Consider the following 41,211-nt stretch of genomic DNA (forward strand, 5'->3'; position numbering starts at 1 on the left):
ATCTCGCGGCGGCCGCGCGGCTCCCGCCTGCCCGGGCCGCGGCGGCCCCCGGCCGGCGCCCCCCCCGCCGGTATGTCGGCGAGGGCGGGGGAGTCGGCGAGCAGGAGAAGCGCGGCCGCCGTCGCGACGACGGCCTGGACGACGCTGCGCAGGGCTCTGCGGGTGGGTTCGGCAGCGCGCTGGTCTGGTCCGACGGCCAGGAGATGGAACTGTCCGAAGGAGGCATCGTCTTCCTGCCGAAGAACGTCCCGCACGGCTACCGGATCACCTCCGACACCGCCGATCTGCTGATGATCTGCACCCCCGCCGGCATCGAGGGCATGTTCCGGCACGCGGGACGCGACCTGGCGACACCCCGGCCCGACGGTTTCCGGATCTCCCCCGACCTCCTGGCGGAAGCGGCCGACGCGTACGGCCAGGTCATCGTGGGCCCACCGCGCTGACCACTGGACGCTCGCTGAAAGGGAACAGGGCGCGGCACTCCCCTCACAGCGCCGCGCCCCGTCCCCCGTCCCCCCGCTCTCTCCAGGCAGTGGCCTACTCGACGGCCACCCCCGGCAGCACTCCCGTCCGCGCCGCCTCCCCGTACCACCGGGCACTCGACTTCGGCGTGCGCGCCAGCGTCGCGTAGTCCACGTACACCGCCCCGAAGCGCTTCCCGTAGCCGTACGCCCACTCGAAGTTGTCCATCAGGGACCAGAGGTAGTAGCCGCGGACGTCGGCGCCGTCGGTGACGGCGCGGCGTACGGCCGACAGGTGGCCGTGCAGGTAGGCGATCCGCTCGGGGTCGTGGACGCGGCCGTCGGGGTCCGGCTTGTCGTCGTAGGCGGCGCCGTTCTCGGTGATGTAGAGCGGCAGGCCGGGGGCCTCGCGGGCGTACCGCATGATCAGGTCGTACAGGCCCGTCGGGTCGATCGTCCAGCCCATCCCCGTACGCTCGCCCGGGGTCTGGTGGAAGGCGACGTCGTCCGCGCCCGGCCAGGGGGAGTGCGAACTCGCGCCATGGCCGTCCGCTCGCGGCCCGTCCGGCACGGTCGGTGCGGCCGAAACCAGCGTCGGGGTGTAGTAGTTGAGGCCGAGCGCGTCCAACGGCTGTTTGATCAGGGCGAGATCGCCGTCCAGGACGTACGACCAGTCCGTGACGGACGCCGTCGACGCGAGCAGACCCTGCGGATACGCGCCGTGCAGGATCGGCCCGTGGAAGACCCCGTTGGCGAGGTCGTCGATGCGGCGTGCCGCCGACCGGTCCGCCGGGGCCTGTGAAACCGGCCTGACGACCGAGGAGTTGAGGCTCACCGCGATCGTGTTGCGGTGGGGCATCACGGCGCGCAGGGCCGAAGTTCCCAAACCGTGCGCGAGGTTCAGATGGTGCGCGGCTTTCAGGGCCGCCGCCGGGTCGGTGCGGCCGGGCGCGTGTACCCCGGAGCCGTACCCCAGAAAGGCGCTGCACCAGGGCTCGTTGAGGGTGGTCCACTGCTCCACGCGGTCACCCAGGGCGTCGCCCACGATCTGCGCGTACTCGGCGAATCGCAGCGCCGTGTCGCGCGCGGGCCAGCCGCCCGCGTCCTCCAGCTCCTGCGGGAGGTCCCAGTGGTAGAGGGTGACGGCCGGCTTGATGCCGTGCGCGAGCAGCTCGTCCACCAGGCGGCGGTAGAAGTCCAGGCCGCGCTGGACCGCGGGGCCGCGGCCCGTCGGCTGCACCCGGGGCCAGGAGACCGAGAAGCGGTACGCGGTCAGGCCCAGGTCCGCCATCAGGGCCACGTCGTCGCGGTAGCGGTGGTAGTGGTCGACGGCCACGTCACCGGTGTCGCCGCCCGCTGTCCTGCCCGGCGTATGGCTGAAGGTGTCCCAGATCGAGGGCGTGCGGCCGTCCTCCCGTACCGCCCCCTCGATCTGGTACGCGGAGGTCGCCGCGCCCCAGAGGAAGGCGGGAGGAAAGGTCACGGGCGTCACAGGCTCAGGCATGGAAGCGCTCCCATAGGAGGTCGTGGAGACCGACGGTAAGAGGGGGAGAGGGAGTTGGGTGGGAAAGGGGCCGAGACGGCGGTGGCTCGGCCCCACAAGGGTGTCATCCCTTGACGGCGCCCTGCATGATGCCGCCCACGATCTGCTTGCCGAAGAGCGCGAAGACCAGCAGCAGCGGCAGTGTGCCGAGCAGCGCGCCCGCCATGATCAGGGACTGGTCGGGGGTGAAGCCGCGGCCGAGGCCGGCGACCGCGACCTGCACGGTCGGGTTGCCCATCTGGGTCAGCACCAGGAACGGCCACAGGAAGTCGTTCCACGTCTGGACGAAGATGAGCATGCCGAGGACGGCCATCGCGGGGCGCGCGGCCGGGAACACCACGTGCCAGATCACCCGCCAGCTGCTCGCGCCGTCCACCCGGGCCGCCTCGATCAGCTCGTTCGGCAGCGCCTGGATCAGATACTGCCGCATGAAGAAGACGCCGAAGGCGCTCACCAGGGACGGAAAGATCACCGCCTGGAGCTGGTCGGTCCAGTCGAGCTTGGCGACCATCATGTACAGCGGGATCACGCTGAGTTGAGGCGGGATCATCATGGTGCCGATGATGATCAGCATCATGGCGTTACGGCCCCTGAAGCGCAGCTTGGCGAAGGCGAACCCGGCGATCGTGGACAGCACGACGACGGTGACCGCCGAAATCCCGGCCACGATCGTGGTGTTGAGCATCGCCTCGCCCAGATTGGCGTCCTTCCAGGCGAGTTCGAGTTTGTCGAACAGGCCCGAGCCGAACCAGAACGGCGGCGGTGTCTGCGCCAGCCGGTTGTTGTCGCGCGAGGCGGCGATCGCCGTCCACACCAGTGGGAAGAGCGAGCCGAGGGTGAACAGCACGAGTACGGCGTATGCGATCGGGCCGCCGTGCAACTGGCCGCCCGCGCGCGCGGACTTGGGGCGCCGGACGCGCTTGGGCGGTTCCGTTGCGGGGTCGGACGGAGGCGTCAGGGTCGTCGTCACGGCCGGTTCTCCTTAACCGTCATGGTCACGCCGGTTCTCCTGTCTGCTGGCTTACCTGCCGGCTCAGCTACTGGCGCGCAGCCGGCGCGAGATGACGTAGTTGACGATCCCGATCACGATGAGGATCAAGAACATGGTCCAGGCGATAGCGGAGGCCCGGCCCAGGTGCTGGTTCACCCAGCCCTGCTCGTACAGATAGAGGCCGAGCGTCTGGAACTGGTGCTGGGCGCCGCCCGAGGCGCCCTTGTTGGCGTCGAAGAGGAGCGGCTCGCCGAAGACCTGGCTGGCACCGATCGTCGAGACGACGACGGTGAACAGGATCGTCGGACGCAGCGACGGCAGGGTGACGTGCAGGAACTGCTTCCAGCGCGAGGCGCCGTCCAGGGCCGCCGACTCGTACAGGTCCTGCGGGATGGCCTGCATCGCCGCCAGATAGATCAGCGCGTTGTAGCCGGTCCAGCGCCAGATGATGATCGACGAAACGGCTATCTGCGAGGGCCACTTGTCGTTCTGCCAGTCGACGTGGTCGAACCCGGCGGCGTTCAGCGCCCAGTTGATCATCCCGTAGTCGCGGCCGAAGAGCAGCACGAAGACGAGAGAGGCCGCGGCGATCGAGGTGGCGTACGGCGCGAGCATCGCGACCCGGTAGAAAGTCGAGCCGCGCAGCTTGTAGTTGAGGATGTGGGCGAGACCCATCGCCATCATCAGCTGCGGGACGGTGGAGATGATCCCGATGGTCAGGGTGTTCTTCGCCGCGTTCCAGAAGAAGTCGTCGTCGAAGATCCGCGTGTAGTTGCGCAGACCCACCCAGTCCATGTCGGTGGGTGCCGTCAGCTCCACCGTGTGCAGCGAGGCCCAGCCGGTGTAGATCAGCGGGAAGAGGCCGAAGGCGAGGAAGAGCAGGAAGAACGGGGAGACGAAGGCGTACGGACTCCAGCGCATGTCCCGCTGCCAACGGCGGGAGAGCCGGGCCCGGCGCCGAACGTCCGCCTCCGCGGGCGTGGTTGACGGGGTCCGGTCGGCCGGGGCCGCGCCCCCCTCCTGCTCGGGGGGCGCGGCGATGTCGTGCCGGGCGGCCATACCGGTCACTTCTCCAGGTTGTTGTCGATGGTCTTCACGGCGTTGTTCCAGGCCTCTTCGGGAGACTTGCCCTGGGTCACCAGGACCACGCCGTTGTCGGTCAGCCCCTGCTGGATGATCTGGTCCTTCGGGCCGATCGTCTGGACCGGGATGTTCTTGGCGGCCTCGGCGAAGATCGTGCCGATCGGCGCCGTACCCGTCATGTCGTTCTTCGCGTCCTTCACCGCGGCCGAGTCGTACGCCGCCGGGGTGCTCGGGAAGCTGCCCTGCACGGCGAACAGCTTGGCCTGCTGCTCGGGCGCCGTCAGCCAGGCGGCCAGTTTCGCGGCCTCCTCGGTGTTCTTGCCGGCCTTGGGCACGGCGAGGAAGGAGCCGCCCCAGTTGCCGGCCTTGGGCGCCTGGGCGATCTCCCACTTGCCGGCCGCGTCGGGCTTCGACTTGCCCTTGATGTAGCCGAGCATCCACGGCGGGCAGGACATCGCGGCGAACTTGCTGTTGGCGATCGTCGTGTCCCAGGCGGGCTGGAACTGCGTCTGGTTGCCGATCAGTCCGTCCTCGGCGGCCTGCGCGGTGAGGTCGAACGCCGACTTCACAGCCGGGTTCGTCTTGTAGATGACCTCGCCGGCGGAGTCGTAGAACCGCTCGGTCTCACCGCTGAGGATCGCCTGGAGCAGACCGCCGGGGGAGTCCAGGAAGGTGGTGCCCTTGGGTGCCTTCGCCTGGTACTGCTTGCCGACGTCCACGAACTTGTCCCAGCTGCCCGTCCACAGCTTGGCGACTTCCTCGGGGTCGGTGGGCAGGCCGGCCGTCCCGAACAGGTCCTTGCGGTAGCAGATGGCCATAGGACCGATGTCGGTGCCGACCCCGATCGTCTGCCCGTCCTTGGTGGTGGCCTGCTTCCACTTCCAGTCGAGGTAGTCGCTCTCCTTGCCGTACTTCGACAGGTCGAGCAGCTTGGAAGCCTGGGTCTCGACGATCTCGGCGATGTTGCCGACTTCGACCATCTGGATGTCCTGGAGGCCGCTGCCGGTGGTGAGGTGGTTGACGAGCGCCGGGTAGTAGTTCTCGTTGCGCTCCACCACGGTCTGCTGGATGTCGATGTCCGGGTGGAGCTTCTCGTACTCCTTGTACAGGCCGGATTCCTCGAAGCCCGCGGTGCCGAAGAGGCCGAGCGTGATCTTGGTCTTGCCGCCGCCACCGCCTGCCGACGAGTTGGAGCCCTCGTCCGTGCCGTCGTCGGCACATCCGGCCAGCAGCCCGGTGCCGAGCGACGCTATCGTCGCGAGGACCACCACCCTGCGGGCGGCTCCTGTACGTGCTCGCATTGCGTCCTCCTGTTGCCCTGACGTGCCGACCCCCCGGCCAACTGCATTGTTGGGCCCGTTTTTTGCACGCTGCGGCTCGGGCGGGGAACGTGCGGGATGTGTATGTGTCAGGTACCGTGGGAGCGCTCCCACAAGTGATGTGTTGAAGAGTCGTCGGTTCGCGCAGGGGTGTCAAGGGAGCGGACGCGGAGAACCGCCTTCAGTTATCGGGCTGTTAGCCAACTGCGGGAGACGGTACGAAATCGGCTGAGGCCGGGGGTTTTTCAGTCCGTCACCGGGGGCCTCCGGTACAGGCGACACCTGTGCCGGGCCCGGGTTCATGAACAGGGCTGTTAGATTCCAGGCCAGTCGCGGAGTGATCCGCGGTGTGACGGGAGGCGACGACGATGGCAGGCCACCGAGCGCGGGGCCGGAGCGGTGGGCGGCCGACCCTTGAGGAGGTCGCCGTGCGGGCCGGAGTGGGCCGCGGGACGGTGTCCCGGGTGATCAACGGCTCCCCACGGGTCAGCGACGCGACCCGCGCGGCCGTCGAGGCAGCGGTCGCGGAGCTCGGCTATGTCCCCAACACGGCGGCCCGTGCCCTCGCGGCCAACCGCACCGACGCGATCGCCCTCGTCGTCCCCGAGCCCGAGACCCGCTTCTTCGCGGAGCCGTACTTCTCGGACATGCTGCGGGGGGTCGGAGCGGCGCTGTCCGACACCGAGATGCAGCTCCTGCTGATCTTCGCGGGCAGTGACCGCGAGCGCCAACGCCTGGCCCATTACCTGGCCGCACACCGGGTGGACGGCGTCCTTCTGGTCTCGGTGCACGCGGACGACCCGCTGCCCGATCTCCTCTCCCAGCTGGGGATCCCGGCGGTGATCAGCGGCCGCCGCTCGGCGGAGGAGATCCTGCCGTCCGTCGACTCGGACAACTACGGCGGGAGCCGCGCGGCCGTCGAACACCTGATCGCCCAGGGCCGCAGCACGATAGTCCACCTCGCCGGCCGGCTGGACGTCTACGGCGCCCAGCGCCGCGTCGACGGCTACCGCGAGGGCCTGCGCGAGGCCGGCCGGGAGCCCGACGACCGGTTGATCGTCCCTGGCGACTTCACCGAGGAGGGCGGCCGCCGGGCGATGACGGAACTGCTCTCCCGCTGCCCGTCCCTCGACGCGGTCTTCGCCGGCTCCGACGTCATGGCCGCCGGCGCCCGCCAGGTCCTGCGCGAGCAGGGCCGCCGTATACCGGATGACGTGGCCCTCGTCGGCTACGACGACTCCGCCATCGCCCGTCACATGGACCCCCCTCTCACCAGCGTGCGCCAGCCCATCGAACTGATGGGCCGCGCGATGATCGACCTCCTCCTCGACGAGATCGCGGACCGCCGCCCGCCGGTCTCCCGGGAACTGGAGAAACGACAGGTCGTCCTCCCCACGGAACTGGTGGTCCGGGCGTCTGGGTGACGCGGCCACTGGCCGGCCTCGGTACTGGTCGGCGTGGCCGTCGCCGAAGGGCAGCGGGGGCGCGGTCCGGTGAGGCAGTCTGACGCCATGGTTCTGCATCCCCTGCTCGGAGTCGACGAAGTGCCTGCCGTGGAGCCCTATCTGGGCCGGGTGGGAGAGGTGTTCAAGGCGTACCGCGAGCAGGACTCGGGGTGCGTGTCGTACGGGGTGCAACTGCTCGACGGCGCACGCTGGTTCGTGAAAGAGGCGATCACCGACGACGCGCGGCGGTCCCTGGAGCGCGGCTGGGCGTTCCACCGGACGGTGCGGCACCGGGCGATCGTGCCGCAGGTCCACCGGATCGCCGTACGGCAGAGCTGGGCGGTGGTCATGCCCTGGCGGGACGGCGAGGTGCTGTACCACCCCACTCTCGGCGGCCCGCAGGACCGTACGAACCCGGCCGGCCCGATGGCCCGCTTCCGTGCCCTGCCGACCGACCGCGTCCTCCGCGCCTTCGACCGGGTCCTCGACGCGCACCTCGCGGTCGAGTCCGCCGGCCAGATCGCGGTCGACTTCTACGACGGCGCGCTGCTCTACGACTTCGCGGGCGACGTGACCCACCTGGTCGACCTCGACGAGTACCGGCCGGGCCCCTTCGTGCTGGAGGAGGACCGACTGCCGGGCTCCCGGCGGTTCATGGCGCCCGAGGAGTTCGTACGCGGGGCCGTGATCGACACCCGTACGACCGTCTTCACCCTGGGCCGCGCCGCCCGGCTCCTCCTCGACGCCGGTGACGAGGAACGCGCCTGGCGAGGCACACCCCAGCAGCTGGCGGTCATCGAACTCGCCACCGAAGCCGACCCCGACGCCCGCTTCGAGGACGTCCGACGCTTCACCGACGCGTGGCGCGCCGCCAACACGCCCCAGGACGCGTGAGGTTACGGCCGCAGCGACAGCTCCCACCGGACCTCGCCGTCCTGGCAACGATCCGTCGGCGTCAGCCCTGCCGCGCCGGCGACGGCCGCGGAGGCCCGGTGACCGGGGTGGATGTGGGCGACGACCACGCGGATACGGGGCTGCCACCCGAGCCGGTCGACCAGCCCCCGCACCGCTTCGACGGCGAAGCCACGCCCCTGCCAGGGCGTCCCCAGCACCCAGGCGATCTCGGCGACGTCTCCCGTGACCGTCGCCTGGACCGTCCCCACCAGACATCCGTCCTCCCGGCGCCGGAGCACCCAGTTCCACCAGGTGACAGCGGGGTCCGGGGAGCCCGCGACGAGGCGTTCGTAGCGCGAGCGCAGCGCGTCGGGGGTGGCGGGTCTACCGCCGATGAAGGCGTGCAGCGCCGGATCGGCCAGGACCTGGGCCATCTCCTGGGCGTGCTCGACGCGTAGGGGGAGGGCGTCCAGGCGGGCGGTGTGGATGATCGGGGCGGAGGTGGGGGGCTCGGGCATGGGGGGTGTCCATGGCGAAGTCGGGGTGAACACCAACAAGGCCCGGCCTGTTTCCAGGTCGGGCCTTGATCATTCAGGGTGAGTGACGGGACTTGAACCCAATCCTTTGTGAAGGCTTGACCTGCGGTTATCCGCAAAAGCGGACATGTGGGTTGCAGTGGGCGTCCCGTCGATTGCGTTCGATGCCGTCTGTGTGGCCACGCGTGTGGCCGCGTCCACACGCTCATGGGGTGATCACTCTGTACATTCAACTCCTGTAGTACAGGCCACCGTTGGTCCGGTGACGGTACCTGTCCAGGTGTGGGGACGCGAAGAGGCCCCGACCGTCCCCAGACAGTCGAGGCCTCTCTCCTCACGGGTAGGGGGGAGCCATCTGGATCAGGTGGCCTCTACCTCGCGAGGGTCTCTGGGGGGAGTGGGTCACCAACCCTGCTCCTGCTTCCGCTTGAGGCGTTCCTCGCGGGAGAGGACGACCTTCAGCTTCTCGTCACTGGCGGCCGTCCAGGTGGCCGCCCACATGTAGACGGGGCCGATGACGTACGTCCCGCCCTGCATGTCGGTGACGATCCCCTCCCTGCCCGCGTCGTCGTCCCACACCTGATCGCCGATCCCCACGCGGGGCCTCTCCTCGGTCATTCGGCCGGCTCGCTCAGCAACTCGGCCCAGACCTGCTTGCCCCAGCGGTACATGTCCGTCCCCCAGCGCTCTGCCAGGGCATCGATCAGGAGGAGCCCCCGGCCGCTGGTGAGCAGGTCGTCACCGGGCTTGGTCATCTCCGGCATCACGCGGGCTTTGTCGGTCACGCCGATCCGTACGAAGCGCTCACTCGGTCTGGAGACGATGACTCGGATGCTCCGCGTGTTCGTGTGCTTGACCGCGTTGGCCACCAGCTCGGTGACCAGGAGGATCCCGGAGTCCGTCAGCTCGTCCAGATGCCAGGTGGCCAGCGCGATCCTGACGAGGTTGCGGGCTGCATCGGCGCTCTCCTCCAGGGCGGGGAGGGTCTCGGAGTATCCGGGGTGCCCCGTAGGGCGTACGACGCTGCTCACAGGCATCAGGACCTCGGTCGGTGTAGGTCGAGCTGGGCGTCACCTCCGCGCTGTCGCTGTTAGTGCTTGCGCGCCAACGCATGGCGATGCCTGTTGACCGTAGGGAGGCGCTAGTGAACGGCTCAACGAGCTTGCGCGGACTTGCACGGATTCACCCGAGCGCGTTGATGGCAGCGGTGATGAGGGACCTCGCGGGGGCGCCGTACACCGCGATTGCGGACAGTTCGGTGAAGGCCCGTGCGTACTCCTCGATCTCCCGTGGCTGCGTCACGGTCAGATGGGCCGACACAAGCTCCACATTCACCTGTGCTTCGTCGTACATGGTGAAGGACTCGACAGGCCACCCGACGCCGCGAGGCAGACCCAGCGGGATGATCCCCAGACTTACCGACGGCAGTGAGGCGACGGCGATCAGATGCCCCAGTTGTCCAGCCGTGGTCTCCGCGTCTCCGATGACCGTACGGAGTACCCACTCCTCGATCAGCATGGCGAAGCGGTGGTTGCCTGAATGAAGGATCCGCTGACGGTCCATCCGCACCGCCACGGCCTCGTCGATGTCGTCCGGCACGTCCCGGAGTTCGCTGACTGTGCTCAGCACCGCACGCGTGTAGGCGTCTGTCTGGAGCAGGCCGGGAATCACCCACGACTGGTACGTACGGAAGCGGCGCGTGCGATCGAACAGGGGACGCACCGACTCCTGTGCGCGTTTGAGCCCGGCTTGTTCCATGCGGCGCCATTCGACGTACTGCCCGTCGATGCCCCGCGCGGTGGCGATGAGGTCCGGCGCCTGATCGGCCGTCCCGCAGATCAGCGTCCACGCGCGGATGTCCGCGTCGGAGGGAGGCGTTCTGCCGTGCTCCAGGCGCGAGGTCTTCGACTCGTGCCAGCCGGCGCGCTTGGCCAGCTCTCTGCCGGTGAGACCCGAGTCCTTCCGGATCTCACGGAGACGCTGGCCAAGCGCACGACGTGCTTCCTGGATGCTGGAGGACGGGGACGCCACTGTTCTTGTGCTCGCCCTCAGGCGACCTTGTAATCGCCGTGGGCGACTGCGCGCGCCCACACAGCGGCGAACGCTTCTGCACACAGCTTCAAGGCCGCGCTGTCTGTACGTACTTCCTCGTCGTCGGGGGCCAGCTCTCCATCCCCGCCGAAGTGGTGGAAGACGGCAACTTCGTCGTCGAAGAGCCAGAAGTCGTTCCCCGGCAACGCCAGATCCGATGCCCTTCGCCGGGGCAGCCAGCGGACCTCCTCGCCCGCAGCGACGTTGGCACCGGTCAGGTGGTGCTCAAACCTGACGTAGTCGCTCACGGGCTCGGACACGATGCGTGCCCGGCGTACGAGTACGCCTCGCGAGGTGACGTCCGAGATCAGGGTCAGCCACGAACCGGCCACGCCCAAGCCGTCCCGGACTCCGGTCTGCCAGGCCACGAAGCGGGGATCGGATCGCATGTACCCGTCCCGCATCTCCAGGTGCACGGCGGTGCGGGTGCAGGCGCGGAGACGATCCTCAAGAGTCGGTGCCGGTGCCGCCACTGCCGTTGACCTCCGGGAAGAACTGCATCATGCGCTTCGGGAATTCGATCACGGTCTCATGCTCGGGGATGTCCATCTGTCCGAGGCGGTCGTCGTCCAACACCTTCCATCCCTGCAACAGGTAGTTGTCCGTCGCGTCGTCGTAATAGACGGTGGGGGACTTGCCCTCTGGGCTGTCCGGGTCCTTGCCCAGCTTGTGCAGCGTCATGATCCCCTCCACGGAGTTCGTGTACGAACTGTCTCTACGAGCTTGCTCCAAGTCACCCGTCCAGCACACTGCCTTGCACGAATTTGCACGGGATGAGGACCTCCGGTGAGCCCGGAGGCTGAACGCACGAAAGAGCCCCTGATCTCCACGAGGGAGATCAGGGGCTCAGTGACGGCCATACAGGTGTCCCGCCAGAGACACGAGAAGGTGCTCTGATACTACGCCTTCGGGACGTGAAGAGCGTCCCAACTCGCCTTGCCCGGGGGTCAGGTGGCCGCCGAGCCGGTGTACTTCAACTTCCGCTGCCACGCCTCGTACGAGGCGACGTCGCCGGAGCCGATGGTGTTCTTGTTCGCGCTGCTCTGGTACTTCCCGCAGCCCTCCGCCACGAGGCGGTCGTGCATGCGGCCCACGATCGGGCTCGTACGGCCGACGGAGAACCAGGAGGCCCCCGGGAAGGGCTCGTACGTCTTCGCCGGAGGAGTGGCCGGCTCGGTGCCCTTGGGCCGGGGAGCACCCTTCTTCACCCAGGCGTAGAGCGGACCGCCGGGGCACTCGGTGGCGTACCCGTCGCGGTGACCTTTGATCTCGTCCCCGGCTCCGTGCTGACGGAGCAGCTCGATGCCGTTCCGGATCGCTCCGAGCATGGCGTCCGTGGGCTCGGTCAGACCCTCGTCGCCCACCAGGCCCACGATGGCGTAGTGCGCGACGTTCAGCGGCTGGTTGCCGTCGGCCCCCGTGCGCTTGCCGATGCCCCGGCCCTCCAGGAGGTAACCGTGCGGGCAGGCGCCGTAGTTGTACGCGATGTCGGCGTAGTGCTCGGTCGGGTTGGCCAGGTGGCTCTTCCGGATCGCCTGCCACTCGACCAGGCACTTGGCGTGGTCCTTGAGCAGGGCGGCCGAGACGCCCGTCCCCTCGTAGTGGACCTTCACGCCCTTGGTGGAGGTCTGGGTCGGAGCGGCCGAAGCGGGCCATCCGAGCTGGGTTCTGGTGATGAGTTTCATGGGTGCCTCCAAGAGGGGCTGGCGGGCATGAAGAAGTACCTCCGGTGCCGTTACGCGTTACCCGGAGGGCGGTCGGAGAGGTGGGCTCAGGAGGCCGCGGTGGGCCTATGACTGGGGACGAGGCCATCCATGAAGCCCTCGTACGTCGCTCGGTTGTGGGCTTGGAGTTGTTCCCTCACCCGGCGGCTCTCGGTCAGTCGGGCCTGGGCCTCGTGCATCCGGGCCTGGGCCTGCTGGAGGGACTCCTCGGCGGCCCTCTTCGCGGTCTCCGCCTCGGGAGACGCCTGCGGCTGTCGGGTGAAGAGCCGCATCGCCAGGCGCTCCTGGGGAGTTCGGGCCGGTGCCCGAGGTCTTCGAGCAGGCGGATCAGCGTCTTCGCCTGCTCGGTGGCCACGTCCCCGCGCTCCTCGGCCTTCGCGAGCTGCTGCCGAGTGAGATCGTGGGCGTCGCGCTCCCTCTCGAACGCCAAGCGCCAACTGTCCCTGTCCGCCGTGAGGTTGGACATCACGTACTTCGGGACGATGTACCCGACCATCAGCATGACGACGACCACGCCGACGATGGCGTACTGAGCGAACTGGCCGATGAGCTTGCCGATGTCGGGGCCCGAGTCCTCGGCTGCGGTCACGGATCTGAGCAGCTCGGGGAGCAACAAGGGGACCTCCTCGCGGAGTTGGCGCAGGGAGGCCCGGCGCGGTACGGGGGCATGCGAAAGGCCCCGACCGGAGCCGGGGCCTTCGAGTTGTGGATCAGCCTGTCTGGGTTTTGATCATCTTGATGTTCTCCGGGGCGAGCGTGGGACCGTGCGAGACGGACATCGTGGCCACCATGGACGGGGCGCTGGCTTTTCGCAGGGCGGCCATCTCTTCCGGCCCGACGACCGCGAAGGTGCACATGGAGCAGGCGAAGCCGTCCGCGCTGTAGTGCGTGTTCGTGGCCGTCTGCTCAGTCGGCTCGAAGGTCAGGATGCCCCGACCACCACAGGCGGGGCAGTCGCCACCCGAGGTCTTGAAGATGGGAACGCCGCCCGCCCTGATCTCCACTGCCTCGATCCAGTCCGAGAGGGCGGGGTTCGGCGTCGCCATGGCCCGCTCCTTGGCCCCCGGCGGGAGGCCCTTGAATCGGTCCTCGAAGACGTGCCGGGCCTGCCTGATCCGAATCTCTACGAGCCGTTCGATCTCGGTTCGCTGCTCGTTGACCGCCATGTTGATGGCGCTCGTCCAGCGGTCCCAGAAGTCGTGCTCCGAGATGCCGAGGTGCTCCAAGATGGCCGAGACGGCCTTGGCGAGGGTCGGAATGTGCGTCTTCGCCTCATCGCCACCAGCGGTATGGACTGTGCCGTTGCGGAGTTCGATCAGCAACTTCAGGTCGCTGTCGACCTTGCCGACGCCGAAACTTTGCAGGCGAGCCAGGGCTTCTGAGGCACTGATCGTGTAGATCTTGACCTTGTCCGGCGAACCGATGTGCAGCTTGCCGCTCGCGACGTAGAGCGGGTTCATCTTCACCAGGGCCGCCTTGGCGAGGCGCTCGATCGCGACTCCGGCGTGGAGGGCGAACTCGTCGTACTCGCCGTGCGCATGATCGTCCATGGCCTTGGACGCGGCCCTCTTGGCGCCTTCGAAGAGGCTCTCGAATGAGAGCGATTCGTTCATAGATGGACGGTAACGGCCCCTGTACTACAGGGCGATGGGATTAAATTAAACGGACTGGCCCCGACTCGGGGGAGCCGGGGCTTTCGGGGTGTGGATCAGCGGGTGGCGAACAAGTACCCGCGATCATCACCATCTTGGAACGCGTACCACGAGGCTTCTTCTTCGTGGGTGAGGAGCCTCTCGCCGTTCTGGTCAACAAGCAGCACACGGCCATCAATGCTTGCTGACGCAAGTTCCTCTGGGGTCTTCAGGTCGAGTTCGCATACGCGACAGAAGAATCTCAGGGGAAGAGCCTCTCCGGGCCTCCCTCGTCTGATCATGACCGGAGGACCGGTAATCAGTCCTGCGAAGTTGTGGCAGGCGGGACACTCGCGCGGCAGAACCAGGCACCGGTGCTCGGGCCAAGCCGCAGCCGTACGCTGCGAGCGCGCTTCCACGAACGCCTCCAGGGCGGCCTGAGGAAGGCCCTTGGTGCGTTCCGCAAGTCGGTAGCGTGCCTGCTCCACGAGCCTGCCGAAGTGACGGGCGGCCTTCTCCACGGCTTCGCTCAACGTCAGTTCCACCAGGCGGTAGTGGGGCCCCCAGTACCGCTCTGCGCCGACGTTGTCCCAAGATTCCAGCAACGTCGTGGTGGTTTTGGCAAAGACGGTCAGGCCGTCAAACGAGCCGTCATGTGAGGCAAGCAGGTGGGCGACGCCGTTCCGTAGCTCGATCAGCTCGTCCAGGTCAGGGTCTTTAGCCTGCGGGAGGATGCCGAGCCGCTTGAGCCGGACGATGGCCTGTGCCGCTCCGATGGTCCGGATCTTCGTGGCCTCTTCCAGACCGGCGATTTGGAAGAGAGCGTCATCGTTCCCTCTCATCTCCATCAACAGGAAGGGACTCTTCCGTGCCAGTACTGCCTTGGCGAGTCGCTCAATGCTGACGCCCGCGTGCAAGAGGAAGACCTCCTCGTCGTCGTTCGCGTGAGCGTCCAACGCAGAGTGCGCAAACTTCCTCGCACCCGATATGAGACCCGAGAAGGTGCTACCGATGTCCATGAAGTGACGGTAGCGGCGCCTGTAGTACAGGTGCGACTGGATTCCGATTTAAAGGGGCACGATGGGCATGTTGAGTACCTCGGGATGCGCCAGATCCATCATGGACTCGTACGGGATCGCGGCGCGGAGTGGCCACTCAATGGTGTCGTGTGGTGGCCACACAGGGCGTAGGACGGAGGAGGCACTGAATGGGGCGAGTATGTGGCCCTCGGCTAGTTTCGGTGCGCGTAGGACCTGCACCACCATGCAACCGATCTTGAGCGTGCTGATCCACGCTATGTCGTCGGCCCCTGAGATGCCGTAGCCCTGACACAGGGTGTCCACGAGAGGGACCGAGTCGTCAGGTGGGTAGTTCATGAAGCCCATCCGTCCGAGCATCGAACTGGTGGGCTCACGGACGTCGTGGAACCTTGTGAGATCGCTGACCGGGATCACACGCACTGCTGCGGGATGCGTGTACTGGAGCATGAGCATGGTCTTCACGGACCAAGAGGCCAGCGCCCGTTGAGCTTCCGTATTGAGGGTGCACGCGTTCCCTCGGATGAGGTCGGGCAGGAATTGCCTGACGTTCTCTTCCAGTTGATTCATCCAGCCGCTGTTGCATTCCGAACAGACAATCTTGACCTGGGCGTCCAGCGGGGTGGAATCGTGCTGTCGGACAGTGCCGTTGCTCAGCCGGATGTACCGGTGACGCCGGACGGTCGGATCGAGTGCCACCTTGAGCCACCTAGGGAGCACGTGCTCCTTCGTCAGAGGAGTGCCCCCGCAGAAGACGCAGACCTTTGCCATGCCCAGACGATAGACGGCATCGGCTGTCGCGTGATTCAAATTTCCCACCCCAGGGGGTGAACCACGCCCAGGAACTCCCCGAGGTCGGGGGCTTGTTCAGCTCCCGGCCGGCTCAGCGGCCGGAGGCTCCGAGCAGCAGGGCACCTCCGGCGCCAACTCGCTCACGCGGGCTTGGAGCCCCGAAGGCGGCACGACAGAGGCTCCAGCGGCCACGGTGGCCCACGCGAGGGGGATCTCCCAGGTGCCGTTGAGGGTCTGCGTCAGGGTCGGGAAGCTGGTGCCGCCCGTCCTGTACTGCACGGTGGTCGCGTCCGCCGACGGGTCGCGGCGCAGGACGATCAGGTCGTTGCGGGCTGATCCGCCACCGGAGTTGGTGGGGACGCTGACGTTCAGGGCCGCGCTGTTTGCGTAGTACGTCCCCTGGATCCACGCCTCACCGGCCGCGACCGAGACGGTCGAGGCGTTCGAGGCGTTCGAGGCGGTGACCTTCAGGTCGGTGCCGGTCTCGCTGGTGGCGAAGATACCGTCCACCTGGGCCATTCGCAGGTAGCTGGACCACTGGTCCTCGGTGCTGATCGACGAGGAGCCGTGGCTGGGCCTGGGCCACCTGCTCGGCGGCCTGCCTCTGAGCGTCACCCACGCCCCGCTGAGCGTCTGCCAGTTGCCGCTGGGCCTGCTCGACCTGCCGGGTGCCGGAAGCGGCTCCAGAGGCCGCTTCAGGGAGTCGGTGGCGCCGTCCAGGATCTTCTTGAGCATCCCGGTCTTGGCGAGGTGGCGAGGAAGTCGTCCCGGACCTGGCACGAGACCTGCGGGATCACCGGCAGGTCGGCCATGACGGCCCGGTAAGCCGAGCGGTCGATGACGGGGCGGACGGTGACGTCCAGGGTCCCCTGGATCCTGCGCAGTTCGGAGTCCAGGCCAGCTCGCAGGGCCTGCCCGTAACGCCTGCCGATCTCGCGGCCCTTGGAGACGGCGGACGTCTCGGCAGCGTCCAGCGAGCGGCGGAGCGCGCTGTCGATCCCCGAGAAGTCGAGCGCCCCGGTGAGGGACTGGGACAGCGTCCGGCCCAGGCTTCGTCCCAGCCGCTCGACCGAGGGGGTCAGCGCCGAGTCCGCTCGGGAGGCGAAGTCCGAGACGTCGGGGACGATGGAGGCAACGACGGAACCGACGTTGGTGGGCATCGCGCCCCCTGTTCAGTTGTGTGTCACACGGCTTGCTTGGCCGCCTGCCGCTTCTGCTCGACGGCCTCGTGCCACCGGCGCTCGACTTCGGGGTCCAGAGCAGGGGGCTTCACCGAGGCCAGGAACTTGGCGGCCCGTCGTGCGCGGTCCTCTTCCTCGGCGATCTGCTCGGGGGTGCGCAGGTCGGGGAGAGGCCAGGGGAACGTCTTCGGGGCGTCACTCGACTTGACCCCGTTGACCAGGCACAAGGCCCGGATCTGCTCTTGCATCAGGGTGAGCGCGCTGGCCTGCATGTAGTGCAGCTCGGTCCAACGGCGCCCAGTGTGATCCCCGGTCATGGCTGAGTAGGTGATCGAGTCGGGCGGCAGGGCGCGGAAGAACTCCCACAGCTCCAGCCACGTCATCGAGCCGTTGCCGTACTCGTTGCGGTGGAACTCGTTCAGGGAGCGGCCCGGGAAGTACCGGGCGATGTCGGCCCGCAGCTCGGAGTGGTGCTCCTCGATCAGTTCGAGGAGCTGGTCGATTCCCCCGGCCCCACGCCCGCATCCTCGTTCAGGGCCTCCATGATGTCCTGGAAGTCCCCCAGGGTCAGGCCCAGCTCCATGAGCTTGTCCACCTGCTCCTGACTGGAGATCAGCGCGAGCACCTGAGTGGCGTCGGCGTTGTCCTTCAGGGCGCGGATCTTCTTGACGACCGTCATCGGCCACCAGGCGGAGAGCGGGAAGACGAACTTCTCGTCGTCCAGCTCGACTTCGATCTCCTTGGTGCCCTGGGCCCCCAGACGCTGGGCGCGGAGGGTCTCCAGGTGAAGGCGCTTGCGGTTCGGCTTGCTCATGGTCGTGCTCCAAGTTCTCGCGGATCTTCGCGGGTCACAGCACTGGCCGGAGAGCAGACCCGCGAAGGACTCTCCGGTCAGTGGTCAGGGGTGGGTCAGGACGGCAGGGGGACCTGACCGAACTGACGGCTGATCGGGCTGCCGCCGTTCGGCGCCGTCAGGGACGAGAAGGTCAGCTCGAACGCCTGGTTCGTGTCGGCCTTGTACGTGCGGTCGCCCTTCGTGGTGACCTCGGCACGGGCGACGATGATCCGGTTCGGCTTGTCGTCGTCGATGACGTCCATGCCGAGCGCGTAGTACAGCGGCTCGGGGGTCTGCGGCTCCTCGAACGCGAGGAACTGGGTGGAGCCGGAGCCCGAGGAGGTCATGTCGGCAAGGTCGATGCCGTAGTACAGCGCCAGCGTCCAGGCGTTGGTCTGCATGAAGGTGATCTTGAAGGTGGCGGCACGGTCGGTGACCTGGGTCCGCACAGCGCCGCTGTACCCCCATGCCTTGAGTTCCGTGCGGTTCTCGTTGAGGGACTCGGTGAGACCGTCCTCGGTCACATAACCGAGGTCGATCCACCCGACGCCCCACGAGGAGTACGGGTCGGTCGGTGCGGTGGTGCCGACGGGAGCCACGTAGAACGTGCCCTTGACGCCCATCTCCACCTGAGTGTCGTCAGCCATTGATCCTCCTGTTGGAGTTGACGCCTGGACGAAGACGGGCATGACGAACCCCTCCGAACGGCTGGAATGGAGCCTGGAGAGGCCCAGGCGGATCGCGGGTCAGGCAGGTCGAACGCGCAGCCCGGCCGTGTAGCCGATGCGCGTGACGTTGGAGTTGGGCTCCTCGGGCCGGACGGCCGGCCCGGTCTCCTCCCAGGCGAGCAGCACGTAGCCGCCGTTCCGGGAGGTGCCCTGCATCTGCTCGACGGCGGCCCTGACTCGGGCCACGGCGTCGGTCGCCTCCACACGGGAGGGCGCGTACACGTCGAGCGAGATGCGCGCGTCGTCGTGCAGTCGGCGGCCTTCGAGGGTTCCGGTGACGCGTACGCCACCGATCCGGGAGACCTGGACGAAGGGGAGCGAGGCCGTGAAGGCGTCGCCCACGGGCCGCACCGTGGCGGCCTCGTACGTCAGGACGTCCAGGATCTGGTTGATGACCATCTCCTCGACGTCCGGGAAGACCAGGGCGGTCAGGGGAGTGGTCACCGTGGCCTCCTACTCGGCCGGAGTCTCCGGGGCCTCGTCCGTCTCGTACACGGCCCCCAGGAGGAGCGCGTCGAGCTTCGTGGACGCTTTGCTGAGCAGCCGGGCCGCGTTGTCGGGGACGGGCTCGGCGACCTCGGGGAGACGACCGAACCGGAGTACCGGCTCAGCGCCCTCCAGGTGACCGACACCAGCCCTCACGAGGTCCTTGACGGCCTCGTCCGGCACGTCCACGACGTCACCGGGCTGGTGGCCCTGATAGGCGAAGGCGAGCTTGAGCGTGGCCATGATCAGCCCCTTGCTGCATCGAGTGCGTTGGCGATGGTGTGGTGGGCGGGATGGCCTGCATCTCGCGTGCCGAGTTCGATCACCGCCGCGTAATCGACGTCCGAGACGATCAGGACCTCGCCGTCGGGGCCGTCCTCGGCATGGATGGAGTCGCGGTAACGGCCCGTCTTCACAGGCGCGTTGCCCTGTGCGACGTTCACCACCCGAGCGGCCCGCTCATGCAGGTCGGTCTGGACGAAGTCCTCGTGGACCAGTGAGGCGATGGCAGCGTGGTCGGGCTGGAAGGCGCCCATCAGCCGGTCATCTGCTTGAGCACGACCCGCTTGTACGCGAGGACGGCCAACGGCCCGTGTCCGGACTGGACTTCGGGCTTGCCGTCGACCTCGTACGTGACGCCGTCGACCTCGGCCCGGTCGTACTCCGTGACGGCCGCCGAGGGGGGCAAAAAGCACGTGAGGTACGTGATGACCTGATCGTTCTGCTGGACCGTCTCCGAGGAACTGAGCGGCTCCGTAAGGCCGTTGTACGCGGTCCTGGTGGCAGTGGACCAGTCGACGATCCGGTTGTTCTGCCGGTCCCTCGTGGCCTCTGGCTTGGTCAGCACGGTGATCGTGTGCGTGGGGAGGAGCAGCACGGCTCACCCCCAGGTGTACGGGTACACCGGCCAGAGGCCCTCGACCTGGAGCAGTTCGAGCATGTCCGGGGAGACCCGGGGAGTGCCGCTGCCGACGACCGAGATGGCCCGGACGATCTGCTGGTTGCCCAGAGACATCTGGGAGACGTTGGCCATGGCCCCCGTCTCGTCCCCGAGAGCGGCGATGTACTGGGCCTGGATGCAGACGGCCTCCCGGAAGATCTCAACGAGATCGGGATCCGTGGGGAGGCCGTTCTCGTCCGTCTCGTACACGGCGCCGATCAGGACGCTGTCGAGCCGCTTGGACGCCCGGTTCAGGAGCCGGGCCGCGTTGTCGGGGACAGGGTCCGGATCGAGGTAGTCCGTGAACTCCTCGACGGTGGCATAGGCCATGACGCCTCCTGTCAGAGAGTCAGGCAGGCGACCGTCACCGTGGTCACGGAGCTGAGGTCGACGAACACGGTGTCGGTGCCGTCGAGCTGCTCGTAGTTGTCGCTGAACGGCCCGAAGAACTTGTCCGCCCCCGCGCCCACCGTGGCGGTGGGGTTGGTGACGGCCTGGCCCTCGATCGTCTTGGCGATCTTCAGCGTGACGGTGATCGAGGCGCCCGAACCGTTCTTGACGTGGAGCACCTGCTTGCCGCTGGAACGGAGCGAGACGCCCGCCGCATCGGGGGTGACGTACGTCGGTGCCAGACCCAGCGTGGCGAACTTCTGGGCGGTGAGCGTAGTCCTGGCCATCAGGCGATCTCCTCGGTGCTGTCAGCGCCGTGGTAGCGCTCGATGAGGGCCTCCCTGTTGGCCGACTCGGCGGCTTCCAGGGTCTCGCCCTGATGGACGGCCCAGGCCACCCAATCGGCCTTCGAGGACGCCTTGTTGGGCTTCTTCGGAGGCTCCTGGGGGCTGGCCGGCTCAGCGGCCTCGGGCTCGGTGTCGTCGATGCGGTGCCAGCCGCCAACGCCCTGCTCGACCAGTGTTTCCAGGCGCTTCTCCTCGGGGCCGCCCGGTTCGGGCTGGACCCGCTCGGCCACGTGAGAGCCTGCTCCGCGCTGGTAGATCGCCATGGTCAGATCACCAGACCCGTCATGACAGCGTGGGCGCGCTCCAGGCCGTACTTGAGGCCGATCTCGCCGTAGAGCTGACGCTCGTCGGAGGCGCCGGTCTTGGCGAGCGGCTCGTCGAAGAACACGCCCTTGCCGGGGATGTTCAGGAAGACCGGCGTCAACTGTTCCAGCGACAGGGCCGCGATGGTGTCCTGCGGCATGTGCCGGTCCATCATCACGTTGAGGGTGCCGAAGTCCGTCACGACGGTGGTGACGTTCACGCCGCCGACGTTGCGGCTGGTCTCCTGGTACTGGCCGTACTGCGAGGCCAGCGCCTTGGTAATCGCGCGCTTCTGGATGCTGCCGCACAGCAGGGTGCCGGTGAACTGCTCGCTGATGCCGCCGTTGTCGTAGGCGAGCTGGAGCAGGTCGTTGACGTGATCGCCGGACAGGGTCGTCGCCCACGGCTTGGTGAAGGCGATGCCGGTCGCGGTGCCCAGGGTGAGGGCGGTGCCACCGTTGGTGGTGGCCACCTTGAAGGTGTTCGCGTCGATCGCGTCGACGTAGTACACGCGGCCCGCGACGATGCTCGTCGCAGCACCGACTGCCGTGAACACGATCTTGTTGCCGTCGACCAGGCCGTGACCGGTCGAGGTGATGGTGTCCGTCGCCGAGGTCGCTCCGGTCACCGAAGTGCCCTTCGCGATCCGGTTCGTGGTGATCGCCTGGAGCAGGCCACGGGTCTGCCGCGCGGTCGCGTTGGAGGGCGGGTTGACGTACGTCCCGTTGATGAACGAGAAGTTCACGTCGAGCGCGATCGACTTAAGGGCCTGAGTGGTCTGCCAGTCCAGCTCGTTGGTGACCGCGTTGGATCCGTTCACGCCGTTGAAGGGCGCGGCCTGAGGCGTCGCCATCTGCCCGACGGCGGCCTGCTTGGTGTACGAGACGCTGACCTTCTCCTGATGGATCTGGCACACGTTCCGCACGTTCCCGCGCGCCCGCTCCTCGGCGGTCGGCGCGGTCGCGCCCTCCACCTTGGTGCGCTGCGCCGGGTCGCGCAGGTCGTACGTGGACCACTCGAACTCGGTCGACGTGGTCTGGCCACCGCCGGTGAGGCCGCCGATGGCAGACAGCAGCGGGGTGTCGTCGGGCGTGATCGCGAAGAGTTCGCCCGCGTAGTTGGGCAGGTTGAAGGTAGTGCCCAGTCCGGTGATGCCGGCCATGGTGCCTCCTTAGATCATGTGGTCTGTGCGGACTTGAGCCGCTTGAGTCGGACGACTTCGGCGAAGTTCCGGGCCTTGGTGGCGTCCTCGATCTGCTTGTCGAGAGAGGCCGCCTGATCGCCGGAGCCGCCTCCGCCGCCCATGTCCCCGCCGGAGCGCCCAGCGCCCTTCGGGGCGAGCTTGGAGAGCTTCTTCACGGCGGCCGTGATGGCGTCGGTGTCGACCTTGCCGTCCTTGTCGACGAACCGTGCGGTGTCGATCAGTTCGGCTGCCTCGCCCAGGTCGACGCCAGCGCGCGTTGCGGCGGCCTCGAAGCGTGCGGAGGCGAGTTCCTTGCTGTGCTCGATGGCGGCGGCCGTGCGGCCCCGCTGCTCGGCTTCGGAGACGGCCTTCTCCTGCTCGCTCATCTGGGAGGCCTTGAGACGGGCGAGTTCGTCGGCGGCGTCGCTGTTGTCCTTGGCGCGCTTCTCCCACTTGCGGGACTCGCTCTTCCAGTCGGGCTCGGTGCCCGATCCGGTACCGCCCTGACCTTCAGCGCCGTTCTGCTGACCGGAGTTGCCTCCAGACGCACCACCGTCACCGGTGCCGCCCTGACCGCCCTCACCGGCGTTGTTCTCGCCGGATCCGGAGCCGCCTTCGCCCTCGCCACTGCCACCGGCGATGGCGTAGATCGGCGAGCCGTCGCGGCGCCTATCGAGGACCGTTCCCGCTGCATGGGTCGCGAGCGGGTGCTTGAAAGGGACCTGCATGTTGATCTCCCGTGCGGGATTGTCCGGCCGTTGCCGTGCGGCGGATGCCGGAAGGTAGTTATGGCCCGATTGGCGGGCGATGTGCGAAGCACAGGCATAAGGTCGATTCATGACTGATGAAATCGACGCGAAGGAACTGTTGGAACGCATTCGCCGCGCTCGCGACTGGGCCACTCAGGAGGCCGAGTACGCGATGAACTACAAGAGCACGGGCGATGACTCCAACCTGAATGAGCTCGCTGCCAGCATCCGGGGCTCTGCACTTCGAGCTGTTCAGGAAACCCTTGACAAGATCCTGGAGCCCGAGCAGACGGCTGACGATGTCTAGCGTGCGGCGCCGGTCTGCTCGCGCAGGTTTCCGGCATGCGGTGCGCCCTCTTCGGACGCGGTGAGGGCCGGATCGGGAGTGGCGCCGCGACTGGTCTCCTTGAGGATCGCGTCGACCTCCTGACGCACCCGGATGTCGTCCCACTCGGGGTTCAGCATCCGTACGAGCGTCTCCCGGGAAGTCGCCTCTGCCCTGTTCAGGAGTTCAGCAGTGGTCGCCAGTTCTGTCGGGCTCTCGCTGATGCCGTCCTGGAGGTCCACTTGGGGCTGCTCCAGGTCCAGGCCGGAGACGCGGAACCTGAACCCGGCCAGTACAGCCAGATATGCACCGCTGATGTCCGCGATGCCCGGGATCCAGTACAAGCCCTTCCGGCCTGCGGTGCCCAGGGAACGCCGGTTGCGGGCCTTCACCTCGGTCGCGGTGACAGGTTGCCCGTCTGATTCGCCGAATGAGCCTGCGGAGTAGCCGGCCTGTCGTACGGCCTGCTCGATCAGGGCCTGACAGGTGTCGTGGTGCTCGGCGACACGGATCTCGAACTGGACGACCTCGAACGGGGTGGGATCGCCTGCCCGCTGAAGCATGTTCAACCCGGTGTAGATGCGGCGTTCCTCGTTCCCGGCAGCGCCCTGACCGGGGCCGAAGGACTCCAGAAGCGACTGGGGCACGACGATCCGGCCCTTGCCGTTCTGGACGTCACGCATCCACGAGCTGTACGTCTCGTCGAGGGCGTCCATGAGGCCCTCGATGCCCTGGAAGTCGGACTGTCCCCAGTAGGCGGCCGTAGGGATGTGCCTCCAGGCGCGCGCGGGACGCACGTTGGGCACGTACGCGGCGGTGAGGTGGTCGGGGGCGCCCGTGTCGAGGCCGCCCTCGGCGTCGACCTCAGCGGCGAGCGGGGCCGTCTCGGGGTGGTCTGCGAGCGGCCGTACGGCGCCCAGGCTCGTCGCGGAGCCCTCATAGAGGCCGTGGTAGATGCGACCCTTCTCGTGGCGCTCCAGGTGTCGGAACACCCGGTTGTCGCTGCGGCCTTCGGTCTCCAGCACGGTCCAGAAGGTGACGGCGACGAGGCGGCCGTAGCGGAACTCGGGGACTGCGCGATCGGCCGCAACGGTGTCGATCCAGGGGTGGTCGGACACGCCGTCGTCCCAGACGACCCGCAGATACGCGCCACCGAGCGCAGCACAGATCTCCCCGGCCTCCAGGAGCGTGGCCTGAAGGCCGTCCTCCATGAGGTCGTCAAGGGCCTTCTGGGTGGCCTCACTTGCGTCGTCAGCGGCGAGGAGCTTGGGGGGCTCGGCGAAGAGCAGCTCCGAGGACGTCCGAGCGATGTCCCCAGCAAGGGGCACGTGGAGCTTGTCGCGCTTCTCCCCTTCGGGGGTGGGGTTGCCCCAGAACCAGCGGGCGACTTTCCCGACGACCCCGCCACGGTACTGAGACGGACGGTCGACGGCCTCGCGGTATCCGCGTCCGGCGTAGCGGGCTTCGAGGCGGTCCGGGTCGCTGGAATACCAGGCGTCCCAGTCGGCCAGCGCCGTCTGGACGTACGGGTCGACGGGCGGCCAGGCGATGTCGTTCAGCGGTAGTGGCATCAGGCCACCTCCTTGATCTGGGAACGCCACAAGGACTCGGTGGTCTGAAGCGCGTACCGCAGGGCATCCACGCCGTGGTCGTTGAGTTTGAGGGGCTTGTCCTCGCCCAGGAGGGCGGCCTTGGGGTCCCAGACGTAGCCCTCGATCTCCTTGATCAGCTCGGTGCACGAGCGGTGGATCAGGAGCCGCCCAGTGGCCACCAGAGAGCTGACCGTGCGGATGCCGTCGAGGACGCTGTTGTCGGCCGAGTACGGCGTGAGCCGGTCACGGTGGAGCTGTTGTATGAAGCTCGCGGCGCTCGGGTCCACCACCACGTAATCGGGGTGCACCCCGGTCGTCGCCGCTCCGGGAGGACGCAGGGTGGAGAGCCACCCTCGTATCTGCTCGGAGTACTCCGCGTCCGTGAGCTGGTGCATTGAGGCCCGGCCGTCGTACCGCCACTCGCTCGTGACGTACAGCCGGCCGTCTGTCCCCAGGCCCACGAGGATCGCGTGCAGAGGGTTCGCCGTGCCGTAGTCGACACCCAGGATCCACCCCGCGATCGTCGGGACGATGTCCACGACGTGCCGGGAGTCGTCGAACATGCTGTAGACCGCGCCCTCGGCCACGCACCACTCGCCGAGGATGAAGCGCTTGTAGAACAGCCCGGAGTACATCTGCTTGGTGCGCTCGATGTACTCGGCGCCCAGGTGGATGTTGTCGTCCAGAGCGAACGAGAAGACCTTCATCGATGCCCGGCGGACCGTGTTGTCGATGAACTCGGCCTTCAGCCAGTGAGCCGGACTGTCGGGGTTGGTCGACGCGTAGATCCTCGCTCCAGGGGCGCGCATGCGCGTCAGGAGCATGTCCCAGAACGGCTCCAGGAGAAGAGTGGCCTCGTCCACATACGCCCCGGCGCACGTCATGCCCCGGATCTTGTTCTCGGACTTGACGTCGTTCGCGCCGATCACGTGGACGAGGCGTCCGAAGATCCGGCACGTCGGGGCGCCAGGCGTGTAGTCGATCTGGGCGGCCAACTCCCCGAAGATCTCCGGGTTCATCATCGGCTGGAGGACGTTGCGGTATACGGCGTCCCGGGTCTTGCCGATCATCACCAGCTCGCCCGCCGTGGACGCCCGGGGGACGAACATCAACCAGGCCAACGCAGAGGCGATGGTCTTCCCGGAGGAGACCGCGCCCTCCCAGAGGTTGATCCAGCGGTTGGCTGCCGCGATGCTCCGGATCTGCTTCGGGCTGAAGTGCTCCAGGAGGAACCGGGTGCTACGAGCCGTACTCGTCGGCATCGTCGCCCCCAAGTTCCCGGGCAGCAGCCGCCATGGCGTCACTGAGACTCTGGAGGAGGCCCGCGGCCTGTTCCCGTCCGGCGTCTCCGCCGTCGTCCTTGGCCTTCTGGTCGAACCGGGCCAGGGCCGAAGTCGCGGCGGTCGTGAGGTCCTTGGTCTCCTTGGCCGGAGGCTGGGCCATCAACTCGTGGACGGGCACGCCGAGGTGGTCGAAGGCCGTCATGACGTACTCGCTCCGGGTCCGTTCGATCGCCCGCTCGGCGAGGTCGAGAAGCTGTCCCTGGATCCGCTGACGGCGATCTTTCAGGTCGAGCTGACGGGCCTCCGTCGCGACCCTGACGGCCTCGCGGTCGAAGGACAGTCCGAGGCGTTGAGCGTGGTTCGTGATGGTCCCGACGGACCACTCCATCTGACGGGCGATCTCGTTGCGGCTGACGCCGTCAGCGTGGAGCTGACGGAGCGTCTCCTCGTCTTCTGCGGAGAAGGTGCGGGCCACGGCCGGCTCACCCCCTCACGTGCGTGCTGTGACTGGTGACCGGTCAGGCTCTGACGGGTCAAGGCGGCCTTGTGGGAAACAGGGGTAATTCGGCTGAGACTCTGACACCGTGGTGCGATGGGCTTTGGACTGGGCGGCGAAGCCGCAGCAGTGTTGGTCGGCGCGATTGCGTCGATGCTGTCGGCGTTCTTCTCGCGCTGGCGTGAGCGAGGACTGAAGGACGAAACGCAGGAAGAGGCGGAACGTCTAGAGTCGGCGATTTTCGATCGTCTGTCTGATGATCAACCTGTCGCCGAGGGGACGGCTCCTCAGGATCCTTCTCAGCAGAGATTCGCCAAGCTGTTGGTGCAGTACTACGCACATGGCCTTGTGCAGGCACGCCGCAGTTTTAGTGTGAGCCTGACGTACTCGGCCCTGGGCGGCCTCGTGTTGCTCACGGGCGTCGGCCTTGCGATCTTCAGAGCGGAGACCACTGGGGACCTGTACGCCTCAGTCACCGCGAGTGTGGCTGGTCTGCTGACAAGCTGCATCAGCATCCTTTTCCACCGCCGTGCCGACGCGGCGCTCAAGCATCTAGAGAAGCAAGGGGAGAAACTCCAGCAAGATATGAAGTCCGAGCGCGACGCGGGTCAAGCTGTCCGGTTGCTTGGCGAAGTCGACGACCCTGCCCTCAAGGCCCATCTCCAGGCGGCGTTGATCCTCAAGTTCTCCGCCGCGAAGCTCCCCGAGCTGAACGGCGTCCTGAAGTCGACCGAGGCCCTTCCGGAGCCCAGCGTCAATGGAGCGGTTCCGCATCAGCAGCCAGAGACGCAGGCGCTCTGACGGCCGTCAAGAGGCGTTGCTCCAAGGATTGTCGATATTGGCCTTCGGGTATGGCCTCGGCGTAGGGCTTTCAGGAGGGGATGACGGAAGCCCAGTTCACTGCCCAGAGGAGCGACGGAGGCAAGTACTCGCCGGGCGTGACCAAGAAGTCCAGGCATGTGCAGACGTGCCGGGATCTTGGCACGCTCTGTTGCCCGAGGTCCCGGAGAAGGGATCTTCAGCAGTGGACACACTCAACGCGGCCCTGAGTGCCGCCGCAGCCCTTTTCGTCCTTGGGGGCGAGGCATTCCGTTTCCTCCGCGAGCATCGCAATCAGCGGAAGCCCGAGCAGGTCGAGGACGAGAACTGACTGAGCCGGCCGTCTGGCGCTCCAGGGAGGGGCGTCAGACGGTTACGAGTCGGTCGTATGCGTGGGACGAGACGTGAGCTGACGGTCTTCAGGAACCGTTGCCCGTATGGCGGCGTCGCTGATTCCACAGTCGGCTTAGGTGCGGGGGTAGTCGTGATAACCGTGGTGACGTTGGTGACCGCCATCGGCGGGTTAGTTGGGTTGATCGTCTCGTTGCTGTACTTGGCCAAACAGACCAAAGCCGCCGTTGACCAGGTGCACACCAGCAACACGATGGCGGGCAACAACGCGCTGGAAGTGGCGATGTCCAACCTTCGAGACATCTACTTCAAGATGCTGGAGTACCCCGGCATGCGTGCTTACTTCTATGAGGCCAAGCCGACGCCCGACCATGATCCGGAGCGCGAGCGCGTCTTGATTCTCGCTGAACTCCTCGCGGATGCGCTGGAGTGCGGCCTTATGTCCACTCGCCGCATTCCGGAGTCGGAGTCCTATGAGGACTGGCGAGACTTCTGTCAGTTCATGCTGGCCCACAGTCCCTCGATGCGCCTGATCACGTCGGAGCACCCGATGTGGTGGCCAGGGCTTGTCGCTCTCTGACGCGCTTGGGATCACGCAGCGACTGTCAGCACGCGTCCGGCCTTGGCCCGGGTGGCCAACTCGGCCTGGGCGACGTCCAGATGACGGAAGAGCTTCCGGCCCCGGTGGTCGAGCCCGGTGACCTTCAGGTGGCCCCTGCGGATCCAGGAGTAGACGGTCTGGATGTCCACGCCCACGAAGAGCGCGGCCTCCTTGACCGTCAGCCAGGTCTCTTCCTCCATGACGGCCTCCCTGAAACACGAAAAGGCCCCGTCCTCCTGGGGAGTCGGGGCCTGCACGCGGAGGCAACGGTCCTGCTGATCGCGATTATGCGGTCTAGTGTTTCAAAACACAAGCACCTTGCTGACGGGTGTCATGACGGGGGCCAGGCGCCAGGGAACTGGGTCCATACGCCGTCCGGGAAACGCTGCCTGCGGATCACCGTCCCCAACCGTCCGGAAGTGAAAGCAGATGTCCCGGTACCGCGCCGTGGGCCAGTTCGCATCCTCCTGAGCCACACCCTCGGGGTCCCGGAGGATCTCGGCGTGGCCCCACTGCACCAGCCGCCGTACCCGCTCATCGGGGAACCTCAGGGCCTCGGAGTCCAGGTCCCGGAGCAGCATCTTGAGATCGCTGTGCCACTGACGGTCCTCTGGACTCTCTCTGTGCGGCACGCCACCGGCGAAGTGGTCCTCGATCCTGTACGCGATCTGGATGACTCCGTTGGCCGCCGCCTCGGAGAGTCCCAACAGGTGTGTGCGCTCCACCTCGCGGGCGGTCTTCCTCTGCTGCCAGATCACGGCCGCCGTGGAGACTCCCGCACCTACAACGGCACCGGCGAGGCCCATGAGGCCCGCCAACGTCTCCGCCTGCATTTCATCGCCTCGCCAAGGTCTTGCTCGTACATTGGCTGACGGGCGTCATGATGCGACTTCAGGTTCGTCGGGCGAGGGCTGCACAGGATGAGGGATGCCGAGGTACTCCCGAATCTTCCGGGCTTCCCCCTTATCTACTTCGTCTAGTTCGCCGCGCTCTGCTTCGGCGTTGAGCGAGTCCAGCTCCTTTTGTGCTCGCTCGCGGTTGTAGTCGTCGATGGCCGCCGTGAGCACCGCGTCCATGTCGCGCGTCTCCGGAGCCTCTGACCCCCGGACGAACAGCCCCAGGTGCTTGATGGCCTCGGTCAGCAGGAGCCTGGTAGCAACCTTGTATTCAGCCCAACCGAACAGGCCGTTGAAGTTCGTGATCATGTCGAGTGCCGCCCGAGCTGACTTTCGCGTCTCCTCATACTCGTCCGGCAGCAGCATGATCGCGCCCTTTGCCGTGACGAACTGCGTCCGGAGTTCCAGATTCCACGCTGCTCGGGTCTCCGCCGTGCCCCTTCCCTGGAAAGTCTGGGCCTCCAGGTGCGTCCTGAGCAGGGTGATCGTGTCAAACGCGCGTAGCGCATACCCCTGGGCTTGAACCCGAGCTGCGGCTTTGTTGCTGCTCCGCGACTGCCACCAGGCGCCGAGGATGCTGAAGGCTCCACCGGCTACGGCTCCGAGCAATGCGGAACCGAACTCCATCGACCAGAGCTTGTCCAAGAAATCATGCATGGCGGTCATCATGCCGACGGGACCAACCCTGTGGGGGATGATCCCGTCAAGTCCTCGGCGGCCGGCTCGCTCCGGTGCGGGCAGTCCTTCATCTGGTAAGGCTTCGGGAGGCAGCCACATTGCTGACGGCCGTCATGGCTGGGGTGTGCGATTCCGGAGATGAACCTCCACCATCTCCTGTTGATCAAGGAAGAAACGGAACGGACTCGGGAGCGGGTCCTCGCGCAGGAAGGCGGAGAGCACCTCAATGGCCTCCTTGCACAGGGCGTCAATCCAGAGGTTGGACTCCTGGTGCGTCTGGCCGAGTTGCTCGTAGTACGCGATGAGCCTCACGATCTCGAAGACCTGATCTCGCATCTCGTCGCCGTCGGGCACGACGTACAGGGCGGCGTCGATGGTCACGGTCAAGTCGATGAACACGTCAGTCCAGGCATCTTCGCTCTCTCTGTCCTCCGTCCGGGACGCAGCGGACTGACGGAAGCGTATGAGAATCTCAAGCGCTGCCTGGCCTGTCGTGTACCGGCGCTCGTCACGGCGCTCGGCCCTTGCCGTCTTGGCCTGGTGCCGCTGCTGGAGCCATCCGCCCAGTAGGGCGCCACCGGCACCGATCACGGCACCGCCTAGACCACTGATCAGCCCCACCAACGTCTCCGTCTGCACGGCGATCATCCTGCCGGGCAGCGGGCGTTGACGGGGCTGATCCCGTCAAGTCCTTGGCGGCCGGCTCACTCCTGACCGTTGAAGTCCTCCACGAAGTCGTCCGAGTACTTCAGGAGGTGGCGGTACGCCGTCTCGGGGTCGTCGTACATCCGGGACAGCTCATGGAGCCGGGCGCCGTAGTGGGCCATGAAGCCCACGTACGAGTTGAAGTCCAGGAGTTGGGCCTCCGTCAGCTCCCGCTCGATCGCGGCCTCGGCGAGGGCGTACCGGTCGTCTTCCTCGCTCACCGCTTCCCGCCCTTCTCCGGCGGGTAGTAGCCGCCGCGCTTGGAGTCGTACACCGTCTCGTGCCGGGGGTCCGGCCGTCTCAGGGCGGGCTGCTGGCCCCTCGGGGGAGCCGGGATGCCCCGGGTGCTCTCTGCCATGATCTGTGGTCCTGTCTTCGTCAAGGGGATGGGTAACCGGGGCGGCCGGGATGCTTGGCGGCTGTCGGCCGCCCCGGGGATCTGCTCAGGCGCAGGGGTTCGCCTTGATCTCGGCGACGAGGGCGCTCAGCTCCTCGGCGGTCACCGCCTCGGCCTTGGCGGCCTCGGTGGCGGAGATGACGATCGAGTGGGCGTAGTCGGTCGCCCCGTCGGCCATCGCCTGGCGGTACTGCGCGGCGTAGTCCATGAGTCCTCACTCATTCGCGTTCTGGACGACGTTGACGTGCGTCCGGTTGGGCTGCTGGAGGTCGGGGGTGAAGGTGGCCGTGGCCCCTCCCCCGAGGTTCCGGACGTACGGCGTAGTAGCTGTAGCCGTAGCCGGGTTGACCTGCTGCTCTACGCCTTCCGGAGAGGGGCTCAGGAGGGTGGGGGATGTCCTGGCGGTGGACCCCCACGGCCACCCCGAGGCCCGGCACACGGACGCTGTGGCGCGTGGGGATCCCCGCGGCCTCCAGGAGCTTGCGGACGTCCTTGAGTGACCAGGACCGCCCCTCGGTCTCCTTCGTGAGCTGAGCGGCGACCTGGGCGAGGTGCACGCCCTTGTGGTCACCGGCCAACTCCCAGAGCAGGTCCGCCAGATCGTCGGGGTGGAGTCCGGCGTCCTTGCTCTCGGACTTTTCCTGAGCCGGCCGTGCTGCCCGCCAGGCCGCGACGCACCACAGGAGAGCGAAGCCCCACATCGACGCCGTGGAGGCCGTCAGCAGGCTCCAGACGATCGCCACGGGGATACCGAGGAAGGCCAGACGGATCACGAAGTCCGAGACCTTCTCTCCAGCCTTCAGCCACTCCACGACGCCCCGGGCCGTGCTCAAGGTCAGGGTCGAACTCCCCTGCGCCAGGCGCTCGATCGCCTTCCGGAACCCGGTCACATGACCGCGCCCGTGATCTTGTCGCCGACCGTGTTGGTGATCGTGACGAGGGCGACCGAGGCCATCCCGGAGAACCCGGCGGACAAGCCGAGCATGACACCCGCGATGACACCCGCCGCGATCTTGCCCTTGAGGAGCTTGGCGCCGGACTTCCACAGGGCCACGAGGATCACGAAGTAGATGACCAGCAGGGCGCATCCGCCGGGGCTCAGGGCCTTCAGGCCCGACCGGGTCACCTCGGGCGTCACGGTGCCTGTCACGGCCGTCAGGGACCAGTTGCCCACCAGGGAGCCGGTGCTGAGGATGAAGGAGGCGGCCGTCCCGATCAGGCCTCCGGCAGCCGTCACCGAGATCATGCCGAGGGACATCGAACTGAGCAGCGGGAGCAGGGCCTTGGGGTCTCTGCCGCCTCCTCCGGGACCTCCCGGGCCTGGCCCGCTCTTGCTGCCCCCGCGCCACCACTTGGTGAGGTGCCAGGCCATGATCGACAAGCCGATCGTCACGGCGCCCAAGCTGACGGTCGCCGTCGTCACGTTGTTCACGACGCGCTCCCGGTCATCGCGTGCACGAAGGCGGTGAAGACGGGCAGGGCCTCCACAGCGCCGAGGGCGGCGGTCCAGGCGATGGCACGCGTCACGAAGCGCTGACGGGCGTGGTCGAAGAGGATGGCCGTCCCGAGCGCGGCGAAGGCCATGAACCAGGCGCCCGCGAGGTGCTGCTCCCGGTGGACATCCCGCAGGGCGGCGGCCCAGCAAGGGGCCGTGACGAGGGAGACGGCGATGGCCTTGGAGTTCCGGCCGATCTGCATCCAGGAGAAGTCCCAGCCGGGCCCCCGGGGCTCGTCCTGGGTGACGTGGACGTGGACGGTGGTGGGCTCGGGCGGACTCGCGTAGTACGGCGGGTAGTCCGGCCGAGGAGGTATGTCGGGCATAGCGATCTCCGGGCATGCGGAGGTACGCGTGCGTCAGCCGACGGCGAGCACAGCGCACCCCGAAATGGGTGTGAGGACTCGCTCAGGCGGCGAGAGCGGAGGGCAGGGTCTTCAAGTGGGGCTCGGCGGCCTCCACCCTCTTCCTGCTCTCCCGGGCCGTTCCCTCGGACGAAGGGAGTCGGGCCTCTTCCAGGGCTTCCGTCATGTGACGGGTGGCGGGACGACGGTTGCCGAGGGCGTCGTACAAGGCCCGGATCACCAGGTCGATCCGCTCGCGCTGAGTCGGCGGCTCCTGGGTCTTCTCGGGCTCCTCGACGGGCTCCGGCGCCTCTGTCACCTCGTGCTCGTCCACAGGGCTGTGGACAGGCTCCTGGTCCTCCTGCTCCACGGCCTCCACCGGGGGCGTCATGGGCGGACTGACGAGCGCTGGCGGAGCCGTCAGGACGCCCTGGCGCGCAGTGAGGAACTCGTGGACCTGGCGCATCAGGACGCCGAACGCGAGCAGGGCGGCTTACGGCGGGACAGCGGCCGTCACATAGTCGAGCGGGTCGTCACTGACGCCCACGCTGGCGATGTTCAGGACGATCGAGCCCAGCGAGCCGGCCGCCGTGAGCACGATGGCCCAAGGGTCGACCCGGCTCATCAGTGAGGCGCGCAGGATGAGCAACTCGCCGATCGCGATGAAGGCGTCGACCGTTGCAGGCCAGGCCCAGGCGCGCTCGCCCTGGAGGCGGTGCGCGGTGGCGAGATCGTGAAGGCTCTCGAACGACAACCAGAAGCTGACGGCGGTCAAGGCGGTCGTCAGGACGGCGGCAGCGATGGCCAGGCCGACCTGGGCGTCCATGCGGACGCGTACGGGCGTCTGCCCTGCCAGCCCAGGGGGCGGCAGGGTAAGTTCATGCTCGGGCACCGGAGGTCAACTCTCCTGTGTCAAGGGGACCGGGCTTATGCTTGGCGGCTGGCCCGGTCCCCGCTGGACGTTCTTCGGTTGTACGAACCACAGTAGCGTCAAGGACCGTCAGTGGCCGAGGACTTGACGCCCTCATGGGCACGCTGTGCCTGATCCCGCACGAGACCGTCATAGTCCAGATGGTCGAGCTTCACGCTAGGGCAGAGGACGCACTCGGCGGCCCAGTCCCCGGGGAAGTACCGGACGAGGGTCAGGCCCTCGCACGAAGGGCACGTCACCCCCCTCAGCAGTTCTTTGCGGGGCTCCGTCATCGTGATCTGCTGGGTGGTCCTCACCAACTCCCGGATCTCCGCCTCGAAGTCGACGACCCACTCCTGCTCGCAGACCCACGCGAGGTGCTCCGTCAGCCGGGTCGTCAGGGTCGTCACGTGCCGCCTGACGGGCGGGAGCCGGAGCCCCTCGGTCACGACCTCGGCCCAGGACGCCAGGACCTCCAAGAAGGGCACGGCGCCCGTCTGGTCCTCGGCGTCAGTGACAGCCCTCCGCGACGCGGGGCCGAGGAGGTTGAGGACCCGCTCGTCGCCCGGCACAGGGGCGTGGAGGCGCTTCGAGGAGCGTCCGTCACTGCCTCCGCCCCGCACCCGCTGACGGCTCAGCGTCAACCATGCGAACTGCTCCGGAAGTTGGACGAGGAGCCCGCGGAGTCGGCTTCGGCACCTGTCGCACGTCCGGCTCTCGGACTGGCCGGAGCAGACGTAGCACTCGAACCACTCGGTCATGGGTGTACCTCCAGGACGTTCAGGCGGAGCAACAGGGCGAACTCGCCCCGGGTGGCCCCCGGCGGGATCGCGGGGACCTGGCGGAGGACGGCCGGCTCACCGGCGGTCAGGGCGAGGAGCAGCCCGAGGCCCATCAGCTCCTCGGGCTGCTCGCTCAGCACGTCGGCGAGGTCGGTCAGGCGCATAGCGCAAGGGAGGGTTCGATGTCCTCACCGGTGATGCACTCGACCAGCGCGCTCATCAAGATCTCGGCGGCGTTCGGGGTCACTGCGTTGCCGAGCAGCCTCACGCGCTCCCTCTTGGTCCCGAGCAGCCGATAGCCCTCGCGGAAGCTCATGGCCCGGCCGATCTCCTCGGGCTCCAACATCCTGAACAGGCAGTTCTCGGCCTCGATCTGGGCCTTGAGGAGGGCGTAGCGGTCCACGGTCGTCAGGGCTCCCAGAGGCTGGCTCAGGGGCCGGGCCCGGCTGTTGCCGTAGTACGGGAGCGCCAAGTCCTGACCCGCTACAGCCAGGTCCTCGGTGACCAGGCCGTGGTGGTTACCGGAGGCCGTCACCGTGCACAGCGGGTCCTCGGTCGAACGGTGCTTGCTCGCTCCGCCGCGCAGCTCGGCAACGAACGGGGTGAAGGCCACTCCAGTCTCTCGCCGGGTCGTCATCGTCCGCGCGGGCTCGTCCAAGGGCTTCGCCTGCTTGCCGAGCCGCCCTTCCACGGGAACGACGAGGTGACGGGCATACCGCTCCAGGCCGTCCCGGATGCAGGCCATCGTCTTCTCGGCGAGAGGCTTCTTCCGGTCCCCGATCCGCTGGGCAGGGAGAGACCAGTCGACGGTCGTGCTCGCCGGGAGGGTGACGGGCTCGACGGTGTGGTCACAGCCGGGGCGGTCGCAGTGGTACGCGTACTGGCTCTTGAAGCAGCCCCACGGCTCCCGGTCGGTCCTCTTGAAGACCTGACGGCCTCGTACGGCGCCGTGGTCGGGGCACGTGGCGTGCGGCCTCAGCCACTTCTCCCAGAGGGGCCTACGGCCCAACGAGCGGTGCCAGTACCCGACGTACATCCGGTCCCTGGACTGCGGAGCCCACAGGGCCCTACGGCTGTGCGCGTGGGTCGAGTTGATGTAGAAGATCTCGACGTCGTAGCCGAGGAGTTCAAAGCCCTTGCGCCACGCATCGAAGAGGTTCCAGCGCTGGAAGTCGACGACGTTCTCGACGATGCCGCCGAGCACCGGCCTGCCTCTGAGGAGCATCCGCTCCAGGTACCTGAGCACGTCCCACGCGGTCGCCCGGGACCGCTCGGCAGCGTCGGCCGGAAGGACCTCACCGTGCTCGTCCGGGACCTGATCGAGCTGAATGCGCTTTCGGCCCGAGGCCACGCTGTGGTGCGTGCACTCGGGGCTCGCCCACAAGATCTCGACGTATGGGAACCGGCGGAAGTCCGCCTGCGAGACGTCGCAACACTCGTGCTGCGCTCCCGGGAAGTTCAACTGGTGCGAATCGATGGCCAGTTGCCAGTGGTTGAGGACCACCGTCAGCACGGTGCCGGGGACACAGAGGATGCCCTGAGAGCTTCCGCCGCCTCCGGCCATGAAGTCGGCGACGCGGATCAACGGGCCCTCCGCAGACGGCGGACGACCGCGACGATCAGGCCGAGCGTGATGACGGCGGCGATGGCGTGGAGGACGAGGGTCGTGATCACGCGACTTCCCCCGTCCACAGGTGGTGGCGCCGCGACACCCATTCTTGCTCCCGCAGGACGAGGAGTGCCTCACTGACGGTCGCCCGGTGCAGGCCGACGGCCTTGGCGATCTAGGTGGCCGTCTGGGCGCCGGGGCAGATGAGCATGTGGACGCCGACGACCTTGGCGGACGGCTTCAGCTCCTGGTCATGGACCAGCTCACCGAACCAGCGGGGGTTCATCGGCCGCTCCGCTCGGCGTAGGCCGCGAGGACGTGGCGGTGGTGGAACAGCTCGACCTCGACGAAGCCCAGGACCGGGTCCAAGTCCTCGACCGTGAGGTAGCCGTGGGCTGGCTCGTCCATCACGGGGTTCTGGGGCTCGCCCAGGAGCTGGGCGGTCTGAGGCTCGGGGATCAGGGCCTGACCGCAGATGCCGGAGCCGTGGCTCTGGGCGCAGCGCCACCGCTCCATGACGGCAGCCGAGCCGATCTGGATCAGGCGGGCCTCGCGCTCGTCGACCTTCTGGACGCCCATCTCCAGGGCGTTCTTCGCGTTGACGGCCAGGCGGCCGGAGATGACCAGGTTCAGGTCATCGAGAGAGGTGACGTTCATGCCGCGACCTCCAGGGCCTTGCGGGAGCCGACGAACTCGGCGGCCCTCAGGCCGTTCTGGCAGGCCCGGCAGTAGCGGCGGGTCGTGCCGCGCGGGTCGGTGTACACGAAGCCGTGCTCGGCGTACGGGTGGTCCGAGGGACAGTGCGTCTTGCGCTGCTGACGCGCACCGGCCAGGCCCGCGCGGATGTTGGCGCTGTGGCTCTGGAGCTGGAGGTGCCCGGGGTCAGGGTTCACGCATCGGCGGTGGAGGCACTGAGGTCCGCCCTCGCAGGTCTCGTCCCGATCGTGGCAGCGGTGGCCCAGGTGGACCTTCTCCCAGCCCTTGGGACCGAAGACGTACGCCGGGGGTGAGCCGTGCTCCAGAGCCCAGAGGATCATGTGGGCCCGGACGGTCAGGCCCGCGAGGCTGAACTCCCCGTAACCGTCTCGGTTGACCGAGGCGGTCCAGGTCCAGCAATCGGTGGACGCGGTGGGGGAGTTGAGGTCCTGGTGGACCTTCGAGTTCCAGCGCTCGATGGGCTCGTCGCCCTCGCCGAAGAGCAGGGCGTCGTACCAGCGACGCACGGGGATCAAGACGGGCTGCTCGGCTCCGTCCACCCTCGCCATGGAGGGGATGAAACGGGTGAGATCGACTTTCTGCGCCATAGCGCACTCCTCGGGATGTAAAAGTCCCTGGTGGGTGGGGTGTATCTCCTGAGGAGTCGTGTCGAATTTACCACATGAATGTCGGCAGATTCAACGCGAGTGTGTATTCACTAACGCCTCGGTTTTTAAAAACGAATACACCAGAAAATGTACGAGGAGACGCTCTCCAGGAATTCCTGTGGAGCTACCTAAGGCGTGTGTACGCGTCTCGCGAGGGCCTATCCTGGCCCGTACACGACGAAGCCCCCGGTGTAGGAACCGAGGGCGACGTCAGCGGAATTTAAAAACCGCAGTTGGTCTGAGAGGAAGCGAAGGCCTCTGAGACCGGCACTCCGTCCCATCTCATTGACCCGGAGTACCTATGAAGCAGTCCCCGAATTCTAGCGGCCGTGACGCCATAATGCGGTTCTGAGTGCGCGTATCGGCGAGAAGGCCCAGGAGGTCCTGGCCAAGGGGATGAAGAACCTCTCGGAGATGACCGAGCTGACCTCCCTGACGAGTCCCGGGCAGGCCCTGGTGATGCTGGACCCGAGCTTGGACCTCTGGTCCGAGCATGAGGGGGACGTGACGACCGCCGTGCCGTCCCTGGGTCGCCGTGCGTGGAGCTTGGCCGCGATGTGCGGTCTGGAGGACGTGGTCCTCTCCGTGGACGACGTGGAGGCCCTGACGGGGCTGACCAAGCGGGGAGCCCAGGCGCTGCTGAAGCGGATGGCCGAGGCGAACTGTCTGCTGGTCCAGAAGGTCCGCCAGGGCCGGAGCTTCGTGTACGAGATCTACTGGGGCTCGTGCTTCCGCAAGGACGGCGAGTGGTTCGACAACTGCTACGACCGGCACTTGATCCGCAACGCTCGGGCCGCGAGGGACCAGGAGATCCAGGCGGCCTCGGCCCGTCGTGGGACCCCGGCGGGGTTCCTCGCGTATCGCCTCAGCACGGCCAACCCGAAGCGGGAAGCGTACCTGGAGGCCAACCCGCTCCCGGCGGACGCTGACGGGGTCTGGAGGGCCTGGTGGAAGCCGGGGACGAGATGGCTCTGTACGAGCACCTGCGGGCCCAGGAGGCGGAGGCCGGACCGGTCCCGAGCACCCCGAAGACCCTGGTCGCCCAGGTTGCCGAGGCCGACAAGGTGAGGCGGCCGGCTCAGGGATCCTTGGTGGCCGCGGTGGTCGACTCGGAGAAGCTCGCCGCCATGAGGGCGCGCGTCGTGGCGGAGTCGTACAGGTGACCCGAAAGAGTGTCAGGAGCCCGTTCGGCAACGCAGGTTGACCGGTTGGGCCGATGATGTCCCATCGGTGCTTACACAAGGGGGGAACAGTGATGGTGTACGTCGACTTGGCAGACGTGATGGATTTCCTAGAGGCCCGTCTCGTTGAGGACGAGACGGAGGCCAAAGAGCTGAAGCCCGGAAAGAACCAGAACGTGGCACGGTTGCGGGACCGGGTCCTCGCCGACGTCGAGGCGAAGCGCCGGCTCATGGGCTGGGTTCAGGAACTTCCGTGGTCGCCACAGGACAGGCCCCGCTCCATCGTGGAGGGTGCGATCGTGAACGCGGTCGCCAATATCCCGCTGAAGCTGCGTAGCCCGGTGGTCTTCAAACTCGTTGAGGCGTACGTCGGCCACCCCGAGTTCCGGCCCGAGTGGGGGCCGATCGAGGACGAGTGCAAGCTCAGCACCCGTACTCAGGGCCACTCTGTCTGACCCGCCGGGACCGAGGGCCTGTCACTGCTTCACGCGGTGGCGGGCCCACGCCTGTTCGGCTCCTGGAGTCGGCTGACTCGTGGGAATCTCGCCGTGACCTCCGAGGAGCGTCAGGGCCGTGGCGAGCGACGTGGGTGAGGTCAAGTCGCGGTCTCGACTGTGCACTCCTCGATCCACCGCGCGATGACGGAGAAGGTTGCCAGGTACTCCAGCGCCTCCTGTTGAGTCCAGTTCACCTCGTCCTCATGCGCGGCGAGGTTCCGGATCGCCAAGAAGGCCCCGGCGGACATGTACTTGGCGCCGTCCTGTCGGGCTCTCCACGTCGGGGTACTCCGGTCCCCGTCGAAGCGGAGTCGGGGCTTGCCCTCGGCTGGTGCCTTCATGTCGAAGCTCTGCATGCAGAGGTCCGTCTCGCCGATGTCGTGGCGATTCAGCTTTTGCTGGAGACGTCGGTTCACCGTACGGGCGGCAGCGAGGACAGCGTCCTGGTGGGCTCCAGCGGCCCACAGAGGTGCGGCCGGTTCCCAGGCCCAGGGGTGCAGGGCGTCAGCGGAAAGCCCTGGCCCTCGGGCCTGACGGAAGGCATCGAACTCCTCCTGGTTTGCCGCCAGTTCGCGTGCATGTACCGCAGCCTCACGTGCGGGGCCCCAACGCTTCTGCTTGGTGCCGACTTGCACTGTGTAGTCGCCGAGTCCCTGCACGTACTCGTTGGCGATCTGTCGTACGACGATCTCCTTTCGGACAAGGGCCTCCTCCTGGGAAAGGCGACGAACCCAGTCTCCAAGGCCGTCGATGCCATCGATGAACTCGTCGAGCTTCTTGATCGCCCAAGCGTCATCCATGCTCGGAGGGTAGGGCGAAAAGCTCGTCTGAAAACGGTTTTTAGGGGAGGTTCGATGAGCCCCACGGGGCGTCAGAAGGCCCTCCAGCGGCACGGGTTGACCGAGACGCCCGAGGGTCTGGACGTGACCTGGCAGGGCTTCCAGAGGGCCGCCAAGCGGGCTCTGGAGCTGCGGGACGCCGGGAGCGAGGAGGCAGCTCGGATGGTCGCCCTGAGCCCCGACCATCCGCTCCGCTGGGAGTACGCGCGGTGTATCCAGATCGAGGCGTTCACGAACGAGATGAGCGACACCGGATTTTAAAAACCGAACCCCCTCTCCAACAATTCCTGGGCGTTATGCCGCCACCAAGAAAAGCTGTATTCTTGCCCCCGCGTAAGCCCTCTCCGGCCTGGATGCCGGAGGGGGCTTCGCCCATTTTTGGGCGTCTCGTTTTTAAAATCCGTGGGGAGTGATCATGGCCCAGTGCGTGACGTGCGAGGACGGCAAGTACAACTGTCCTCCGGTGTGCCCGTACATCCCGCCCGGAGGCACGGCGGAACAGGCCATGGCCGACCTCGCTGCGGATTACGAGCCCGAAGTCTTCGACGGGGATTGGTGAGCGGCATGAGCAGCGGAATGGAATGGGTCTTGAAGGCCCAGTTCGAGGCCGGAGGAGGAGACCGAGTCGGTCTCTTCGCTCTCGACGACGGTCACGTGGGGATCTGCTGGGCGTACGCGCCCTCCCACTCGATGCAGCTCGTGAGCTACGACCCGGAGCAGGGTCGGCACTTCTTCGACACGACCCGGCGCCAGTACGAGGAGCCCGAGGGCCTGACCTTCGACAGTCGTACCGAGTGGCAGAACGGGTGCCTGTGATGAGCGCCGTGTGCTCCGAGTGTGGCGAGCCGGCCGTCCAGGCCGCGCCCAGTACCTGGGTACCCGCATGGGGCCCGGCGCCCGAGTGGTCCCATCACGACGGAGAGCCGCTGTGCAACGTCCCGGGGACCAACCACGCGGGCGAGTCCACGTACATCCCGTGCCCGCCGGAGTTCGTGTGATGACCGAGGGGCATGCGCTGCACACCTACGAGGAGGCCGCCCAGGTCCTGAGGCAGTCCTCGGACTGGTGGCTGCGCCGCAACATCTCCGGCCTCCCTCACGTGAAGATCGGACGCCGGGTCCTGTTCACGGATGACGACCTGGCCGTGATCCTCAAGATCTGCCGGGTCCGGTCGGCACCCGTCTCCACCCCCGAGGCTCCCCCTGCCCCGGCGCCGGTGGTCCCCCTGCCGGGTCTGGTTCCCTCCCGGGCCAGGCGCCGCAAGACGAGCTGACCGCATGACGAAGCCCCTGACCGGCGAGATGGCGGATTCTCGGGGTCCTCGCAACACCTGATGGCTTACGTGGCCGTCAGTAGAT

At 67.3% G+C, this 41,211-nt stretch carries 63 protein-coding genes; 13 read left to right on the top strand and 50 right to left on the bottom strand.

The genetic code is table 11. The annotated features are described in order from the left end of the window. Nucleotides 1–443, top strand: a 443-nt coding sequence (locus ACFWP7_RS04695) for a cupin domain-containing protein (protein ID WP_384375916.1), incomplete at its 5' end; no start/stop codon positions are given. A 94-nt stretch (nt 444–537) separates the two neighbouring features. On the opposite strand, the gene ACFWP7_RS04700 is transcribed toward ACFWP7_RS04695, so the two are convergent. From ACFWP7_RS04700 to ACFWP7_RS04715, 4 genes are all read right to left on the bottom strand, one after another. After that, nucleotides 538–1,965: a GH1 family beta-glucosidase gene (locus ACFWP7_RS04700; RefSeq protein ID WP_384375919.1), complete on the bottom strand. Its 1,428-nt coding sequence runs from the start codon at nt 1,963–1,965 to the stop codon at nt 538–540. Nucleotides 1,966–2,068: 103 nt separating this feature from the next. Next, nucleotides 2,069–2,974: a carbohydrate ABC transporter permease gene (locus ACFWP7_RS04705; RefSeq protein WP_384375923.1), complete on the bottom strand. Its 906-nt coding sequence runs from the start codon at nt 2,972–2,974 to the stop codon at nt 2,069–2,071. Between the two features lie 63 nt (nt 2,975–3,037). Beyond that, on the bottom strand, nt 3,038–4,054 hold the full coding sequence (locus ACFWP7_RS04710; protein WP_384376127.1) for a carbohydrate ABC transporter permease: 1,017 nt from the start codon (nt 4,052–4,054) through the stop codon (nt 3,038–3,040). 5 nt (nt 4,055–4,059) lie between these two features. After that, the gene (locus ACFWP7_RS04715) at nt 4,060–5,379 is read right to left on the bottom strand and encodes an ABC transporter substrate-binding protein (RefSeq protein WP_384375926.1); all 1,320 of its coding nucleotides are present in this window, start codon (nt 5,377–5,379) and stop codon (nt 4,060–4,062) included. A gap of 386 nt (nt 5,380–5,765) precedes the next feature. Between ACFWP7_RS04715 and ACFWP7_RS04720 the strand changes: the two genes are divergently transcribed. Both ACFWP7_RS04720 and ACFWP7_RS04725 read left to right on the top strand, forming a co-directional pair. Continuing rightward, nucleotides 5,766–6,821 carry a LacI family DNA-binding transcriptional regulator gene (locus ACFWP7_RS04720; protein WP_384375928.1) on the top strand — a complete coding sequence of 352 codons (1,056 nt, stop codon included), beginning with the start codon at nt 5,766–5,768 and terminating at the stop codon, nt 6,819–6,821. Nucleotides 6,822–6,908: 87 nt separating this feature from the next. Then, nucleotides 6,909–7,736 (top strand): serine/threonine protein kinase, encoded by an 828-nt coding sequence (locus ACFWP7_RS04725; RefSeq protein ID WP_384375931.1) that lies wholly within the window; start codon nt 6,909–6,911, stop codon nt 7,734–7,736. Nucleotides 7,737–7,738: 2 nt separating this feature from the next. On the opposite strand, the gene ACFWP7_RS04730 is transcribed toward ACFWP7_RS04725, so the two are convergent. The 25 genes from ACFWP7_RS04730 to ACFWP7_RS04850 all read right to left on the bottom strand — a co-directional run bounded on the left by ACFWP7_RS04730 (nt 7,739) and on the right by ACFWP7_RS04850 (nt 22,668). Continuing rightward, on the bottom strand, nt 7,739–8,254 hold the full coding sequence (locus tag ACFWP7_RS04730) for a GNAT family N-acetyltransferase (protein WP_384375934.1): 516 nt from the start codon (nt 8,252–8,254) through the stop codon (nt 7,739–7,741). A gap of 420 nt (nt 8,255–8,674) precedes the next feature. Next, entirely contained in the window at nt 8,675–8,869 is a 195-nt protein-coding gene (locus tag ACFWP7_RS04735; protein WP_384375937.1) for a hypothetical protein, read from the bottom strand. A gap of 17 nt (nt 8,870–8,886) precedes the next feature. Continuing rightward, a complete protein-coding gene (locus ACFWP7_RS04740; protein ID WP_384375940.1) occupies nt 8,887–9,309 on the bottom strand; it encodes an ATP-binding protein in 423 nt (140 codons plus the stop codon). Between the two features lie 145 nt (nt 9,310–9,454). Then, the gene (locus ACFWP7_RS04745; RefSeq protein WP_384375942.1) at nt 9,455–10,303 is read right to left on the bottom strand and encodes a helix-turn-helix domain-containing protein; all 849 of its coding nucleotides are present in this window, start codon (nt 10,301–10,303) and stop codon (nt 9,455–9,457) included. Nucleotides 10,304–10,320: 17 nt separating this feature from the next. Next, nucleotides 10,321–10,767 (bottom strand): DUF6879 family protein, encoded by a 447-nt coding sequence (locus ACFWP7_RS04750; RefSeq protein WP_384376130.1) that lies wholly within the window; start codon nt 10,765–10,767, stop codon nt 10,321–10,323. A 43-nt stretch (nt 10,768–10,810) separates the two neighbouring features. After that, nucleotides 10,811–11,044, bottom strand: a complete 234-nt coding sequence (locus ACFWP7_RS04755) for a hypothetical protein (RefSeq protein WP_200677416.1) — start codon at nt 11,042–11,044, stop codon at nt 10,811–10,813. 266 nt (nt 11,045–11,310) lie between these two features. Further along, the gene (locus ACFWP7_RS04760) at nt 11,311–12,048 is read right to left on the bottom strand and encodes a peptidoglycan-binding protein (RefSeq protein ID WP_384375946.1); all 738 of its coding nucleotides are present in this window, start codon (nt 12,046–12,048) and stop codon (nt 11,311–11,313) included. A gap of 193 nt (nt 12,049–12,241) precedes the next feature. After that, complete coding sequence (locus ACFWP7_RS04765; RefSeq protein ID WP_384375949.1) at nt 12,242–12,703, bottom strand: hypothetical protein; 462 nt, start codon at nt 12,701–12,703, stop codon at nt 12,242–12,244. A 94-nt stretch (nt 12,704–12,797) separates the two neighbouring features. After that, a complete protein-coding gene (locus ACFWP7_RS04770) occupies nt 12,798–13,700 on the bottom strand; it encodes a hypothetical protein (protein WP_384375952.1) in 903 nt (300 codons plus the stop codon). 95 nt (nt 13,701–13,795) lie between these two features. Then, on the bottom strand, nt 13,796–14,737 hold the full coding sequence (locus tag ACFWP7_RS04775) for a hypothetical protein (protein WP_384375955.1): 942 nt from the start codon (nt 14,735–14,737) through the stop codon (nt 13,796–13,798). Between the two features lie 48 nt (nt 14,738–14,785). Beyond that, nucleotides 14,786–15,526 (bottom strand): hypothetical protein, encoded by a 741-nt coding sequence (locus ACFWP7_RS04780; RefSeq protein ID WP_384375958.1) that lies wholly within the window; start codon nt 15,524–15,526, stop codon nt 14,786–14,788. A gap of 96 nt (nt 15,527–15,622) precedes the next feature. Continuing rightward, a complete protein-coding gene (locus tag ACFWP7_RS04785; RefSeq protein ID WP_384375961.1) occupies nt 15,623–16,282 on the bottom strand; it encodes a hypothetical protein in 660 nt (219 codons plus the stop codon). Continuing rightward, a complete protein-coding gene (locus ACFWP7_RS04790; protein WP_384375964.1) occupies nt 16,243–16,707 on the bottom strand; it encodes a hypothetical protein in 465 nt (154 codons plus the stop codon). The genes ACFWP7_RS04785 and ACFWP7_RS04790 overlap by 40 nt, the downstream gene beginning before the upstream one ends. 23 nt (nt 16,708–16,730) lie before the next feature. Next, entirely contained in the window at nt 16,731–17,111 is a 381-nt protein-coding gene (locus tag ACFWP7_RS04795) for a hypothetical protein (RefSeq protein WP_384375966.1), read from the bottom strand. Between the two features lie 98 nt (nt 17,112–17,209). After that, nucleotides 17,210–17,542, bottom strand: coding sequence for a hypothetical protein (locus ACFWP7_RS04800; protein WP_384375969.1), 333 nt, complete (start codon nt 17,540–17,542; stop codon nt 17,210–17,212). Nucleotides 17,543–17,637: 95 nt separating this feature from the next. Beyond that, complete coding sequence (locus tag ACFWP7_RS04805; RefSeq protein WP_384375972.1) at nt 17,638–18,210, bottom strand: phage tail protein; 573 nt, start codon at nt 18,208–18,210, stop codon at nt 17,638–17,640. A 99-nt stretch (nt 18,211–18,309) separates the two neighbouring features. Further along, complete coding sequence (locus ACFWP7_RS04810) at nt 18,310–18,735, bottom strand: hypothetical protein (protein ID WP_384375975.1); 426 nt, start codon at nt 18,733–18,735, stop codon at nt 18,310–18,312. A 9-nt stretch (nt 18,736–18,744) separates the two neighbouring features. Next, nucleotides 18,745–19,020, bottom strand: coding sequence for a hypothetical protein (locus ACFWP7_RS04815; protein ID WP_384375977.1), 276 nt, complete (start codon nt 19,018–19,020; stop codon nt 18,745–18,747). A 2-nt stretch (nt 19,021–19,022) separates the two neighbouring features. Then, nucleotides 19,023–19,313 carry an HK97 gp10 family phage protein gene (locus tag ACFWP7_RS04820; RefSeq protein ID WP_384375980.1) on the bottom strand — a complete coding sequence of 97 codons (291 nt, stop codon included), beginning with the start codon at nt 19,311–19,313 and terminating at the stop codon, nt 19,023–19,025. Next, nucleotides 19,313–19,654 carry a hypothetical protein gene (locus tag ACFWP7_RS04825; RefSeq protein WP_384375982.1) on the bottom strand — a complete coding sequence of 114 codons (342 nt, stop codon included), beginning with the start codon at nt 19,652–19,654 and terminating at the stop codon, nt 19,313–19,315. Before ACFWP7_RS04825 ends, ACFWP7_RS04820 begins: the two co-directional genes overlap by 1 nt. A 3-nt stretch (nt 19,655–19,657) precedes the next feature. Next, a complete protein-coding gene (locus ACFWP7_RS04830) occupies nt 19,658–20,047 on the bottom strand; it encodes a hypothetical protein (protein WP_384375985.1) in 390 nt (129 codons plus the stop codon). 11 nt (nt 20,048–20,058) lie between these two features. After that, the gene (locus ACFWP7_RS04835; RefSeq protein ID WP_384375988.1) at nt 20,059–20,394 is read right to left on the bottom strand and encodes a hypothetical protein; all 336 of its coding nucleotides are present in this window, start codon (nt 20,392–20,394) and stop codon (nt 20,059–20,061) included. Then, complete coding sequence (locus ACFWP7_RS04840; RefSeq protein ID WP_384375991.1) at nt 20,394–20,717, bottom strand: hypothetical protein; 324 nt, start codon at nt 20,715–20,717, stop codon at nt 20,394–20,396. Before ACFWP7_RS04840 ends, ACFWP7_RS04835 begins: the two co-directional genes overlap by 1 nt. Nucleotides 20,718–20,719: 2 nt before the next feature. Further along, nucleotides 20,720–21,919 (bottom strand): DUF5309 family protein, encoded by a 1,200-nt coding sequence (locus tag ACFWP7_RS04845; RefSeq protein ID WP_384375994.1) that lies wholly within the window; start codon nt 21,917–21,919, stop codon nt 20,720–20,722. Between the two features lie 14 nt (nt 21,920–21,933). Further along, on the bottom strand, nt 21,934–22,668 hold the full coding sequence (locus ACFWP7_RS04850) for a hypothetical protein (protein WP_384375997.1): 735 nt from the start codon (nt 22,666–22,668) through the stop codon (nt 21,934–21,936). A 109-nt stretch (nt 22,669–22,777) separates the two neighbouring features. Between ACFWP7_RS04850 and ACFWP7_RS04855 the strand changes: the two genes are divergently transcribed. After that, nucleotides 22,778–22,996, top strand: a complete 219-nt coding sequence (locus ACFWP7_RS04855; protein WP_384376000.1) for a hypothetical protein — start codon at nt 22,778–22,780, stop codon at nt 22,994–22,996. Here ACFWP7_RS04855 and ACFWP7_RS04860 read toward each other — a convergent pair. Genes ACFWP7_RS04860 through ACFWP7_RS04870 form a run of 3 tightly spaced genes read right to left on the bottom strand, consistent with a single transcriptional unit; the run spans nt 22,993 to nt 26,364 of the window. Continuing rightward, the gene (locus tag ACFWP7_RS04860; RefSeq protein WP_384376003.1) at nt 22,993–24,585 is read right to left on the bottom strand and encodes a phage portal protein; all 1,593 of its coding nucleotides are present in this window, start codon (nt 24,583–24,585) and stop codon (nt 22,993–22,995) included. The genes ACFWP7_RS04855 and ACFWP7_RS04860 overlap by 4 nt on opposite strands. After that, the gene (locus ACFWP7_RS04865) at nt 24,585–25,868 is read right to left on the bottom strand and encodes a PBSX family phage terminase large subunit (protein ID WP_384376006.1); all 1,284 of its coding nucleotides are present in this window, start codon (nt 25,866–25,868) and stop codon (nt 24,585–24,587) included. Before ACFWP7_RS04865 ends, ACFWP7_RS04860 begins: the two co-directional genes overlap by 1 nt. Beyond that, nucleotides 25,846–26,364 carry a hypothetical protein gene (locus tag ACFWP7_RS04870; protein ID WP_384376009.1) on the bottom strand — a complete coding sequence of 173 codons (519 nt, stop codon included), beginning with the start codon at nt 26,362–26,364 and terminating at the stop codon, nt 25,846–25,848. Before ACFWP7_RS04870 ends, ACFWP7_RS04865 begins: the two co-directional genes overlap by 23 nt. A 117-nt stretch (nt 26,365–26,481) precedes the next feature. Here ACFWP7_RS04870 and ACFWP7_RS04875 point away from each other — a divergent pair, with 117 nt between their 5' ends. The 3 genes from ACFWP7_RS04875 (at nt 26,482) to ACFWP7_RS04885 (ending at nt 28,135) form a co-directional block, all read left to right on the top strand. Next, nucleotides 26,482–27,186: a hypothetical protein gene (locus tag ACFWP7_RS04875; RefSeq protein WP_384376012.1), complete on the top strand. Its 705-nt coding sequence runs from the start codon at nt 26,482–26,484 to the stop codon at nt 27,184–27,186. A gap of 223 nt (nt 27,187–27,409) precedes the next feature. After that, entirely contained in the window at nt 27,410–27,535 is a 126-nt protein-coding gene (locus ACFWP7_RS04880) for a hypothetical protein (protein WP_384376014.1), read from the top strand. Between the two features lie 174 nt (nt 27,536–27,709). After that, nucleotides 27,710–28,135: a hypothetical protein gene (locus tag ACFWP7_RS04885; RefSeq protein WP_384376017.1), complete on the top strand. Its 426-nt coding sequence runs from the start codon at nt 27,710–27,712 to the stop codon at nt 28,133–28,135. Nucleotides 28,136–28,146: 11 nt separating this feature from the next. Here ACFWP7_RS04885 and ACFWP7_RS04890 read toward each other — a convergent pair whose 3' ends face one another. The 17 genes from ACFWP7_RS04890 to ACFWP7_RS04970 all read right to left on the bottom strand — a co-directional run bounded on the left by ACFWP7_RS04890 (nt 28,147) and on the right by ACFWP7_RS04970 (nt 37,276). Beyond that, nucleotides 28,147–28,356 (bottom strand): helix-turn-helix domain-containing protein, encoded by a 210-nt coding sequence (locus ACFWP7_RS04890; protein WP_384376020.1) that lies wholly within the window; start codon nt 28,354–28,356, stop codon nt 28,147–28,149. A gap of 102 nt (nt 28,357–28,458) precedes the next feature. Next, complete coding sequence (locus tag ACFWP7_RS04895) at nt 28,459–28,989, bottom strand: hypothetical protein (RefSeq protein WP_384376023.1); 531 nt, start codon at nt 28,987–28,989, stop codon at nt 28,459–28,461. A gap of 45 nt (nt 28,990–29,034) precedes the next feature. Next, nucleotides 29,035–29,709 (bottom strand): hypothetical protein, encoded by a 675-nt coding sequence (locus ACFWP7_RS04900; RefSeq protein WP_384376025.1) that lies wholly within the window; start codon nt 29,707–29,709, stop codon nt 29,035–29,037. A 132-nt stretch (nt 29,710–29,841) separates the two neighbouring features. After that, nucleotides 29,842–30,369, bottom strand: coding sequence for a hypothetical protein (locus ACFWP7_RS04905; RefSeq protein WP_384376028.1), 528 nt, complete (start codon nt 30,367–30,369; stop codon nt 29,842–29,844). 65 nt (nt 30,370–30,434) lie between these two features. Then, nucleotides 30,435–30,656 (bottom strand): hypothetical protein, encoded by a 222-nt coding sequence (locus ACFWP7_RS04910; RefSeq protein WP_384376031.1) that lies wholly within the window; start codon nt 30,654–30,656, stop codon nt 30,435–30,437. Continuing rightward, nucleotides 30,653–30,793: a hypothetical protein gene (locus ACFWP7_RS04915; RefSeq protein WP_384376033.1), complete on the bottom strand. Its 141-nt coding sequence runs from the start codon at nt 30,791–30,793 to the stop codon at nt 30,653–30,655. The genes ACFWP7_RS04910 and ACFWP7_RS04915 overlap by 4 nt, the downstream gene beginning before the upstream one ends. A gap of 85 nt (nt 30,794–30,878) precedes the next feature. Next, entirely contained in the window at nt 30,879–31,040 is a 162-nt protein-coding gene (locus tag ACFWP7_RS04920) for a hypothetical protein (protein WP_384376036.1), read from the bottom strand. Nucleotides 31,041–31,050: 10 nt separating this feature from the next. Beyond that, on the bottom strand, nt 31,051–31,722 hold the full coding sequence (locus ACFWP7_RS04925) for a hypothetical protein (protein ID WP_384376039.1): 672 nt from the start codon (nt 31,720–31,722) through the stop codon (nt 31,051–31,053). Beyond that, nucleotides 31,719–32,264: a hypothetical protein gene (locus ACFWP7_RS04930; RefSeq protein ID WP_384376041.1), complete on the bottom strand. Its 546-nt coding sequence runs from the start codon at nt 32,262–32,264 to the stop codon at nt 31,719–31,721. Before ACFWP7_RS04930 ends, ACFWP7_RS04925 begins: the two co-directional genes overlap by 4 nt. Next, a complete protein-coding gene (locus ACFWP7_RS04935; RefSeq protein WP_384376044.1) occupies nt 32,261–32,653 on the bottom strand; it encodes a hypothetical protein in 393 nt (130 codons plus the stop codon). The genes ACFWP7_RS04930 and ACFWP7_RS04935 overlap by 4 nt, the downstream gene beginning before the upstream one ends. Before the next feature lie 82 nt (nt 32,654–32,735). Continuing rightward, a complete protein-coding gene (locus ACFWP7_RS04940; RefSeq protein ID WP_384376047.1) occupies nt 32,736–33,062 on the bottom strand; it encodes a hypothetical protein in 327 nt (108 codons plus the stop codon). Nucleotides 33,063–33,164: 102 nt separating this feature from the next. Then, a complete protein-coding gene (locus ACFWP7_RS04945) occupies nt 33,165–33,563 on the bottom strand; it encodes a DUF2637 domain-containing protein (RefSeq protein ID WP_384376049.1) in 399 nt (132 codons plus the stop codon). Nucleotides 33,564–33,661: 98 nt separating this feature from the next. Beyond that, nucleotides 33,662–34,342, bottom strand: coding sequence for a hypothetical protein (locus ACFWP7_RS04950; protein ID WP_384376052.1), 681 nt, complete (start codon nt 34,340–34,342; stop codon nt 33,662–33,664). Next, complete coding sequence (locus ACFWP7_RS04955) at nt 34,339–34,527, bottom strand: hypothetical protein (RefSeq protein WP_384376054.1); 189 nt, start codon at nt 34,525–34,527, stop codon at nt 34,339–34,341. Before ACFWP7_RS04955 ends, ACFWP7_RS04950 begins: the two co-directional genes overlap by 4 nt. Further along, entirely contained in the window at nt 34,518–35,948 is a 1,431-nt protein-coding gene (locus tag ACFWP7_RS04960) for a DNA cytosine methyltransferase (protein ID WP_384376057.1), read from the bottom strand. Before ACFWP7_RS04960 ends, ACFWP7_RS04955 begins: the two co-directional genes overlap by 10 nt. A gap of 306 nt (nt 35,949–36,254) precedes the next feature. Further along, a complete protein-coding gene (locus ACFWP7_RS04965; protein WP_384376060.1) occupies nt 36,255–36,629 on the bottom strand; it encodes a hypothetical protein in 375 nt (124 codons plus the stop codon). Then, nucleotides 36,626–37,276 (bottom strand): hypothetical protein, encoded by a 651-nt coding sequence (locus ACFWP7_RS04970; RefSeq protein ID WP_384376062.1) that lies wholly within the window; start codon nt 37,274–37,276, stop codon nt 36,626–36,628. The genes ACFWP7_RS04965 and ACFWP7_RS04970 overlap by 4 nt, the downstream gene beginning before the upstream one ends. A 474-nt stretch (nt 37,277–37,750) precedes the next feature. Here ACFWP7_RS04970 and ACFWP7_RS04975 point away from each other — a divergent pair, with 474 nt between their 5' ends. Both ACFWP7_RS04975 and ACFWP7_RS04980 read left to right on the top strand, forming a co-directional pair. Continuing rightward, entirely contained in the window at nt 37,751–38,404 is a 654-nt protein-coding gene (locus tag ACFWP7_RS04975) for a hypothetical protein (RefSeq protein WP_384376065.1), read from the top strand. A 187-nt stretch (nt 38,405–38,591) separates the two neighbouring features. Continuing rightward, nucleotides 38,592–38,972: a DUF6221 family protein gene (locus ACFWP7_RS04980; protein ID WP_384376068.1), complete on the top strand. Its 381-nt coding sequence runs from the start codon at nt 38,592–38,594 to the stop codon at nt 38,970–38,972. A 140-nt stretch (nt 38,973–39,112) separates the two neighbouring features. Here the strand turns inward: ACFWP7_RS04980 and ACFWP7_RS04985 are convergent, their stop codons facing one another. Beyond that, entirely contained in the window at nt 39,113–39,814 is a 702-nt protein-coding gene (locus tag ACFWP7_RS04985; protein WP_384376071.1) for a TIGR02391 family protein, read from the bottom strand. Nucleotides 39,815–39,868: 54 nt separating this feature from the next. Here ACFWP7_RS04985 and ACFWP7_RS04990 point away from each other — a divergent pair, with 54 nt between their 5' ends. From ACFWP7_RS04990 to ACFWP7_RS05005, 4 genes are all read left to right on the top strand, one after another. Beyond that, on the top strand, nt 39,869–40,114 hold the full coding sequence (locus ACFWP7_RS04990) for a hypothetical protein (RefSeq protein WP_384376073.1): 246 nt from the start codon (nt 39,869–39,871) through the stop codon (nt 40,112–40,114). Between the two features lie 154 nt (nt 40,115–40,268). Next, entirely contained in the window at nt 40,269–40,412 is a 144-nt protein-coding gene (locus tag ACFWP7_RS04995) for a hypothetical protein (protein WP_384376076.1), read from the top strand. Nucleotides 40,413–40,417: 5 nt separating this feature from the next. Next, a complete protein-coding gene (locus ACFWP7_RS05000; protein ID WP_384376079.1) occupies nt 40,418–40,669 on the top strand; it encodes a hypothetical protein in 252 nt (83 codons plus the stop codon). A 181-nt stretch (nt 40,670–40,850) separates the two neighbouring features. Further along, nucleotides 40,851–41,126 (top strand): DNA-binding protein, encoded by a 276-nt coding sequence (locus tag ACFWP7_RS05005; RefSeq protein ID WP_384376082.1) that lies wholly within the window; start codon nt 40,851–40,853, stop codon nt 41,124–41,126. Nucleotides 41,127–41,211 lie beyond the last annotated feature (85 nt).

It is taken from the genome of Streptomyces sp. NPDC058470, from assembly GCF_042721055.1.
In the GTDB taxonomy this organism is placed as follows: Bacteria; Actinomycetota; Actinomycetes; order Streptomycetales; family Streptomycetaceae; genus Streptomyces.

What these genes read in the sequence shown, in the direction of transcription:
- ACFWP7_RS04700 (WP_384375919.1), bottom strand. Translation starts at nt 1,965, where the DNA reads ATGCCTGAGCCTGTGACGCCCGTGACCTTTCCTCCCGCCTTCCTCTGG.
- ACFWP7_RS04710 (WP_384376127.1), bottom strand. Translation starts at nt 4,054, where the DNA reads ATGGCCGCCCGGCACGACATCGCCGCGCCCCCCGAGCAGGAGGGGGGC.
- ACFWP7_RS04715 (WP_384375926.1), bottom strand. Translation starts at nt 5,379, where the DNA reads ATGCGAGCACGTACAGGAGCCGCCCGCAGGGTGGTGGTCCTCGCGACG.
- ACFWP7_RS04720 (WP_384375928.1), top strand. Translation starts at nt 5,766, where the DNA reads ATGGCAGGCCACCGAGCGCGGGGCCGGAGCGGTGGGCGGCCGACCCTT.
- ACFWP7_RS04725 (WP_384375931.1), top strand. Translation starts at nt 6,909, where the DNA reads ATGGTTCTGCATCCCCTGCTCGGAGTCGACGAAGTGCCTGCCGTGGAG.
- ACFWP7_RS04730 (WP_384375934.1), bottom strand. Translation starts at nt 8,254, where the DNA reads ATGCCCGAGCCCCCCACCTCCGCCCCGATCATCCACACCGCCCGCCTG.
- ACFWP7_RS04740 (WP_384375940.1), bottom strand. Translation starts at nt 9,309, where the DNA reads ATGCCTGTGAGCAGCGTCGTACGCCCTACGGGGCACCCCGGATACTCC.
- ACFWP7_RS04750 (WP_384376130.1), bottom strand. Translation starts at nt 10,767, where the DNA reads ATGCGGGACGGGTACATGCGATCCGATCCCCGCTTCGTGGCCTGGCAG.
- ACFWP7_RS04755 (WP_200677416.1), bottom strand. Translation starts at nt 11,044, where the DNA reads ATGACGCTGCACAAGCTGGGCAAGGACCCGGACAGCCCAGAGGGCAAG.
- ACFWP7_RS04760 (WP_384375946.1), bottom strand. Translation starts at nt 12,048, where the DNA reads ATGAAACTCATCACCAGAACCCAGCTCGGATGGCCCGCTTCGGCCGCT.
- ACFWP7_RS04770 (WP_384375952.1), bottom strand. Translation starts at nt 13,700, where the DNA reads ATGAACGAATCGCTCTCATTCGAGAGCCTCTTCGAAGGCGCCAAGAGG.
- ACFWP7_RS04775 (WP_384375955.1), bottom strand. Translation starts at nt 14,737, where the DNA reads ATGGACATCGGTAGCACCTTCTCGGGTCTCATATCGGGTGCGAGGAAG.
- ACFWP7_RS04780 (WP_384375958.1), bottom strand. Translation starts at nt 15,526, where the DNA reads ATGGCAAAGGTCTGCGTCTTCTGCGGGGGCACTCCTCTGACGAAGGAG.
- ACFWP7_RS04785 (WP_384375961.1), bottom strand. Translation starts at nt 16,282, where the DNA reads ATGCTCAAGAAGATCCTGGACGGCGCCACCGACTCCCTGAAGCGGCCT.
- ACFWP7_RS04790 (WP_384375964.1), bottom strand. Translation starts at nt 16,707, where the DNA reads ATGCCCACCAACGTCGGTTCCGTCGTTGCCTCCATCGTCCCCGACGTC.
- ACFWP7_RS04795 (WP_384375966.1), bottom strand. Translation starts at nt 17,111, where the DNA reads ATGACGTGGCTGGAGCTGTGGGAGTTCTTCCGCGCCCTGCCGCCCGAC.
- ACFWP7_RS04800 (WP_384375969.1), bottom strand. Translation starts at nt 17,542, where the DNA reads ATGAGCAAGCCGAACCGCAAGCGCCTTCACCTGGAGACCCTCCGCGCC.
- ACFWP7_RS04805 (WP_384375972.1), bottom strand. Translation starts at nt 18,210, where the DNA reads ATGGCTGACGACACTCAGGTGGAGATGGGCGTCAAGGGCACGTTCTAC.
- ACFWP7_RS04815 (WP_384375977.1), bottom strand. Translation starts at nt 19,020, where the DNA reads ATGGCCACGCTCAAGCTCGCCTTCGCCTATCAGGGCCACCAGCCCGGT.
- ACFWP7_RS04820 (WP_384375980.1), bottom strand. Translation starts at nt 19,313, where the DNA reads ATGGGCGCCTTCCAGCCCGACCACGCTGCCATCGCCTCACTGGTCCAC.
- ACFWP7_RS04830 (WP_384375985.1), bottom strand. Translation starts at nt 20,047, where the DNA reads ATGGCCTATGCCACCGTCGAGGAGTTCACGGACTACCTCGATCCGGAC.
- ACFWP7_RS04835 (WP_384375988.1), bottom strand. Translation starts at nt 20,394, where the DNA reads ATGGCCAGGACTACGCTCACCGCCCAGAAGTTCGCCACGCTGGGTCTG.
- ACFWP7_RS04840 (WP_384375991.1), bottom strand. Translation starts at nt 20,717, where the DNA reads ATGGCGATCTACCAGCGCGGAGCAGGCTCTCACGTGGCCGAGCGGGTC.
- ACFWP7_RS04845 (WP_384375994.1), bottom strand. Translation starts at nt 21,919, where the DNA reads ATGGCCGGCATCACCGGACTGGGCACTACCTTCAACCTGCCCAACTAC.
- ACFWP7_RS04850 (WP_384375997.1), bottom strand. Translation starts at nt 22,668, where the DNA reads ATGCAGGTCCCTTTCAAGCACCCGCTCGCGACCCATGCAGCGGGAACG.
- ACFWP7_RS04855 (WP_384376000.1), top strand. Translation starts at nt 22,778, where the DNA reads ATGACTGATGAAATCGACGCGAAGGAACTGTTGGAACGCATTCGCCGC.
- ACFWP7_RS04860 (WP_384376003.1), bottom strand. Translation starts at nt 24,585, where the DNA reads ATGCCACTACCGCTGAACGACATCGCCTGGCCGCCCGTCGACCCGTAC.
- ACFWP7_RS04865 (WP_384376006.1), bottom strand. Translation starts at nt 25,868, where the DNA reads ATGCCGACGAGTACGGCTCGTAGCACCCGGTTCCTCCTGGAGCACTTC.
- ACFWP7_RS04875 (WP_384376012.1), top strand. Translation starts at nt 26,482, where the DNA reads ATGGGCTTTGGACTGGGCGGCGAAGCCGCAGCAGTGTTGGTCGGCGCG.
- ACFWP7_RS04890 (WP_384376020.1), bottom strand. Translation starts at nt 28,356, where the DNA reads ATGGAGGAAGAGACCTGGCTGACGGTCAAGGAGGCCGCGCTCTTCGTG.
- ACFWP7_RS04895 (WP_384376023.1), bottom strand. Translation starts at nt 28,989, where the DNA reads ATGCAGGCGGAGACGTTGGCGGGCCTCATGGGCCTCGCCGGTGCCGTT.
- ACFWP7_RS04900 (WP_384376025.1), bottom strand. Translation starts at nt 29,709, where the DNA reads ATGCATGATTTCTTGGACAAGCTCTGGTCGATGGAGTTCGGTTCCGCA.
- ACFWP7_RS04915 (WP_384376033.1), bottom strand. Translation starts at nt 30,793, where the DNA reads ATGGCAGAGAGCACCCGGGGCATCCCGGCTCCCCCGAGGGGCCAGCAG.
- ACFWP7_RS04920 (WP_384376036.1), bottom strand. Translation starts at nt 31,040, where the DNA reads ATGGACTACGCCGCGCAGTACCGCCAGGCGATGGCCGACGGGGCGACC.
- ACFWP7_RS04935 (WP_384376044.1), bottom strand. Translation starts at nt 32,653, where the DNA reads ATGCCCGACATACCTCCTCGGCCGGACTACCCGCCGTACTACGCGAGT.
- ACFWP7_RS04940 (WP_384376047.1), bottom strand. Translation starts at nt 33,062, where the DNA reads ATGACGCCCCCGGTGGAGGCCGTGGAGCAGGAGGACCAGGAGCCTGTC.
- ACFWP7_RS04950 (WP_384376052.1), bottom strand. Translation starts at nt 34,342, where the DNA reads ATGACCGAGTGGTTCGAGTGCTACGTCTGCTCCGGCCAGTCCGAGAGC.
- ACFWP7_RS04955 (WP_384376054.1), bottom strand. Translation starts at nt 34,527, where the DNA reads ATGCGCCTGACCGACCTCGCCGACGTGCTGAGCGAGCAGCCCGAGGAG.
- ACFWP7_RS04965 (WP_384376060.1), bottom strand. Translation starts at nt 36,629, where the DNA reads ATGAACGTCACCTCTCTCGATGACCTGAACCTGGTCATCTCCGGCCGC.
- ACFWP7_RS04970 (WP_384376062.1), bottom strand. Translation starts at nt 37,276, where the DNA reads ATGGCGCAGAAAGTCGATCTCACCCGTTTCATCCCCTCCATGGCGAGG.
- ACFWP7_RS04975 (WP_384376065.1), top strand. Translation starts at nt 37,751, where the DNA reads ATGACCGAGCTGACCTCCCTGACGAGTCCCGGGCAGGCCCTGGTGATG.
- ACFWP7_RS04980 (WP_384376068.1), top strand. Translation starts at nt 38,592, where the DNA reads ATGGTGTACGTCGACTTGGCAGACGTGATGGATTTCCTAGAGGCCCGT.
- ACFWP7_RS04985 (WP_384376071.1), bottom strand. Translation starts at nt 39,814, where the DNA reads ATGGATGACGCTTGGGCGATCAAGAAGCTCGACGAGTTCATCGATGGC.
- ACFWP7_RS04990 (WP_384376073.1), top strand. Translation starts at nt 39,869, where the DNA reads ATGAGCCCCACGGGGCGTCAGAAGGCCCTCCAGCGGCACGGGTTGACC.
- ACFWP7_RS04995 (WP_384376076.1), top strand. Translation starts at nt 40,269, where the DNA reads ATGGCCCAGTGCGTGACGTGCGAGGACGGCAAGTACAACTGTCCTCCG.
- ACFWP7_RS05000 (WP_384376079.1), top strand. Translation starts at nt 40,418, where the DNA reads ATGAGCAGCGGAATGGAATGGGTCTTGAAGGCCCAGTTCGAGGCCGGA.
- ACFWP7_RS05005 (WP_384376082.1), top strand. Translation starts at nt 40,851, where the DNA reads ATGACCGAGGGGCATGCGCTGCACACCTACGAGGAGGCCGCCCAGGTC.